At 63.5% G+C, this 55,155-nt stretch carries 59 protein-coding genes and 1 pseudogene (2 of these 60 running past the window's edge); 47 read left to right on the forward strand and 13 right to left on the reverse strand.

What is annotated here, in order from left to right; translation table 11 throughout:
• Window positions 1-705: the 3' end of a DNA-directed RNA polymerase subunit beta gene (gene rpoB, locus C7R54_RS17250; protein WP_129151682.1), read on the forward strand. The gene continues 3,408 nt to the left of window position 1, outside the view; only the last 705 of its 4,113 coding nucleotides appear in the window; the start codon falls outside the window, past its left edge; it ends in the stop codon at window positions 703-705.
• The gene (gene rpoC, locus C7R54_RS17255; protein WP_129151683.1) at window positions 705-4,955 is read left to right on the forward strand and encodes a DNA-directed RNA polymerase subunit beta'; all 4,251 of its coding nucleotides are present in this window, start codon (window positions 705-707) and stop codon (window positions 4,953-4,955) included. The genes rpoB and rpoC overlap by 1 nt, the downstream gene beginning before the upstream one ends.
• Before the next feature lie 128 nt (window positions 4,956-5,083).
• On the opposite strand, the gene C7R54_RS17260 is transcribed toward rpoC, so the two are convergent.
• Together C7R54_RS17260 and C7R54_RS17265 are read right to left on the reverse strand one after the other, a co-directional pair.
• Window positions 5,084-6,028 carry a hypothetical protein gene (locus C7R54_RS17260; RefSeq protein ID WP_129151684.1) on the reverse strand — a complete coding sequence of 315 codons (945 nt, stop codon included), beginning with the start codon at window positions 6,026-6,028 and terminating at the stop codon, window positions 5,084-5,086.
• A gap of 195 nt (window positions 6,029-6,223) precedes the next feature.
• A complete protein-coding gene (locus tag C7R54_RS17265; protein ID WP_129151685.1) occupies window positions 6,224-6,637 on the reverse strand; it encodes a TssQ family T6SS-associated lipoprotein in 414 nt (137 codons plus the stop codon).
• A gap of 270 nt (window positions 6,638-6,907) precedes the next feature.
• Between C7R54_RS17265 and C7R54_RS17270 the strand changes: the two genes are divergently transcribed.
• The 38 genes from C7R54_RS17270 to C7R54_RS17455 all read left to right on the forward strand — a co-directional run bounded on the left by C7R54_RS17270 (window position 6,908) and on the right by C7R54_RS17455 (window position 33,986).
• Window positions 6,908-8,440 carry a serine/threonine-protein kinase gene (locus C7R54_RS17270; RefSeq protein WP_129151686.1) on the forward strand — a complete coding sequence of 511 codons (1,533 nt, stop codon included), beginning with the start codon at window positions 6,908-6,910 and terminating at the stop codon, window positions 8,438-8,440.
• Window positions 8,441-8,840: 400 nt separating this feature from the next.
• A complete protein-coding gene (gene rpsL / locus C7R54_RS17275) occupies window positions 8,841-9,218 on the forward strand; it encodes a 30S ribosomal protein S12 (RefSeq protein WP_057654238.1) in 378 nt (125 codons plus the stop codon).
• 174 nt (window positions 9,219-9,392) lie between these two features.
• A complete protein-coding gene (gene rpsG, locus C7R54_RS17280) occupies window positions 9,393-9,863 on the forward strand; it encodes a 30S ribosomal protein S7 (RefSeq protein WP_012251773.1) in 471 nt (156 codons plus the stop codon).
• 18 nt (window positions 9,864-9,881) lie between these two features.
• Complete coding sequence (gene fusA, locus C7R54_RS17285) at window positions 9,882-11,987, forward strand: elongation factor G (RefSeq protein WP_129151687.1); 2,106 nt, start codon at window positions 9,882-9,884, stop codon at window positions 11,985-11,987.
• A gap of 82 nt (window positions 11,988-12,069) precedes the next feature.
• On the forward strand, window positions 12,070-13,260 hold the full coding sequence (tuf, locus tag C7R54_RS17290; RefSeq protein WP_129151675.1) for an elongation factor Tu: 1,191 nt from the start codon (window positions 12,070-12,072) through the stop codon (window positions 13,258-13,260).
• A gap of 68 nt (window positions 13,261-13,328) precedes the next feature.
• Window positions 13,329-13,640: a 30S ribosomal protein S10 gene (gene rpsJ / locus C7R54_RS17295; RefSeq protein ID WP_003806903.1), complete on the forward strand. Its 312-nt coding sequence runs from the start codon at window positions 13,329-13,331 to the stop codon at window positions 13,638-13,640.
• Between the two features lie 356 nt (window positions 13,641-13,996).
• Window positions 13,997-14,686 carry a 50S ribosomal protein L3 gene (gene rplC, locus C7R54_RS17300; protein ID WP_192903681.1) on the forward strand — a complete coding sequence of 230 codons (690 nt, stop codon included), beginning with the start codon at window positions 13,997-13,999 and terminating at the stop codon, window positions 14,684-14,686.
• A 4-nt stretch (window positions 14,687-14,690) separates the two neighbouring features.
• Window positions 14,691-15,308 (forward strand): 50S ribosomal protein L4, encoded by a 618-nt coding sequence (gene rplD, locus C7R54_RS17305; RefSeq protein ID WP_129151689.1) that lies wholly within the window; start codon window positions 14,691-14,693, stop codon window positions 15,306-15,308.
• The gene (gene rplW, locus C7R54_RS17310) at window positions 15,305-15,601 is read left to right on the forward strand and encodes a 50S ribosomal protein L23 (protein ID WP_066357397.1); all 297 of its coding nucleotides are present in this window, start codon (window positions 15,305-15,307) and stop codon (window positions 15,599-15,601) included. Before rplD ends, rplW begins: the two co-directional genes overlap by 4 nt.
• Entirely contained in the window at window positions 15,602-16,429 is an 828-nt protein-coding gene (rplB, locus tag C7R54_RS17315) for a 50S ribosomal protein L2 (RefSeq protein ID WP_129151690.1), read from the forward strand.
• Window positions 16,430-16,441: 12 nt separating this feature from the next.
• Window positions 16,442-16,717 (forward strand): 30S ribosomal protein S19, encoded by a 276-nt coding sequence (gene rpsS, locus C7R54_RS17320; protein WP_057654231.1) that lies wholly within the window; start codon window positions 16,442-16,444, stop codon window positions 16,715-16,717.
• Between the two features lie 3 nt (window positions 16,718-16,720).
• Window positions 16,721-17,050, forward strand: a complete 330-nt coding sequence (rplV, locus tag C7R54_RS17325) for a 50S ribosomal protein L22 (RefSeq protein ID WP_129151691.1) — start codon at window positions 16,721-16,723, stop codon at window positions 17,048-17,050.
• Between the two features lie 9 nt (window positions 17,051-17,059).
• Entirely contained in the window at window positions 17,060-17,842 is a 783-nt protein-coding gene (rpsC, locus tag C7R54_RS17330; RefSeq protein WP_129151692.1) for a 30S ribosomal protein S3, read from the forward strand.
• A gap of 2 nt (window positions 17,843-17,844) precedes the next feature.
• On the forward strand, window positions 17,845-18,261 hold the full coding sequence (rplP, locus tag C7R54_RS17335; RefSeq protein ID WP_129151693.1) for a 50S ribosomal protein L16: 417 nt from the start codon (window positions 17,845-17,847) through the stop codon (window positions 18,259-18,261).
• Between the two features lie 10 nt (window positions 18,262-18,271).
• Entirely contained in the window at window positions 18,272-18,463 is a 192-nt protein-coding gene (gene rpmC / locus C7R54_RS17340; RefSeq protein WP_129151694.1) for a 50S ribosomal protein L29, read from the forward strand.
• A 2-nt stretch (window positions 18,464-18,465) separates the two neighbouring features.
• Window positions 18,466-18,747, forward strand: coding sequence for a 30S ribosomal protein S17 (rpsQ, locus tag C7R54_RS17345; protein WP_057654226.1), 282 nt, complete (start codon window positions 18,466-18,468; stop codon window positions 18,745-18,747).
• A 191-nt stretch (window positions 18,748-18,938) separates the two neighbouring features.
• Complete coding sequence (locus tag C7R54_RS17350) at window positions 18,939-19,685, forward strand: aspartyl/asparaginyl beta-hydroxylase domain-containing protein (protein ID WP_129151695.1); 747 nt, start codon at window positions 18,939-18,941, stop codon at window positions 19,683-19,685.
• A 423-nt stretch (window positions 19,686-20,108) separates the two neighbouring features.
• Window positions 20,109-20,477 carry a 50S ribosomal protein L14 gene (gene rplN / locus C7R54_RS17355; RefSeq protein WP_129151696.1) on the forward strand — a complete coding sequence of 123 codons (369 nt, stop codon included), beginning with the start codon at window positions 20,109-20,111 and terminating at the stop codon, window positions 20,475-20,477.
• 11 nt (window positions 20,478-20,488) lie between these two features.
• Window positions 20,489-20,809: a 50S ribosomal protein L24 gene (gene rplX, locus C7R54_RS17360; RefSeq protein WP_129151697.1), complete on the forward strand. Its 321-nt coding sequence runs from the start codon at window positions 20,489-20,491 to the stop codon at window positions 20,807-20,809.
• 13 nt (window positions 20,810-20,822) lie between these two features.
• A complete protein-coding gene (gene rplE / locus C7R54_RS17365) occupies window positions 20,823-21,362 on the forward strand; it encodes a 50S ribosomal protein L5 (protein WP_129151698.1) in 540 nt (179 codons plus the stop codon).
• 11 nt (window positions 21,363-21,373) lie between these two features.
• Window positions 21,374-21,679: a 30S ribosomal protein S14 gene (gene rpsN, locus C7R54_RS17370; protein ID WP_129151699.1), complete on the forward strand. Its 306-nt coding sequence runs from the start codon at window positions 21,374-21,376 to the stop codon at window positions 21,677-21,679.
• Window positions 21,680-21,689: 10 nt separating this feature from the next.
• Window positions 21,690-22,085 carry a 30S ribosomal protein S8 gene (rpsH, locus tag C7R54_RS17375; RefSeq protein ID WP_129151700.1) on the forward strand — a complete coding sequence of 132 codons (396 nt, stop codon included), beginning with the start codon at window positions 21,690-21,692 and terminating at the stop codon, window positions 22,083-22,085.
• Window positions 22,086-22,097: 12 nt separating this feature from the next.
• A complete protein-coding gene (gene rplF / locus C7R54_RS17380) occupies window positions 22,098-22,631 on the forward strand; it encodes a 50S ribosomal protein L6 (protein WP_129151701.1) in 534 nt (177 codons plus the stop codon).
• Window positions 22,632-22,652: 21 nt separating this feature from the next.
• Window positions 22,653-23,015: a 50S ribosomal protein L18 gene (gene rplR / locus C7R54_RS17385; RefSeq protein ID WP_094856542.1), complete on the forward strand. Its 363-nt coding sequence runs from the start codon at window positions 22,653-22,655 to the stop codon at window positions 23,013-23,015.
• 15 nt (window positions 23,016-23,030) lie between these two features.
• A complete protein-coding gene (rpsE, locus tag C7R54_RS17390; protein ID WP_094856541.1) occupies window positions 23,031-23,552 on the forward strand; it encodes a 30S ribosomal protein S5 in 522 nt (173 codons plus the stop codon).
• A 3-nt stretch (window positions 23,553-23,555) separates the two neighbouring features.
• Window positions 23,556-23,741, forward strand: coding sequence for a 50S ribosomal protein L30 (gene rpmD / locus C7R54_RS17395; protein WP_094856540.1), 186 nt, complete (start codon window positions 23,556-23,558; stop codon window positions 23,739-23,741).
• Window positions 23,742-23,750: 9 nt separating this feature from the next.
• The gene (gene rplO / locus C7R54_RS17400; RefSeq protein WP_088599434.1) at window positions 23,751-24,200 is read left to right on the forward strand and encodes a 50S ribosomal protein L15; all 450 of its coding nucleotides are present in this window, start codon (window positions 23,751-23,753) and stop codon (window positions 24,198-24,200) included.
• Between the two features lie 19 nt (window positions 24,201-24,219).
• The gene (secY, locus tag C7R54_RS17405) at window positions 24,220-25,551 is read left to right on the forward strand and encodes a preprotein translocase subunit SecY (protein WP_094856538.1); all 1,332 of its coding nucleotides are present in this window, start codon (window positions 24,220-24,222) and stop codon (window positions 25,549-25,551) included.
• A gap of 8 nt (window positions 25,552-25,559) precedes the next feature.
• On the forward strand, window positions 25,560-25,778 hold the full coding sequence (infA, locus tag C7R54_RS17410; protein WP_057654209.1) for a translation initiation factor IF-1: 219 nt from the start codon (window positions 25,560-25,562) through the stop codon (window positions 25,776-25,778).
• Between the two features lie 33 nt (window positions 25,779-25,811).
• Complete coding sequence (gene rpmJ, locus C7R54_RS17415; protein WP_066357345.1) at window positions 25,812-25,925, forward strand: 50S ribosomal protein L36; 114 nt, start codon at window positions 25,812-25,814, stop codon at window positions 25,923-25,925.
• A 38-nt stretch (window positions 25,926-25,963) separates the two neighbouring features.
• Window positions 25,964-26,329, forward strand: a complete 366-nt coding sequence (rpsM, locus tag C7R54_RS17420; protein WP_057654208.1) for a 30S ribosomal protein S13 — start codon at window positions 25,964-25,966, stop codon at window positions 26,327-26,329.
• Between the two features lie 15 nt (window positions 26,330-26,344).
• On the forward strand, window positions 26,345-26,746 hold the full coding sequence (gene rpsK, locus C7R54_RS17425) for a 30S ribosomal protein S11 (protein ID WP_006216516.1): 402 nt from the start codon (window positions 26,345-26,347) through the stop codon (window positions 26,744-26,746).
• Between the two features lie 11 nt (window positions 26,747-26,757).
• Window positions 26,758-27,381: a 30S ribosomal protein S4 gene (gene rpsD / locus C7R54_RS17430; protein WP_129151702.1), complete on the forward strand. Its 624-nt coding sequence runs from the start codon at window positions 26,758-26,760 to the stop codon at window positions 27,379-27,381.
• Between the two features lie 206 nt (window positions 27,382-27,587).
• The gene (locus C7R54_RS17435; protein ID WP_057654205.1) at window positions 27,588-28,574 is read left to right on the forward strand and encodes a DNA-directed RNA polymerase subunit alpha; all 987 of its coding nucleotides are present in this window, start codon (window positions 27,588-27,590) and stop codon (window positions 28,572-28,574) included.
• Between the two features lie 150 nt (window positions 28,575-28,724).
• Window positions 28,725-29,120, forward strand: coding sequence for a 50S ribosomal protein L17 (gene rplQ / locus C7R54_RS17440; RefSeq protein WP_129151703.1), 396 nt, complete (start codon window positions 28,725-28,727; stop codon window positions 29,118-29,120).
• A 956-nt stretch (window positions 29,121-30,076) separates the two neighbouring features.
• Window positions 30,077-30,421, forward strand: a complete 345-nt coding sequence (gene cutA, locus C7R54_RS17445) for a divalent-cation tolerance protein CutA (RefSeq protein WP_129151704.1) — start codon at window positions 30,077-30,079, stop codon at window positions 30,419-30,421.
• An 18-nt stretch (window positions 30,422-30,439) separates the two neighbouring features.
• A complete protein-coding gene (gene dsbD, locus C7R54_RS17450) occupies window positions 30,440-32,665 on the forward strand; it encodes a protein-disulfide reductase DsbD (protein ID WP_240039579.1) in 2,226 nt (741 codons plus the stop codon).
• Window positions 32,666-32,882: 217 nt separating this feature from the next.
• Window positions 32,883-33,986 carry an LLM class flavin-dependent oxidoreductase gene (locus C7R54_RS17455; RefSeq protein WP_240039580.1) on the forward strand — a complete coding sequence of 368 codons (1,104 nt, stop codon included), beginning with the start codon at window positions 32,883-32,885 and terminating at the stop codon, window positions 33,984-33,986.
• Window positions 33,987-34,118: 132 nt separating this feature from the next.
• Here the strand turns inward: C7R54_RS17455 and hemB are convergent, their stop codons facing one another.
• Together hemB and yihA are read right to left on the reverse strand one after the other, a co-directional pair.
• Window positions 34,119-35,132, reverse strand: a complete 1,014-nt coding sequence (gene hemB, locus C7R54_RS17460; RefSeq protein ID WP_129151705.1) for a porphobilinogen synthase — start codon at window positions 35,130-35,132, stop codon at window positions 34,119-34,121.
• Window positions 35,129-35,752 carry a ribosome biogenesis GTP-binding protein YihA/YsxC gene (gene yihA, locus C7R54_RS17465; protein ID WP_129151706.1) on the reverse strand — a complete coding sequence of 208 codons (624 nt, stop codon included), beginning with the start codon at window positions 35,750-35,752 and terminating at the stop codon, window positions 35,129-35,131. The genes hemB and yihA overlap by 4 nt, the downstream gene beginning before the upstream one ends.
• A 218-nt stretch (window positions 35,753-35,970) precedes the next feature.
• On the opposite strand from yihA, the gene C7R54_RS17470 reads away from it, so the two are divergent.
• The 3 genes from C7R54_RS17470 (at window position 35,971) to ccsB (ending at window position 40,187) form a co-directional block, all read left to right on the forward strand.
• Window positions 35,971-36,675 carry a c-type cytochrome gene (locus C7R54_RS17470; protein ID WP_192903682.1) on the forward strand — a complete coding sequence of 235 codons (705 nt, stop codon included), beginning with the start codon at window positions 35,971-35,973 and terminating at the stop codon, window positions 36,673-36,675.
• An 88-nt stretch (window positions 36,676-36,763) separates the two neighbouring features.
• Complete coding sequence (locus tag C7R54_RS17475; protein WP_240039581.1) at window positions 36,764-38,839, forward strand: cytochrome c biogenesis protein ResB; 2,076 nt, start codon at window positions 36,764-36,766, stop codon at window positions 38,837-38,839.
• Window positions 38,840-38,846: 7 nt separating this feature from the next.
• The gene (gene ccsB, locus C7R54_RS17480; RefSeq protein ID WP_129151708.1) at window positions 38,847-40,187 is read left to right on the forward strand and encodes a c-type cytochrome biogenesis protein CcsB; all 1,341 of its coding nucleotides are present in this window, start codon (window positions 38,847-38,849) and stop codon (window positions 40,185-40,187) included.
• Between the two features lie 133 nt (window positions 40,188-40,320).
• Here ccsB and C7R54_RS17485 read toward each other — a convergent pair whose 3' ends face one another.
• From C7R54_RS17485 to lptM, 7 genes and pseudogenes are all read right to left on the reverse strand, one after another.
• A complete protein-coding gene (locus tag C7R54_RS17485; protein ID WP_129151709.1) occupies window positions 40,321-41,874 on the reverse strand; it encodes a Fic family protein in 1,554 nt (517 codons plus the stop codon).
• A 114-nt stretch (window positions 41,875-41,988) separates the two neighbouring features.
• On the reverse strand, window positions 41,989-43,362 hold the full coding sequence (locus tag C7R54_RS17490) for an McrC family protein (RefSeq protein ID WP_129151710.1): 1,374 nt from the start codon (window positions 43,360-43,362) through the stop codon (window positions 41,989-41,991).
• A gap of 11 nt (window positions 43,363-43,373) precedes the next feature.
• Window positions 43,374-45,878: an McrB family protein gene (locus C7R54_RS17495; protein ID WP_129151711.1), complete on the reverse strand. Its 2,505-nt coding sequence runs from the start codon at window positions 45,876-45,878 to the stop codon at window positions 43,374-43,376.
• A 193-nt stretch (window positions 45,879-46,071) separates the two neighbouring features.
• Window positions 46,072-46,305: a helix-turn-helix domain-containing protein gene (locus C7R54_RS17500; RefSeq protein WP_129152026.1), complete on the reverse strand. Its 234-nt coding sequence runs from the start codon at window positions 46,303-46,305 to the stop codon at window positions 46,072-46,074.
• A gap of 56 nt (window positions 46,306-46,361) precedes the next feature.
• Window positions 46,362-46,551 (reverse strand): annotated as a pseudogene (locus C7R54_RS29270) (Arm DNA-binding domain-containing protein); the annotation flags it as partial.
• A 223-nt stretch (window positions 46,552-46,774) separates the two neighbouring features.
• Complete coding sequence (gene lysA / locus C7R54_RS17510; protein ID WP_129151712.1) at window positions 46,775-48,067, reverse strand: diaminopimelate decarboxylase; 1,293 nt, start codon at window positions 48,065-48,067, stop codon at window positions 46,775-46,777.
• A complete protein-coding gene (gene lptM / locus C7R54_RS17515) occupies window positions 48,064-48,300 on the reverse strand; it encodes an LPS translocon maturation chaperone LptM (RefSeq protein ID WP_240039583.1) in 237 nt (78 codons plus the stop codon). The genes lysA and lptM overlap by 4 nt, the downstream gene beginning before the upstream one ends.
• Before the next feature lie 41 nt (window positions 48,301-48,341).
• Here lptM and cyaY point away from each other — a divergent pair, with 41 nt between their 5' ends.
• On the forward strand, window positions 48,342-48,671 hold the full coding sequence (gene cyaY, locus C7R54_RS17520; RefSeq protein WP_129151714.1) for an iron donor protein CyaY: 330 nt from the start codon (window positions 48,342-48,344) through the stop codon (window positions 48,669-48,671).
• Window positions 48,672-48,771: 100 nt separating this feature from the next.
• Here the strand turns inward: cyaY and C7R54_RS17525 are convergent, their stop codons facing one another.
• Window positions 48,772-51,219, reverse strand: coding sequence for a penicillin-binding protein 1A (locus C7R54_RS17525; protein ID WP_129151715.1), 2,448 nt, complete (start codon window positions 51,217-51,219; stop codon window positions 48,772-48,774).
• 125 nt (window positions 51,220-51,344) lie between these two features.
• Between C7R54_RS17525 and C7R54_RS17530 the strand changes: the two genes are divergently transcribed.
• Genes C7R54_RS17530 through C7R54_RS17540 form a run of 3 tightly spaced genes read left to right on the forward strand, consistent with a single transcriptional unit; the run spans window position 51,345 to window position 54,235 of the window.
• A complete protein-coding gene (locus tag C7R54_RS17530) occupies window positions 51,345-51,983 on the forward strand; it encodes a shikimate kinase (RefSeq protein ID WP_129151716.1) in 639 nt (212 codons plus the stop codon).
• On the forward strand, window positions 51,980-53,062 hold the full coding sequence (gene aroB, locus C7R54_RS17535) for a 3-dehydroquinate synthase (protein WP_129151717.1): 1,083 nt from the start codon (window positions 51,980-51,982) through the stop codon (window positions 53,060-53,062). The genes C7R54_RS17530 and aroB overlap by 4 nt, the downstream gene beginning before the upstream one ends.
• A gap of 33 nt (window positions 53,063-53,095) precedes the next feature.
• Window positions 53,096-54,235 (forward strand): deoxyguanosinetriphosphate triphosphohydrolase, encoded by a 1,140-nt coding sequence (locus tag C7R54_RS17540; protein WP_240039584.1) that lies wholly within the window; start codon window positions 53,096-53,098, stop codon window positions 54,233-54,235.
• 18 nt (window positions 54,236-54,253) lie between these two features.
• Here C7R54_RS17540 and C7R54_RS17545 read toward each other — a convergent pair whose 3' ends face one another.
• Window positions 54,254-55,155: the 3' portion of a DHA2 family efflux MFS transporter permease subunit gene (locus C7R54_RS17545; RefSeq protein ID WP_129151719.1), read on the reverse strand. Its footprint extends 556 nt past the window's final position; the window shows 902 of its 1,458 coding nt (coding positions 557-1,458); its start codon lies off the right edge, out of view; the stop codon is at window positions 54,254-54,256.

Below are 55,155 nucleotides of genomic sequence, written 5' to 3' on the forward strand. Positions count from 1 at the left end.
GGCTGGGCCGCGAAGGGCGTGGGCCATCGCATCGCCGACCTGCTGCGCGACGAGCGCACGGCGCAGGCCAAGTCGCTGCGCGCCTACCTGGAAAAGGTCTACAACACGACCGGTTCCGGTGCGCGCATCGACGAGCTGACCGATGACGAAGTCGTCGAGATGGCCAACAACCTGAAGAATGGTGTTCCCTTCGCCACGCCCGTGTTCGACGGCGCGACGGAAGAAGAAATCACCAAGATGCTGGAACTGGCCTACCCGGATGACGTCGCCAAGCGCATGCAGCTGACCGATACACGCACCCAGGCCTGGTTGTTCGACGGCCGCACCGGCGAGAAATTCGAGCGCCCGGTCACCGTGGGCTACATGCATTACCTGAAGCTGCACCACCTGGTCGACGACAAGATGCACGCGCGTTCGACCGGCCCGTACTCGCTCGTTACCCAGCAGCCGCTGGGCGGCAAGGCGCAGTTCGGTGGCCAGCGTTTCGGGGAAATGGAAGTGTGGGCCCTCGAAGCCTACGGCGCTTCCTACACCCTGCAGGAAATGCTCACGGTCAAGTCGGACGACATCACCGGTCGTACGAAGGTTTACGAAAACATTGTCAAGGGCGATCACGTCATCGACGCCGGCATGCCGGAATCGTTCAACGTGCTGGTCAAGGAAATCCGCTCGTTGGCCCTGGACATGGATTTGGAGCGTAACTAATGAAAGCGCTACTCGACCTATTCAAGCAAGTCTCGCAAGACGAGCAGTTCGATGCCATCAAGATCGGCATCGCCTCGCCCGAGAAAATCCGTTCGTGGTCCTACGGCGAAGTCCGTAAGCCCGAAACCATCAACTACCGCACGTTCAAGCCCGAGCGTGACGGCCTGTTCTGCTCGAAGATCTTCGGTCCCATCAAGGACTACGAGTGCTTGTGCGGCAAGTACAAGCGCCTGAAGCATCGTGGCGTGATCTGCGAAAAGTGCGGCGTGGAAGTCACCGTCGCCAAGGTGCGCCGCGAGCGCATGGGCCACATCGAGCTGGCCAGCCCCGTCGCGCACATCTGGTTCCTGAAGAGCCTGCCGTCGCGCCTGGGCATGGTGCTCGACATGACGCTGCGCGACATCGAGCGCGTGCTGTACTTCGAAGCCTGGTGCGTGATCGAACCCGGCATGACTCCGCTCAAACGCGGCCAGATCATGTCGGACGACGATTTCCTGGCCAAGACCGAGGAATACGGCGACGACTTCCGTGCCCTGATGGGCGCGGAGGCCGTGCGTGAACTGCTGCGCACCATCGACATCGACCGCGAAGTGGAAACGCTGCGCGGCGAACTGAAGGCCACCAGCTCGGAAGCGAAGATCAAGAAGATCTCCAAGCGCCTGAAGGTGCTGGAAGGCTTCCAGAAGTCCGGCATCAAGGCCGAGTGGATGGTCATGGAAGTGCTGCCCGTGCTGCCGCCGGACCTGCGTCCGCTGGTGCCGCTGGACGGCGGCCGCTTCGCGACCTCCGACTTGAACGACCTGTACCGCCGCGTCATCAACCGCAATAACCGCCTGAAGCGCCTGCTGGAACTGAAGGCGCCGGAAATCATCCTGCGCAACGAAAAGCGCATGCTGCAGGAAGCCGTTGATTCGCTGCTGGACAACGGTCGCCGCGGCAAGGCCATGACCGGCGCCAACAAGCGCCAGCTCAAGTCCCTGGCCGACATGATCAAGGGCAAGAGCGGCCGTTTCCGTCAGAACCTGCTGGGCAAGCGCGTCGACTACTCGGGCCGTTCGGTCATCGTGGTGGGTCCGCAGCTCAAGCTGCACCAGTGCGGCCTGCCCAAGCTGATGGCGCTGGAACTGTTCAAGCCCTTCATTTTCAATCGTCTGGAAATGATGGGCCTGGCCACGACCATCAAGGCCGCGAAGAAGCTGGTGGAAAGCCAGGAACCGGTGGTGTGGGACATCCTCGAAGAGGTGATCCGCGAGCACCCGGTCATGCTGAACCGCGCGCCGACGCTGCACCGCCTGGGCATCCAGGCGTTCGAGCCCGTGCTGATCGAAGGCAAGGCGATCCAGCTGCACCCGCTGGTTTGCGCGGCGTTCAACGCCGACTTCGACGGCGACCAGATGGCCGTCCACGTGCCGCTGTCGCTGGAAGCGCAGCTGGAAGCCCGCACCCTGATGCTGGCGTCCAACAACGTGCTGTTCCCGGCCAGCGGTGAACCGTCGATCGTGCCGTCGCAGGATATCGTGCTGGGTCTGTACTACACGACCCGCGAACGCATCAACGGCAAGGGCGAAGGCATTTTCTTCACCGACGTCGCTGAAGTGCAGCGTGCCTATGACAACGGCGAAGTCGAACTGCAGACGCGCATCACCGTGCGCCTGAAGGAATTCGAACGCGACGAGCAAGGCGAATGGCAGCCGGTCCTGCGCCGCCATGAAACCACGGTCGGCCGTGCGCTGCTGTCCGAGATCCTGCCCAAGGGCCTGCCCTTCACGGTGCTGAACAAGGCGCTGAAGAAGAAGGAAATCTCGCGCCTGATCAACCAGTCGTTCCGCCGTTGCGGCCTGCGCGACACGGTGATCTTCGCCGACAAGCTGATGCAGTCGGGCTTCCGCCTGGCCACGCGCGGTGGTATTTCGATCGCCATGGGCGACATGCTGATTCCTTCGGCCAAGGAAACCATCCTCGCCGAAGCCAGCAAGGAAGTGAAGGAAATCGACAAGCAGTACTCGTCGGGTCTGGTCACGTCCCAGGAACGCTACAACAACGTGGTGGACATCTGGGGCAAGGCCGGCGACAAGGTCGGCAAGGCGATGATGGAACAACTGGCCACCGAACCCGTGATCAACCGTCACGGCGAGGAAGTGCGCCAGGAATCGTTCAACTCCATCTACATGATGGCCGACTCGGGCGCCCGCGGTTCCGCGGCCCAGATTCGCCAGCTGGCCGGTATGCGCGGCCTGATGGCCAAGCCTGACGGCTCGATCATCGAGACGCCCATCACGGCGAACTTCCGTGAAGGCCTGAACGTGCTTCAGTACTTCATTTCGACGCACGGTGCGCGTAAGGGCCTGGCCGATACGGCGCTGAAGACCGCGAACTCGGGTTACCTGACCCGTCGTCTGGTCGACGTGACGCAAGACCTGGTCATCATCGAGAACGATTGCGGCACCTCGCAGGGTTACTCGATGAAGGCGCTGGTCGAAGGCGGCGAAGTCATCGAACCGCTGCGCGACCGCATCCTGGGCCGCGTTGCCGCGACCGACATCGTCAATCCGGACACGCAGGAAACGGCGATCGCTGCCGGCACCTTGCTGGACGAAGACCTGGTCGACACCATCGACCGCATCGGCGTGGACGAAGTCAAGGTCCGTACGCCGCTGACGTGCGAAACGCGTCATGGCCTGTGCGCGCACTGCTATGGCCGCGACCTGGGCCGCGGCTACATCGTCAACGTGGGCGAGGCCGTCGGTGTGATCGCGGCGCAGTCCATCGGCGAACCGGGCACGCAGCTGACGATGCGTACGTTCCACATCGGTGGCGCGGCGTCGCGTTCGGCCCTGGCCAGCGCGGTGGAGACGAAGTCGACCGGTACGGTGGGCTTCGCCAGCACCATGCGTTACGTGACCAACGCCAAGGGCGAGCGCATCGCGATTTCGCGTTCCGGTGAAATCGTCATCCACGACGACAACGGCCGCGAGCGCGAACGCCACAAGATCCCGTACGGCGCGACCGTGCTGGCCGGCGATGGCGAAGCCGTCAAGGCTGGCGCCCGCCTGGCGACCTGGGATCCGCTGACCCGCCCCATCGTGTCGGAATACGCCGGCCAGGTGCGCTTCGAGAACATCGAGGAAGGCGTTACCGTCGCCAAGCAGGTGGACGAAGTCACCGGCCTGTCGACCCTGGTCGTCATCACGCCGAAGACGCGCGGCGGCAAGATCGTCATGCGTCCTCAGATCAAGCTGGTCAACGAGAACGGCGAAGAGGTCAAGATCGCCGGCACCGATCACTCGGTGAACATCTCGTTCCCGGTGGGCGCGCTGATCACCGTGCGCGACGCGCAGCAGGTGTCCGTGGGTGAAGTGCTGGCGCGTATTCCGCAGGAATCGCAGAAGACCCGCGACATTACCGGCGGTCTGCCGCGCGTGGCCGAGCTGTTCGAAGCCCGTTCGCCCAAGGACGCCGGCATGCTGGCCGACGTCACCGGCACGGTTTCGTTCGGCAAGGACACCAAGGGCAAGCAGCGTCTGGTCATTACCGACCTGGAAGGCATCAGCCACGAGTTCCCGATTCCGAAGGAAAAGCAGGTGCTGGTGCACGACGGCCAGGTGGTGAACAAGGGCGAAATGATCGTCGACGGTCCGGCCGACCCGCACGACATCCTGCGTTTGCAGGGTATCGAGAAGCTGGCGACCTATATCGTCGACGAAGTCCAGGACGTGTACCGTCTGCAGGGCGTGAAGATCAACGACAAGCACATCGAAGTGATTGTTCGTCAGATGCTGCGCCGTGTGAATATCGTTGACGCGGGCGATACCGAGTTCATCACCGGCGAGCAGGTCGAGCGTTCGGAACTGCTGAACGAGAACGACCGCGTCGAGGCCGATGGCAAGCGTGGCGCTTCCTACGACAACGTCTTGCTGGGTATCACGAAGGCGTCGCTGTCCACCGATTCGTTCATCTCCGCCGCTTCCTTCCAGGAAACGACGCGGGTGCTGACCGAAGCGGCCATCATGGGCAAGCGCGACGATCTGCGTGGCCTGAAGGAAAACGTCATCGTGGGTCGCCTGATCCCGGCGGGTACCGGCCTGGCCTATCACCTTGCCCGCAAGGACAAGGAAGCCCTGGAAGCGGCGGAACGCGAAGCCGCGCGCCAGATGGCCAACCCGTTCGAGGACGCCCCGGTTACGGTGGAGACCGAGCACGACGCGCAGCCGGAAGCCCCGGCAGCCGGCGGCGAGGACAACGCCAGCTAAGCCGTACCCCGGCTGCCGCCACCGCAAGGTGGCTGGCGGCGGACATGAAAACCCCATGCAGCCTATGCGCTGGATGGGGTTTTTTTTTATCCCTTTGGGAGCGTTGTTCTGGCCACGGGCGTTCGTGATCAATGTCGCTGGCTGACCCACGCCGCCAAACGCCGCAACCATTCCTCGCACATTGCGGTCAACGCGCGTGAAGTACTTGCCAGCAGCCGCCACGCTCGCGATGCGACGCGCGTAAAGGTGGACGGGCCATCGGTGGAACGGCCATCGGTCGCGGAGTCCGGGCCTGACAGCCCTCCGAACACGAAGATTTGCATGTGGCTGTTCCCTGCGCCACTGTGGATGCTTTGCACGCCGGGGTCTTGCCTCTGCGCACCTTGCTCGTGGGCATGCGCGGGCGAGGCGCCGGCCTCTGGCGTCGGCGAAAGCGCCCCGGCGTCCGCCGATCGAGGGCGCCGCGAAAGAATCTCCTCCATCGCGATCGAAAAGCGTGTGCTGGATCGCGATGACGTGGATGCCGCCTTGGCGAAATCCCACCCACCGCGCACGCCTGGCGCCAACTTGGACTCGCACTGCGGTTTCCAGTAGTCGTCGTCGTCGTCGATGGCGCCGAGTTCCGCGTTCCATGGCACCGGATCGTCCAGGCGTATCGGGGAATACCCATGGACTGGTGTGTCCCAAGCATCGGCAAGCGATCCCCGGTAGGGCTTTCCATCGATGATCACGCTAGGCAAGAGTACTGCCTCGCCATCCGGGGTGGACCCCAATGTCGCCCGCGCGACGCCTTGTCGAACCTGGACCGTGGCGAGATTCGCATCCGACGGCGGCCGTGACCGTGACCGTGACCGCGACCGCGCCGGCGAGGCGCCGGCGGGTGACCAGCTGGTGCTGGCCCGCCGGGAAAGGCGCGCTGGCCTGGCGCGCATCGTGACGATGACAGGCACGGTGTCCGCATCCTGCGCCGTACCATTCTCCGAAGGGCAGGGCAGTGGCGGAGGCGTATCGTCAAACACGTTCGGCGCTAGCGGCAGGCGCGAGAAACCGGAAGCGTTGGTGTCCTGGAGCACGGCGATTTCCTTTTCACCCGGAGGGTGAGCCCGATAGGTGAGCCCATAGGCGGCCAGCCCGATAGGCGGCATTGGAAATCGGGTAGGTAAAAATTCCTACAGGACAGTTCCTTTCCGGAAGGTCGCACCCGGGATACAGGCGTCCCCTGGATGGCCGGCATGCCCCTGAAGGCCGCCGGCCGCCTGGTCCAGGCGTCAGCGCGCCGGCGTCATGGCCGCTTTGGCGCTACGGAACACGGGCCCCCATTGCGGATGGCCCTGCTCATTGGGCGCCAGTTCGAACGAGGGATCGATCTGCAGGATGCGCAGGAAGCTGTCCTCGCAAAGCTTGCGGTAGTTGCTGACGCAGTAACTGAACGCCTGCAGCTTTATCGCCTCGACCTGGATCGCCGTGGGCGCGCCGGCCAGGTCGGCGGACGTGGCCACGCCGCGGATCACTTCACCGTAATGGCCGGCCTGATATTGATCGCGCACCCGTTGCAGCGCGTCCAGCGCCGCCTGCGTGGGCGGGGTGCCTTGCGGCTGAACGGCCGGCAGCGTACAGGCCGCGAGGGCCGAGACCAGGGAGATCGCGCAAATACGACGAGTGACACGGGCGACGGTTTTCATGATGCCTACAGAGGTGCTCCAGATGCATGCGGGCCGCGCAATGCCACGATGGCCCGTGGTGTCGCCGATCATATATGCTTCCGTCCCCTCGCGGCGCGCCGAAGGAACTCATCCTTATGCGTTGTCGGCGGCGCGCCACGTTTTCCCTAGGCCGACAGGCTTCCCCGGCTTTATCTCCCCCATTTCTCCCATGTTTGGACGGGGCGCCGTTTCCTCGTCGCGGCGGTGCGCTTTATCATGAGCGACTTGGCTCCGGAGTTTCCTTCCATCATGTCTTCTAGTGCCGCTTTCGCCACGTCGCCCGTGCCGGGCGGGGATAATTTTGGCTTGCGCCCATTGGACGCCATCGCGGCCACGTCGGCCGGCGGCGTGCCTCAATCGCGTATCCACCGCATCCTCGCAGATCTGGAGTCGCCCCTGGCGGCGCTGCACGAACAGGGACTCGTGCACGGGGCGCTTACGCCCGCGACCATCGGACTGGACGTGCATGGCAAGGCGCATCTGATGCCGCTGCCGGCGGCCGCCGCGGACGGCCTGGCGGCGCAGGGCGAGGAGCCCGAGGAACCCCGGTCGGGTTATGCCGCGTTCGAACAATATGCCGACGACGCGCTATTGCCGCGCGGCCCCTGGACGGATGTCTACGGCCTGAGCGCGGTCGCCTGCCAGCTGATCACGGGCGCGCCGCCGCCGGACGCCGAAGCGCGCCGCGATCACGACGACTATGTACCGCTGGCCCAACGCATGCCGGCAGGCTACGACGCGGCTTTCCTTGCTGCGATCGACGCCGGCCTGGCCATGGCCGCCGCGCGCCGGCCGAATTCGATACCGGCCTACCTGGCCTCGTTCGGCGGCATGGAACCGGCGCCTGCCATGCCGGCGCTGGCTGAACCCGAGGTGGTGATGGTGCAGGAGGAGTACGACGACGAGGAAGATCCACTGGACACGTTGTCGCGCCGCCGCCGGCGCCTGCCATTCTGGGGCCTGTTTCTCGCCTTGCTGGTGGCCGTGCTGGCCTTGCCCACCTGGCTATGGATGAGCAGCGGCAAGGACTCGGCCGGCAATCGTCTTTCCGCGCCCGGCGGTGGGTCGTCCGTGTCGTCGTCTCTCGGCTCGCCGTCTTTCGTGCCGCTGACCCAGCGCGACGGCCGGCAAGGCGCAACCAGTCGGCTCGGCGGCGATGACGGAAGCGCCATGCCCGCGAGTGGCGGGGCGCCGGCGGCCACGAACTCGGCGAATACCGACGCGGCCGACAGCCAGGGCCGGCCGGCCGGCGCCGCCCCGACGGAGAGCGGCGCAACCGGGGAACGAATGGCGGAACGCGCAGGGGAACGGACGGCCTCGGCGGCGGAAAAGTCCGGGCCCGATGGCGGCGCCGGTGAGCCGACATCCTTGGCGCAGGCGGGCGGATCGAGTGCGCCAGGGGCCGGTGCGCCTTCGGCGCAGGCCGAAGGCCATGACGCCGGCGGCGCGCCCCAGCCGTATCGATCGACGGTGACGCTGGGCGGCGGATCCAGCCCCGCGACGGCCGACGCGGCTTCCGCGGCCGCTGCGGGACAAGCCGCCGCGCCCAGGCCAGCCAAGCCGGCCACGGGGACCCCCGTCCCGGTACGGATCGACGTCCGTCCCTGGGGACAGATCGTGATCGACGGCGTGGTGCGGGGCGTCAGCCCCCCGCTCAAGGAGCTGCGGCTGCCTCCTGGCACCTACGCCGTGACGATCAGGAACACCGGGCTGCCCAGTCATCGGATGACGCTGGAAGTGAAGCCGGGCACCCCCGCCGTGATTTCGCATGTGTTCAATTAGCCACGCTCAAGGCCGCCTATGCGTGGAAGAAGGGCTCCTTGGCCTTTATAGCGCGGGGCCCTTTGACAGATCCGCGGATCTGGGCTAATCTCACGGGCTCACTGAGTTATATGCGCGCAGTGGTTTTCCCGTGCGCGCAGTCTGCGCAGTTTGTCGACCCCACGCATCGTGTTGCCCACAGCGGCGCAATGCGATGCCCGGCAAGCGCTGCAAGGCAGTGAAGCAAGATTCAGCAAGACCCGCTCTTTTACGTATACGCGTCAGGGGCGGTTTTGCGCGAACCGCCTCCCCGGCGTCCGGCGATGTCCCCGTGCATCACCGAGCGGCGGGCCAAGGTTCAAGCAGTACGGTACGTCAGTACTCTTACCCCCCGTAGTACGTAAAAGGGATTTCAAAGGTCATGCCTACCATCAGCCAACTCGTGCGCAAGCCGCGCGAAGTCAGCGCCGCCAAGAGCAAGAGCCCCGCGCTCGAAAACTGCCCGCAGCGGCGTGGCGTGTGCACCCGCGTGTACACCACCACCCCCAAGAAGCCTAACTCCGCTCTGCGTAAGGTCGCCAAGGTGCGCCTGACCAACGGTTACGAAGTCATTTCGTACATCGGCGGCGAAGGCCACAACCTGCAAGAACACTCGGTCGTGCTCGTGCGCGGCGGCCGTGTGAAGGACTTGCCGGGTGTGCGTTACCACATCGTCCGTGGCTCGCTCGACTTGCAAGGCGTGAAAGACCGCAAGCAAGCACGTTCGAAGTACGGCGCGAAGCGCCCCAAGAAGGCCTGATAACCAGGCCGCAGTCCGCCGCCGGAACATCGGTCATCCGATTCCAGCCGCTGGACCGTGCAGCCGTCTGCGTTCCCAGGAACGGCAACGGCACGTAAGGGGCCATCTAGGTTATGGATGGCCGTGGCCGCGGAACATCGCGGTTCAACTGAACTGACACATTAAGGAAGCACAATGCCCCGTCGTCGCGAAGTACCCAAGCGCGAGATTCTGCCCGATCCCAAGTTCGGCAGCGTCGAGCTCGCCAAGTTCATGAACGTCGTCATGCTGGACGGCAAGAAGGCCGTCGCCGAGCGCATCGTCTATGGTGCCCTCGAGCAAGTGCAAGCCAAGACCGGCAAGGAGCCGATCGAGGTTTTCAGCCTGGCGATCAACAACATCAAGCCGATCGTCGAAGTGAAGAGCCGCCGCGTGGGCGGCGCCAACTACCAAGTGCCGGTTGAAGTGCGCCCCGTGCGCCGCCTGGCCTTGGCCATGCGTTGGTTGCGCGAAGCCGCGAAGAAGCGCGGCGAGAAGTCGATGGATCTGCGTCTGGCTGGCGAGCTGATCGATGCCTCTGAAGGTCGTGGCGCCGCGATGAAGAAGCGCGAAGACACGCACAAGATGGCCGAGGCCAACAAGGCCTTCAGCCATTTCCGCTGGTAATTTAAGGATTAAGCAACCATGGCCCGCAAAACCCCGATCGAGCGCTACCGCAACATTGGCATCTCTGCGCACATCGATGCAGGGAAAACCACCACGACCGAACGCATCCTGTTCTACACGGGCGTCAATCACAAGATTGGCGAAGTGCATGATGGCGCCGCCACCATGGACTGGATGGAACAGGAACAGGAACGTGGCATCACCATTACGTCGGCCGCGACCACGGCGTTCTGGCGTGGCATGGCTGGCAACTATCCTGAGCACCGCATCAACATCATCGACACCCCGGGGCACGTCGACTTCACCATCGAAGTCGAACGCTCCATGCGCGTGCTCGACGGTGCTTGCATGGTTTACTGCGCGGTGGGCGGTGTGCAGCCCCAATCGGAAACCGTGTGGCGTCAGGCCAACAAGTATGGCGTGCCCCGCCTGGCCTTCGTCAACAAGATGGACCGCACCGGCGCCAACTTCTTCAAGGTCTACGATCAGCTGAAGGGCCGCCTGCGCGCCAACCCCGTGCCCATCGTGATCCCGATCGGCGCCGAAGACACGTTCGCCGGCGTGGTCGACCTGATCAAGATGAAGGCCATCCTGTGGGATGAAGCCAGCCAGGGCACCAAGTTCGACTACGCCGACATTCCCGCCGAGTTGCAAGCGACGGCCGAGGAATGGCGCGAGAAGCTGGTCGAGTCGGCCGCCGAGTCGTCCGAAGAGCTGATGAACAAGTACCTGGAAACGGGTTCGCTGGAAGAAGCCGAAATCAACAGCGGCATCCGTCAGCGCACCATCGCTGGCGAAATCCAGCCGATGCTGTGCGGCACCGCCTTCAAGAACAAGGGCGTGCAGCGCATGTTGGACGCGGTCATCGACTACCTGCCGTCGCCCATCGACATTCCGCCGGTGGACGGCCAGGACGATGACGGCAACGCCATCAACCGCAAGGCTGACGACAGCGAGAAGTTCTCGGCCCTGGCATTCAAGCTGATGAGCGATCCGTTCGTCGGCCAGCTGACCTTCGTGCGCGTGTACTCCGGCGTGCTGAAGTCGGGCGATACCGTCTACAACCCCATCAAGGGCAAGAAGGAACGTATCGGCCGTCTGCTGCAGATGCACGCCAACAACCGCGAAGAAATCAAGGAAGTGCTGGCGGGCGACATCGCCGCCGTGGTCGGCCTGAAGGACGTGACCACCGGCGAAACGCTGTGCGATGTCGATTCGCACATCCTGCTGGAGCGCATGGAGTTCCCCGAGCCCGTGATTTCGCAGGCCGTGGAACCCAAGTCGAAGGCCGACCAGGAAAAGATGGGTCTGGCGCTGGGCCGCCTGGCTCAGGAAGATCCGTCGTTCCGCGTGCGTAGCGACGAAGAATCGGGTCAAACCATTATTTCCGGCATGGGCGAACTGCACCTGGAAATCCTGGTCGACCGCATGAAGCGCGAATTCGGCGTGGAAGCCAACGTCGGCAAGCCGCAGGTGGCTTACCGCGAAACCATCCGCAAGACCTGCGACGAAGCCGAAGGCAAGTTCGTCAAGCAGTCGGGCGGCCGCGGCCAGTACGGTCACGCCGTGCTGAAGGTCGAGCCGCTGGAGCCGGGTGGTGCCGGTTTCGAATTCGTCGACGCCATCAAGGGCGGCGTGGTTCCCCGTGAATTCATCCCGGCCGTTGAAAAGGGCGTGCGCGATACGCTGTCCTCGGGCATCCTGGCGGGCTACCCCGTCGTGGACGTCAAGGTCACGCTGTTCTTCGGTTCGTACCACGACGTGGACTCGAACGAAAACGCGTTCCGGATGGCCGGTTCGATGGCCTTCAAGGAAGGCATGCGCAAGGCCAGCCCCGTGCTGCTCGAGCCCATGATGGCCGTTGAAGTGGAAACGCCGGAAGACTACGCCGGTACCGTGATGGGCGACTTGTCCTCGCGGCGCGGTATGGTCCAGGGCATGGATGACATCGTTGGCGGCGGCAAGATCATCAAGGCCGAAGTTCCGCTGGCCGAGATGTTCGGCTACTCGACCAGCCTGCGTTCGCAAACGCAAGGCCGCGCGACGTACACGATGGAGTTCAAGCAGTACGCTGAAGCTCCGAAGAACGTGGCTGACGAAGTTATCGCTGCTCGTACCAAGTAATCAATTAAAGTCGGCGCCGTTTCCGATCGTCGGAAGCGGTGCCTAAACAAACAGTTTCCTTGAAAGACTAAGGATAGAGATCATGGCAAAAGGCAAGTTTGAACGTACCAAGCCGCACGTGAACGTGGGCACGATCGGTCACGTTGACCACGGCAAGACGACGCTGACGGCAGCGATCACGACGGTGCTGTCGACGAAGTTTGGCGGCGAAGCCAAGGGCTACGACCAGATCGACGCGGCGCCGGAAGAGAAGGCGCGCGGCATCACGATCAACACGGCGCACGTGGAATACGAAACGGCGACGCGTCACTACGCGCACGTTGACTGCCCGGGCCACGCTGACTATGTGAAGAACATGATCACGGGCGCGGCGCAGATGGACGGCGCGATCCTGGTGGTGTCGGCCGCCGACGGCCCGATGCCGCAAACGCGTGAACACATCCTGCTGAGCCGCCAGGTTGGCGTGCCGTACATCATCGTCTTCCTGAACAAGGCGGACATGGTGGACGACGCCGAGCTGCTGGAGCTGGTGGAAATGGAAGTTCGCGAACTGCTGAGCAAGTACGACTTCCCGGGCGACGACACGCCGATCGTGAAGGGTTCGGCCAAGCTGGCGCTGGAAGGCGACAAGGGCGAACTGGGCGAGCAGGCCATCCTGGCGCTGGCCGATGCGCTGGACTCGTACATCCCGACGCCTGAGCGCGCCATCGACGGCACGTTCCTGATGCCGGTGGAAGACGTGTTCTCGATCTCGGGTCGCGGCACGGTGGTGACCGGCCGTATCGAGCGCGGTGTGGTGAAGGTCGGCGAGGAAATCGAAATCGTGGGCATCAAGCCGACGGTGAAGACGACCTGCACGGGCGTGGAAATGTTCCGCAAGCTGCTGGACCAAGGTCAAGCGGGCGACAACGTGGGTATCCTGCTGCGCGGCACCAAGCGCGAAGACGTCGAGCGCGGCCAGGTTCTGGCCAAGCCGGGTTCGATCAACCCGCACACGGACTTCACCGCCGAGGTGTACATCCTGTCCAAGGAAGAAGGCGGCCGTCACACCCCGTTCTTCAACGGCTATCGTCCCCAGTTCTACTTCCGTACGACGGACGTGACGGGCACGATCGACCTGCCCAAGGACAAGGAAATGGTCCTGCCGGGTGACAACGTGTCGATGACCGTGCGCCTGCTGGCCCCGATCGCCATGGAAGAAGGCCTGCGCTTCGCCATCCGCGAAGGCGGCCGTACCGTCGGCGCCGGCGTCGTCGCTTCCATCATCAAGTAATTCCCTGCCGGGTGCGGTGATCCGGCGTTCCGGATCACCGCTTACATCGTTCTTTAGTAGGAAACACCATGAAAAACCAGAAGATCCGCATCCGCTTGAAGGCGTTCGATTACAAGTTGATCGATCAGTCGGCCGCCGAAATCGTCGACACCGCCAAGCGCACCGGTGCGGTCGTCCGTGGTCCGGTTCCGCTGCCCACGCGCATCCGCCGTTACGACGTGCTGCGTTCGCCGCACGTGAACAAGACGTCGCGTGACCAGTTCGAAATCCGTACGCACCAGCGCCTGATGGACATCGTCGATCCCACCGACAAGACCGTGGACGCCCTGATGCGTCTGGATCTGCCGGCCGGTGTCGATGTCGAAATCGCCCTGCAGTAAGAGTAAGAAGTAGGCGCGCGCCCTGCGAAGGAGGGCGTGTCGTAACGAAGGCCGTGTACCCCCGGGAACGCGGCCTTTTGCATTCCTGGCGCCCGCGGCGATGGATGCAGGCCGCTGTCGTGGCGTAAAAGCCGCTAACGTCGCGCCAGTACGGCGCAAACAGCGTCAAGCGCAATCGATGCTTGCCAGCTGCCAAATCACCATGCTATAGTCCGAGATTGCCGTTTTTGGCAGGGCCGTGCCTGTCCTCATTAGGAACGACCCGTAGTTGCCTCGGCAGAATGACACACACGTAGGGCGAAGTGTCTCTTCGCCTGATTAGCCCCGACCAATCGTAGTCGGGAATGGAGAAAACGATGTCGAATCCGACACCCACGCCTGCCGCCCATCGGCTCGGGCTGGTGGGTCGCAAGGTTGGCATGACCCGCATTTTCACCGAGGATGGCGAATCCATTCCGGTGACCGTGCTGGATCTGTCGAACAACCGCGTGACCCAGGTCAAGTCCCTGGAAAGCGACGGCTATGCCGCTGTCCAGCTGGCTTACGGCGAGCGCCGCAAGTCTCGCGTTGCGGAACCCCAAACGGGCCACTACGCGAAGGCTGGCGTCGAAGCCGGTAGCATCCTCAAGGAATTCCGCCTCGATCCCGCCAAAGCCGCCGAATTCACGGCCGGCAGCGTGGTCGCCGTTGAAAGCGTGTTCGAAGCCGGCCAGACGGTCGACGTGACGGGCACCACCATCGGTAAGGGCTTCGCCGGTACCATCAAGCGCCACCACTTCGGTTCGCAGCGCGCGTCGCACGGTAACTCCCGTTCGCACCGCGTGCCCGGCTCGATCGGCCAGGCGCAAGACCCCGGCCGCATCTTCCCCGGTAAGCGCATGTCGGGTCACCTCGGTGACGTGCAGCGCACGGTCCAGAACCTCGACGTCGTCCGCGTGGACGCCGAACGTGGTCTGCTGTTCGTCAAGGGCGCCGTGCCCGGCCACAATGAAGCCAACGTCATCGTGCGTCCGGCCGTCAAGGCCCCGGCCAAGAAAGGAGCGTAAGTAAATGGATCTCAAGCTCCTGAATGACCAAGGTGAAGCCGGCACGGTCAGCGTTGCCGACACCGTCTTCGGCCGCGAATTCAACGAAGCGCTGGTGCAGCAGATCGTGGTGGCCTTCCAGGCCAACGCGCGCAGCGGCAACCGTGCCCAGAAGGATCGTACGGAAGTCAAGCACTCCACCAAGAAGCCCTGGCGCCAGAAGGGTACCGGCCGCGCCCGCGCCGGTATGACTTCGTCGCCGCTGTGGCGTGGGGGTGGTCGCACGTTCCCGAACTCGCCCGACGAGAACTTCAGCCAGAAGGTCAACAAGAAGATGTACCGCGCCGGGATCCGCTCGATCCTGTCGCAACTGGCTCGTGAAGGCCGCATCGCCGTTGTCGACGCGTTCAAGCTGGAATCCCCCAAGACCAAGCTGGCTGCCGCCAAGCTGAAGGGCCTGGGCCTGGAGTCCGTGCTGATCATCACCGACGACTTCGACGAGAACGTTTATCTCGCCACCCGCAACCTGCCGCACGTTGCCGTGGTCGAACCGCGCTATGCCGATCCGCTTTCGCTGATCCACTACAAGAAAGTGTTGATCACCAAGCCGGCCATCGCCCAACTCGAGGAGATGCTCGGATGAACACCGAACGCTTGATGCAGGTTCTGCTGGCTCCGATCGTGACCGAAAAGGCCACGTTCGTCGCCGAGAAGAACCAACAAGTCGCTTTCCGCGTGGTCGACACGGCCACCAAGCCGGAAATCAAGGCTGCCGTCGAACTGCTCTTCAAGGTGCAGGTCGAGTCCGTGCAGGTCCTCAATCGCAAGGGCAAAGTCAAGCGCTTTGGCCGTTTCGTGGGTCGCCGCCGCAATGAGCGCAAGGCCTACGTTTCGCTCAAGGAAGGCCAGGAAATCGACTTTGCGGAGGTGAAGTAAATGGCCCTCGTTAAAGTCAAACCGACCTCGGCCGGCCGCCGTGGCATGGTGAAGGTGGTGAGCCCGAACCTGCACAAGGGCGCCCCCGTTGCCTCGCTGCTCGAAAAGAAGAAGCGTGGCTCTGGCCGTAACAACAACGGTCACATCACCATCCGTCATCGTGGCGGTGGTCACAAGCAACATTACCGTATCGTCGACTTCCGTCGCGACAAGGACGGCATCCCCGCCAAGGTCGAGCGTCTGGAATACGACCCCAACCGTACGGCGCACCTGGCGCTGCTGTGCTACGCCGATGGCGAGCGCCGCTACATCATCGCGCCCCGTGGCCTGGAAGTGGGTGCCTCGCTGGTGTCGGGCGACGAAGCCCCCATCCGCGCCGGCAACACGCTGCGTATCCGCAGCATCCCGGTGGGTACGACGATACACTGCATCGAAATGCTGCCCGGCAAGGGTGCGCAGATCGCTCGTTCGGCCGGCGCCTCCGCCGTGCTGATGGCCCGTGAAGGCGTCTACGCGCAGGTTCGCCTGCGTTCGGGCGAAGTGCGCCGCATTCACATCGAATGCCGTGCCACGATCGGTGAAGTCGGTAATGAAGAACACAGCCTGCGCCAGATCGGCAAGGCCGGTGCAATGCGTTGGCGCGGTGTCCGCCCGACGGTTCGTGGCGTGGCCATGAACCCGGTCGATCACCCGCACGGTGGTGGCGAAGGCCGCACCGGTGAAGCTCGCGAACCGGTCAGCCCGTGGGGCACCCCGGCTAAGGGTTACAAGACCCGTAGCAACAAGCGGACGAACAATATGATCGTCCAACGGCGCAAGCGCAAGTAAGAGGCGAACACTATGTCACGTTCGATCAAGAAAGGCCCGTTTGTCGACGCCTACCTTATCACCAAGGTAGAGAAGGCCGTCGCGGGCAAAGACAAGAAGCCGATCAAGACCTGGTCGCGCCGTTCCACGATCCTGCCCGAGTTCATCGGTCTGACGATCGCTGTGCACAACGGCAAGCAGCACGTTCCCGTTTACATCAACGAGAACATGGTCGGCCACAAACTCGGCGAATTCGCGCTGACCCGTACGTTCAAGGGTCATGCCGCGGACAAGAAGGCCAAGAGGTAAGCGATGGAAACTACTGCCATTATCCGTGGAGTTCACATCTCGGCCCAGAAGACCCGTCTGGTTGCGGACCTGATCCGCGGCAAGTCGGTCGCTCGTGCCCTGGAAATCCTCAACTTCTCCCCGAAGAAGGCCGCCGGCATCCTGAAGAAGGCTGTCGAATCCGCGATCGCCAACGCCGAGCATAACGACGGCGCCGACATCGACGAACTGAAGGTCACCACGATCTACGTGGACAAGGCCGAGTCGATGAAGCGCTTCTCCGCCCGTGCGAAGGGCCGTGGCAACCGCATCGAGAAGCAGACCTGCCACATCACGGTCAAGGTCGGAGCCTAAGGAGTCAAGATGGGTCAGAAAATTCACCCCACTGGGTTCCGTCTCGCGGTCACCCGTAATTGGTCCTCGCGTTGGTACGCTGACGACAAGGTTTTCGGCGCCATGCTGGCCGAAGACATCCGCGTGCGCGAATACCTGAAGAAGAAGCTCAAGAGCGCCTCGGTCGGCCGCGTGCTGATCGAGCGTCCCGCCAAGAATGCCCGCATTACCGTCTACTCGGCTCGTCCGGGCGTGGTGATCGGCAAGCGCGGCGAAGACATCGAAAGCCTGAAGGCCGATCTGCAGCGTCTGATGGGCGTGCCCGTGCACGTCAACATCGAGGAAATCCGCAAGCCGGAAACCGACGCCCAGCTGATCGCCGACTCGATTTCGCAACAGCTCGAAAAGCGCATCATGTTCCGCCGCGCGATGAAGCGCGCCATGCAGAACGCCATGCGCCTGGGCGCCCAGGGCATCAAGATCATGAGCTCGGGCCGTCTGAACGGTATCGAAATCGCGCGTACCGAGTGGTACCGCGAAGGTCGCGTGCCGCTGCACACGCTGAAGGCGAACATCGACTACGGCACCTCCGAAGCCCACACCACCTACGGTGTGATCGGCATCAAGGTCTGGGTCTACAAGGGCGACATGCTGGCCAATGGCGAACTGCCGCCTGAGACCGCCGCGCCTCGCGAAGAAGAGCGCCGTCCGCGCCGTGCCCCCCGTGGCGACCGTCCTGATGGCGGCCGTCCTGGTGGCCGTGGCCGCGGTCCGCGCAAGGCGGACGCCGCGCCGGCGCCTGAAGGAGAATAAACATGCTGCAACCCTCACGCAGAAAGTATCGCAAAGAGCAGAAGGGCCGCAACACGGGCCTGGCCACGCGCGGCACCAACGTGTCGTTCGGCGAATATGGTCTGAAGGCCACCGGTCGTGGCCGTCTGACCGCTCGCCAGATCGAGGCCGCTCGTCGTGCCATCAACCGTCACATCAAGCGTGGCGGCCGTATCTGGATCCGCATCTTCCCGGACAAGCCGATCTCGCAAAAGCCGGCCGAAGTCCGTATGGGTAACGGTAAGGGCAACCCGGAGTACTGGGTCGCTGAAATCCAACCCGGCAAGGTGCTGTACGAAATGGAAGGGGTGAGCGAAGAATTGGCTCGCGAAGCTTTCCGCCTGGCCGCCGCCAAGCTGCCGATCGCGACGACCTTCGTGGCTCGTCACATTGGCGCCTAAGGAGTCCTAAATGAAAGCCAAAGAACTCCGTACCAAAGACGTCGCCGAGCTCCAGAGAGAGCTCGAGAGCCTGCTCCGTGCCCAATTCGGTCTGCGTATGCAGAAGGCCACCCAGCAGCTCGCCAACACCAGCCAGCTGGGCAAAGTGCGCCGTGACATCGCTCGCGTCCGTACCTTGCTGACCGAGAAGGCAGGAAGCTAATCATGAGCGAAACGCAAAACACCCAACCCGCCAAGCGCCAGCGTACGCTGGTCGGCAAGGTCGTCAGCAACAAGATGGACAAGACCGTGGTCGTTCTCGTCGAACGCCGCGTGAAGCACCCCATCTACGGCAAGATCATCGTGCGCTCCGCGAAGTACAAGGCGCATGACGAGACGAACCAGATCAACGAAGGCGATACGGTTGAAATCGCCGAAGGCCGTCCCATCTCGCGCTCGAAGGCGTGGAGCGTGGTGCGCCTGGTCGAGGCCGCTCGCATCATCTGATGCACCCATGCGGCCGGGAGCGATCCCGGCCTGTATGTGAAAAGCCAAGGGTTTAGGCCCTTGGCTTTTTTTATTTACGCCCCTGGTTATCGTATGATCTACGCACGCCGGCCGCTACATGGCAGTCAGCCTGTCGTCTCGTGGTCCGAGAAACATAAAGCCGTCCCGCTTTCGACCAGCCCGATAACGCCTTGAATCCTCTCGCGCCCAAATCTGCCCCGACGCTATTTTCACGTTGCTTCTTCGGCCTGATCGACTGGCTGCGCAATGGCATCGCCAAGGCTTCCCTGGTCGGCGACCATCCCATTTTCGATAACGCCCAGTTCCCCTGGATTCCCGCGCTGGAGGCCCAGACGGCCGGAATCCGGGCCGAGCTCATGGACGTTCTCGGCAAGCGCGACCAGCTGCCTGCCTTCCACGAACTGTCACCCGACGTCGCCACCATCACGACCGACGACCAGTGGAAGACCTTCGTTTTCATGGGCTATGGCATGCGGTCGGCCCGCAACCTGGCGCGCTGCCCGGCAACGGCCCAGGCATTGAAGGGCATTCCCGGCATACGCACCGCCTTCTTCTCCATACTCGAACCGGGCAAGCGCATCCCGCTGCACCGCGGTCCCTACAACGGCGTCCTGCGCCTGCACCTGGGCCTGGTCGTGCCGGAACCGCGGGAGAATTGCTGGATCGAAGTGGATGGAAAGCGCCATGTGTGGCAGGAGGGGAAGGCGGTGGTCTTCGACGACCTGTATCCCCACCAGGTCCACAACGATACGGATGGGGTTAGGGTGGTCCTGTTCGTCGACTTCGAGCGCCCTTGTCGCGCGCCCATGCGCTGGTTGAACCTGCTGGTCCTGGCCCTGGCGCCCATGACGCCGGAGATCCGGCGGGGCAAGGCCAATCATGACTTGTGGGAAAAAGGCTACTATGGTGGCGATTAGTACAAGGGCCTTGCAATTGCAAGGCTATCGGGATAGAATGATCAGCTTTCCCAAATAGTCTGTCTGGCTAGGCGGCATGGATGTGCAGGCGACCAAGCGAAAACGCGGGGTCGGTGCATAAGTGCCAATGCAGGGTCCGGGCTGACGAAAGGGGGAAAATCCGCAGGATATCAACCCAGGTTCGTAGGGGTTGCCTGAGGTTCGCGGCGGCGGTTGTCGACAAGACATGCGCGGCGGCACACAACCCAGGGCGATTCAGACGGGCCTTACGGGACCAAAACTGGCAGGAATGGCGAATTCGCCTGGTAATGGGGTTTTGGGACTGATCAGGGTAGAGCGGCTTTACCGGTCGCGCTCCCCGGTCCGTTCCAGGGCGCGAGACCACGACTTCGAATTTCCGGTTAAGTTGGAACAGGAAAAATCATGATCCAAATGCAGACCACGCTGGACGTGGCCGACAATACTGGTGCGCGCCGTGTGCGCTGCATCAAGGTGCTCGGCGGATCCAAGCGCCGTTATGCCGCTATCGGTGACATCATCAAAATCAGCGTCCTGGACGCCGCTCCGCGCGGTCGTGTCAAGAAGGGCGAAATCTACAACGCCGTGGTCGTTCGCACCGCCAAGGGCGTGCGCCGCAAGGATGGCTCGTTGATTCGCTTCGGCACCAACGCCGCCGTGCTGCTCAACGCCAAGCATGAGCCCATCGGTACTCGTATCTTCGGACCCGTTACGCGTGAACTGCGTACCGAGAAGTTCATGAAGATCGTGTCGCTGGCCCCGGAAGTGCTGTAAAGGAGCCATCCATGAACAACATCCGTAAAGGCGACGAAGTTATCGTCCTCACCGGCCGCGACAAGAAGCGTCGTGGCACCGTGCTCGAGCGCGTCGACGCCGACCACGTGCTGGTCGAAGGCGTGAACGTCGTCAAGAAGCACACCAAGCCCAACCCGATGGCCAACAATCCTGGCGGCATCGTCGAGAAGACCCTGCCCATCCACATCTCGAATGTGGCGCTGTTCAACCCTGCCACCGGCAAGGGCGACCGCGTGGGCGTCAAGGAAGTCGACGGCCGTAAGGTGCGCGTGTTCCGTTCCAATGGTGCCGTTGTCGGCGCCAAGGCGTAAGGGGCGACAGATTATGACCCGTTTGCAAGATATCTACCGCGACAAGATCGTCGGTGAACTGACGGAAAAGTTCGGCTACAAGAGCCTGATGCAAGTTCCGCGTATCACCAAGATCACGTTGAACATGGGCGTTTCGGAAGCCGTGGCCGACAAGAAGGTCATCGAGCACGCCGTCTCGGACCTGACCAAGATCGCCGGCCAGAAGCCCGTGATCACCAAGACCAAGAAAGCTATCGCTGGTTTCAAGATCCGCGAAAACTATCCGATTGGTTGCATGGTGACGCTGCGCGGCCAACGCATGTACGAATTCCTGGACCGCCTGGTGGCGATTGCCTTGCCTCGCGTGCGTGACTTCCGTGGTATCTCCGGCCGTGCTTTCGACGGTCGTGGCAACTACAACGTCGGGGTGAAAGAGCAGATCATTTTCCCCGAAATCGAATACGACAAGATCGACGCGCTGCGTGGGCTGAACATCAGCATCACCACCACCGCCAAGACCGACGAAGAAGCCAAGGCGCTGTTGACCGCCTTCAGCTTCCCGTTCCGTAACTAAGGGGCGATGACGTGGCCAAACTTTCACTGATCAATCGTGATATCAAGCGCGCCAAGATGGCGGAGAAGTTCTCTGCCAAGCGCGCTGCACTGAAGGCGATCATCGACGACCAGTCGAAGCCCGAAGAAGAACGTTACCAAGCTCGGCTCAAGCTGCAACAGCTGCCGCGCAACGCCGCTCCCTCCCGTCAGCGTAACCGCTGCGCGGTCACGGGTCGCCCGCGTGGCGTGTTCAGCAAGTTCGGCCTGACGCGCCACAAACTTCGCGAAATGGCTATGCGTGGGGAAATCCCGGGCATGACCAAGGCCAGCTGGTAGGAGAACGAATATGAGCATGAGCGATCCCATCGCCGATATGCTGACCCGCATTCGCAATGCGCAGCAAGTCAAAAAAGTCACGGTGAGCATGCCCTCCTCGAAGCTGAAGGCCGCTATCGCGGCCGTGCTGAAGGATGAGGGTTACATCGACGGTTTCGAAGTCAAGGGCACTCAGGCCAAGCCTGAGCTCGAGCTTTCGCTGAAGTACTACGCCGGCCGCCCGGTGATCGAGCGCATCGAACGCGTCTCGCGTCCCGGCCTGCGTATTTACAAGGGCCGTACCAGCATTCCCCAGGTCATGAACGGCCTGGGCGTGGCTATCGTTACGACCTCGCGCGGCGTCATGACGGACCGTAAGGCCCGTGCCGATGGCGTCGGCGGCGAAGTCCTGTGCTACGTGGCCTAAGGAGAAATTCTAATGTCACGTATCGCCAAGTACCCCGTGAATCTGCCCAAGGGTGTCGAAGCCACCGTTGCGCAGGATCAAATCACCGTCAAGGGCCCGCTGGGTTCGTTGACGCAATCCCTGACGGGCGACGTCGCCATCTCGCTGGACAACGGCGTGCTGACCTTCGTCGCTGCCAACGAATCGCGTCATGCCGACGCGATGTCGGGCACCGTCCGTGCACTGGTCAACAACATGGTGACCGGTGTCAGCAAGGGTTTTGAACGTAAGCTGACCCTGGTGGGCGTGGGTTATCGCGCTCAAGTCCAGGGCGACGCCGTGAAGCTGCAACTCGGTTTCTCGCACGACGTGCTGCACAAGCTGCCGGCCGGCATCAAGGCCGAATGCCCGACCCAGACGGAAATCATCATCAAGGGTTCGAGCAAGCAGGTTGTTGGCCAGGTGGCCGCTGAAATCCGCGCCTATCGTCCGCCGGAGCCCTACAAGGGCAAGGGTGTGCGTTATGCGGATGAGCGCGTCATCATCAAAGAAACCAAGAAGAAGTAACGGCGCACGCAAGGACGAATCATGGACAAGAAAGTATCTCGTTTGCGTCGTGCGGTTCCGACCCGCCGGAAGATTGCCGAACTGCGCGTTCATCGCCTGTCGATCTTCCGCTCGAACCTGCACATCTACGCGAACATCATTTCGCCGGAAGGCGATCGTGTGCTGGTCAGCGCCTCGACGCTGGAAGCCGAAGTCCGCGCCCAGCTGGGCCAGGTCGGCAAGGGTGGCAACAAGGCCGCCGCCGAACTGGTTGGCAAGCGCGTCGCCGAGAAGGCCAAGGCCGCCGGTATCGAACTGGTTGCCTTCGATCGCTCGGGCTTCCGTTACCATGGCCGCGTGAAAGCGCTGGCCGATGCCGCGCGCGAAGCCGGCCTCAAGTTCTAAGCGAGGATCAGTCAAATGGCTAAAGCACAAGGCAAGGGCCCGGTCGAGAAGGAAAACGACGACGGTCTGCGCGAGAAGATGATTGCGGTCAACCGCGTCAGCAAGGTGGTGAAGGGTGGTCGTACCATGAGCTTCGCCGCGCTGACCGTGGTTGGCGACGGCGACGGCCGCATCGGCATGGGCAAGGGCAAGGCGCGTGAAGTGCCGGTGTCGGTCCAGAAGGCGATGGAACAGGCCCGCCGCGGTCTGTTCAAGGTTGCCCTGAAGAATGGCACGCTGTTTCACACGGTGGTTGGCAAGCACGGCGCCTCGACGGTGCTGATCTCGCCGGCGCCCGAAGGTACCGGCGTGATCGCCGGCGGCCCGATGCGCGCTATCTTCGAAGTGATGGGCGTGCGCAACGTGGTTGCGAAGAGCCTGGGCTCGAGCAATCCCTACAACATGGTCCGCGCCACGCTGAATGGCCTGCGCGCCTCCATGACTCCGTCGGAAGTTGCCGCCAAGCGTGGCAAGACCGTCGAAGAGATTCTGGGGTAAATCATGGCTGACAAGCAGATCAAAGTTACGCTGGTGCGCTCGGTTATCGGCACCAAGCAGGATCACCGTGATACGGTGCGCGGCCTTGGCCTGCGCCGCATCAACAGCAGCAAGATCCTGAAAGATACGCCCGAAGTGCGCGGCATGATCCGTAAAGTGGATTATCTCGTCACCGTTTCGGAAGTCTAAGGAATCGAGATGTCGGATACTCAACTCCAACTGAATACGCTCAAGCCCGCCGAAGGCTCCAAGCATGCCAAGCGCCGTGTCGGCCGCGGCATCGGCTCCGGCCTGGGCAAGACCGCTGGTCGCGGTCACAAGGGTCAGAAGTCCCGCTCGGGTGGCTTCCACAAGGTCGGCTTCGAAGGCGGTCAAATGCCGCTGCAGCGTCGCCTGCCCAAGCGTGGCTTCACGCCCCTGGGCCAGCACCTGTACGCTGAAGTCCGCCTGTCGGAACTGCAAGCCGTGCCCGTCGACGAAATCGACGTGCAAGTGTTGAAGCAGGCCGGCGTGGTTGGCCAGCAAGTCCGTTACGCCAAGGTCATCAAGTCCGGCGAACTCTCGCGCAAGGTCGTGCTGAAGGGCATTACCGCGACGGCTGGCGCTCGCGCCGCCATCGAGGCCGCGGGCGGCTCGATCGCTGCTTGATTGACGGATGAGGTGAAGAGTGGCTAACGCGCAGGCACTGGGCAAGACCGGATCTCGTTACGGCGATCTGAAGCGTCGTTTCGTCTTCCTGGTCCTCGCCTTGGTGGTGTACCGCCTGGGTACGCACATCCCGGTTCCGGGCATCAACCCGGACGCGCTGGCGGACTTGTTCCGCCAGAACCAGGGCGGGATCCTGGGCCTGTTCAACATGTTCTCGGGCGGTGCGCTGTCCCGCTTCTCGGTCTTCGCGCTGGGGATCATGCCGTATATCTCGGCATCGATCATCATGCAGTTGATGTCGGTGGTGGTGCCCTCGCTCGAGGCGTTGAAGAAGGAAGGTGAAGCCGGTCGTCGCAAGATTACCCAATACACCCGCTACGGCACGGTCGTGCTGGCGCTGGTGCAAGCGGTGGGTATCTCGGTGGCGCTGGAGTCCCAACCGGGTCTGGTGACGGATCCTGGCATGCTGTTCCGCTTCACCACGGTCGTGACGCTGTTGACCGGCACCATGTTCATCATGTGGCTGGGCGAGCAGATCACCGAGCGGGGCCTGGGCAACGGTATCTCCATCCTGATCTTCTCGGGGATCGTGGCGGGGCTGCCGAACGCGCTGGCCGGCTTGCTGGACCTGGTGCGCACGAACTCGATGTCGGTGATTTCGGCCTTGTTCATCGTGGCCTTGGTGATAGCCGTGACGGCCTTCGTGGTGTTCGTGGAACGCGGACAGCGCAAGATCACCGTCAACTACGCCAAGCGCCAGGTGGGCAACAAGATCTACGGCGGCCAGAGCTCGCATCTGCCGTTGAAGCTGAACATGGCCGGCGTGATTCCGCCCATCTTCGCCTCGTCGATCATCCTGTTCCCGGCCACGATTACCAGCTGGTTCTCGAGCAGCGAAAAAATGCGTTGGCTGGGTGACCTGGCCGCCGCGTTGTCGCCGCGCCAGCCGCTCTATATCACGCTGTATTCCGCGGCCATCATTTTCTTCTGCTTTTTCTATACGGCTCTGGTGTTCAACAGCCGCGAAACGGCGGACAACCTGAAAAAGAGTGGTGCTTTCGTCCCGGGCATCCGTCCCGGTGAACAGACCGCGCGTTATATCGACAAGATACTGATGCGCTTGACCCTGGCTGGTGCGTTGTACATCACCCTGGTCTGCCTGTTCCCCGAGTTCCTGGTCATGCGCTGGAACGTACCGTTCTATTTTGGTGGTACCTCGTTGTTGATTATCGTCGTGGTGACGATGGACTTCATGGCTCAGGTTCAGGCCTACATGATGTCGCACCAGTACGACTCATTGCTCAAGAAGGCGAACTTCAAGGGCTCGAATTCGAACCTGCCGATGCGTTAGCAAAGAGAATGGCAAAGGACGACGTCATACAGATGCAGGGCGAGGTCATTGAGAACCTCCCCAACGCAATGTTCCGCGTCAAGCTTGAAAACGGCCACGTGGTGTTAGGTCACATTTCGGGCAAGATGCGTATGCACTACATCCGGATCCTGCCGGGCGACAAGGTCACTGTGGAGCTCACGCCCTATGACCTGTCAAAAGCCAGGATCGTGTTCCGCTCGAAATAAGCGGGTGGTTTACGGAATAACAGGGAGTAACCCATGAAAGTATTGGCATCGGTTAAGCGGATCTGCCGCAACTGCAAAATCATCAAACGCCACGGCGTGGTGCGTGTCATCTGCACCGATCCGCGGCACAAGCAGCGTCAAGGCTAAGTTCTAGCCTAACGCAACAGATTCATTAAGGAACAGTCATGGCCCGTATTGCTGGCATCAACATTCCGCCGCATCAGCACGCCGAGATCGGCCTGACCGCCATTTTTGGCATCGGTCGTACGCGCGCCCGCAAGATCTGCGAAGCTGCTAATGTGCCCGTTACCAAAAAGGTCAAGGATCTCACCGACGCCGAGCTCGAGCGCATTCGCGAGCACGTTGGTGTGTTCACGGTCGAAGGTGACCTGCGTCGCGAAGTCCAACTGTCGATCAAGCGTCTGATCGACTTGGGTACCTATCGTGGCATGCGTCACAAGCGCGGTCTGCCCGTACGCGGCCAGCGCACGCGCACCAACGCACGCACCCGCAAGGGCCCGCGTCGTGCTGCTGCGTCCCTGAAGAAATAATCGAGGAACTGGATTATGGCGAAAGCTTCCACCAGCGGCGCTTCGCGCGTGCGCAAAAAGGTCAAGAAGAACGTTTCGGACGGCATCGCGCACGTCCACGCGTCCTTCAACAACACCATCATCACCATCACCGACCGTCAGGGCAATGCATTGTCCTGGGCGACCTCGGGTGGCGCAGGTTTCAAGGGCTCGCGCAAGTCGACCCCGTTCGCGGCCCAGGTGGCTGCCGAGACGGCCGGTCGCGTGGCGCTGGAATATGGCATCAAGACCTTGGAAGTGCGCATCAAGGGACCCGGCCCCGGCCGTGAGTCGTCCGTCCGTGCGCTGAACGCGCTGGGTATCAAGATCTCGAGCATCGCTGATATCACGCCCGTTCCGCACAACGGCTGCCGTCCGCCCAAGCGTCGTCGTATCTAAGGGGAAACCACATGGCCCGTTACATTGGACCCAAGTGCAAGCTCTCGCGTCGCGAGGGTACCGATCTGTTCCTGAAGAGCGCCCGCCGTTCGCTGGATTCCAAGTGCAAGCTGGATTCCAAGCCCGGTCAGCATGGCCGCACCTCGGGTGCCCGTACGTCTGACTACGGTCTGCAGCTGCGTGAAAAGCAGAAGCTGAAGCGTATGTACGGCGTGCTGGAAAAGCAATTCCGCAAGTACTTCACCGAAGCCGACCGCGTCCGTGGCAACACCGGCGAGAAGCTGATCCAGCTGCTCGAATCGCGTCTGGACAACGTGGTGTACCGCATGGGCTTCGGCTCGACCCGCGCCGAAGCGCGCCAGCTGGTGAGCCACCGCGCCATCGAGCTGAACGGCCACACCGCCGACATCGCTTCGATGCTGGTCAAGGCTGGCGACGTGATCTCGATTCGCGAGAAGGCCAAGAAGCAAGGCCGTATCAAGGAATCGCTCGACCTGGCCACCAGCATCGGCATCCCGCAGTGGGTTGAAGTCGACACCACCAAGATGAGCGGTGTCTTCAAGCAGGCCCCGGATCGCGCTGACGTCGCTCGCGACATCAACGAATCCATGGTCGTGGAATTGTATTCGCGTTAATTCAGGCGGCGCCTGCCCGGATGTCCGGCGGCGCTGTTCCGAAAGCCGGGCGCGGCGACGCTGCCCGGATCGCAGTACCTCCGCAGTACCCGCACGAGACCCGCGACGCTTGTCCAAAGGCGTGGCGGGTTTGTGCCGTTTTCTTAGTCACTTCCATCAGCCTTATCGGTGTAACGAGCCGAGGGTATTGAAAAGGAATCCAGTACATGTCCACTCAAGGTTTTCTGAAGCCGCGTTCCATCGAAGTCGAACCGGTCGGCACCCATCACGCCAAGATCGTCATGGAGCCGTTCGAGCGCGGTTATGGCCACACGCTGGGCAACGCCCTGCGCCGCATCCTGCTGTCTTCGATGACCGGCTATGCGCCGACCGAAGTGCAGATGACGGGCGTGGTGCACGAATACTCGACCATCCCGGGCGTGCGCGAGGACGTCGTCGACATCCTGCTGAACCTGAAGGGCGTGGTCTTCAAGCTGCACAACCGTGACGAAGTCACCCTGGTGCTGCGCAAGCAGGGCGCCGGCACGGTGCTGGCCAGCGACATCGAGCTGCCGCACGACGTCGAGATCGTCAATCCCGGTCACGTCATCTGCAACCTGACGGAAGCCGGCAAGCTGGAAATGCAGATCAAGGTCGAAAAGGGCCGCGGCTATGTGCCGGGCAACGTGCGCGCGCTGTCGGAAGACCGCACCCACACCATCGGCCGCATCGTTCTGGATGCTTCGTTCAGCCCGGTCCGCCGCGTCAGCTATGCCGTCGAAAGCGCCCGTGTGGAACAGCGTACCGACCTGGACAAGCTGGTGCTGGACATCGAAACCAACGGCGTGATCTCGCCCGAGGAAGCGGTGCGCCAGTCGGCTCGCATCCTGATGGACCAGATCTCCGTTTTCGCCGCCCTGGAAGGCGCCGGCGATTCGTACGAAGCCCCGGTCCGCGGCGCGCCGCAGATCGACCCGGTGCTGCTGCGCCCGGTCGATGACCTGGAGCTGACGGTGCGTTCGGCCAACTGCCTGAAGGCCGAAAACATCTACTACATCGGCGACCTGATCCAGCGCACCGAGAACGAGCTGCTGAAGACCCCGAACCTGGGCCGCAAGTCGCTCAACGAAATCAAGGAAGTGCTGGCCGCACGTGGCCTGACCCTGGGCATGAAGCTGGAAAACTGGCCGCCCCTGGGCCTCGAGCGTCCCTGAGCGCTGTAGCTGTCATGTTTTACCGCGGCCGCCGCATGGGTGGCGGCCGCAACCGATTCCACCGGACCGCGGCCTGTTTCCACAGGCCGATAGAAGAGCCGGATAACCCGATGGCGGAAACGCCGTCTTTTAGATTCAAAGGAAATCATCATGCGTCACGGTAATGGCTTGCGTAAGCTCAACCGCACCAGCAGTCACCGTCTTGCCATGTTCCGCAACATGGCCGTTTCGCTGCTCACCCACGAAGCGATCAAGACCACGCTGCCGAAGGCGAAAGAATTGCGCCGCATCGTCGAACCCCTGATCACGCTGGGCAAGAACCCCACCCTCGCGAACAAGCGTCTGGCTTTTGCCCGTCTGCGCGATCGCGATGCCGTGGTCAAGCTGTTCGCCGAAATCGGCCCCCGTTATGCTGCCCGCAACGGCGGCTACACCCGTGTGTTGAAGATGGGTTTCCGTCAAGGCGACAACGCGCCCATGGCTTTCATGGAGCTGGTTGACCGTCCGGAAGTCACGGAAACCGAAGCCGACAAGTCCGCCGAGTAATCGACAGGCTCTAGGGACAAAGGGCGAACCTTCGGGTTCGCCTTTTGTTTTTGTGCTTGAAATGGCGAGCGTCACAGCAGCTAATGGACGACGTCCTGTCCAGATCGAAGAAAATTCGTTGGGACGCAGCGTGCCGGGTGAGCCAAAGCCTCCTGCTCACGCCAACAAGGTGCGCAGGTATCGTGACAGCTTAGCCAACGATTGATGCCGGGTTCTATCCAATTCAGAACATTGAGGATCTCGGCGTGTGTTTCCCTTGCCGTGGGTGATATCCAAAGAAGAGGCTCGTGGTGCATCCGCCAAACGTCAGTTCCGCCACGATTCTGTCCGCCGACGGCGGCTCACGTTCTTCCTGCAGCCGAGTGGAAATTGCAGCGATAGTACCGTTCAGCCAACAGAACTCTTCTCGAGGCAGTGCTAGCCACCAGGTAGGCTGTCGCGGCGAACGGGAGAGACTTTTGTGGATAGCATTACGCAGGGCTATTTCTATCGTCTGAAGGGAGGGTAAGAGCGCTTGTCCGATACGGATATTGAGGTCATAAGCCGCTGCCGCGCGTATTGCGTCGCCCCCGAAGGCCAGGAGATATCTTCTTGTTCTGGGAATGGAGAACACGATCTCGCGCAGGGCCCAATCCATGGTCGCTCCACATCATTCATTGAAAGTCCCATGATAGAGAGACCAGGTGGTCGAAGCCCAGCATTGATTCGAGGGCATGCCTAGGCCTCAAGCTGATTCCAGGATCATTGTTTGAAGAGCAAGTGTCCGCGTGTTAGAGTGCTTTCGCAGCCCTGGAGCCGCCTCTCCCGGATCTGAATGCCGGTGATGTGACCAGGTATGAAGGAAGCCCCGCACTCGTGTGGGGCTTTCGCTATTGGGCGAGCGGCAGCTAAGGGACGTTGGAGGTGAAGCGATAAAATCAGCCTTTAGCAGGCCCTATGCGCATCGGGAGACAGTCATGCCGCAACAAGACGATATCGTGATGGTGTTCAGCAGCGCGCCCGACCTTTTGCTGGCCAAGCGCATTGCCCACATCGTCGTGGAGGAAGGGCTGGCGGCTTGCGTGAACCTCGGCGCGCCGATGTTGTCCATCTATACCTGGAAGGGCGAGGTCGAGGGGGCCGAGGAAGTGCCGATGTGCTTCAAGACGACCGTGGGCCGCCTTGAGGCGCTGGTCGAGTCGATTACCCGCCAGCATCCCTATGAAGTGCCGGAAGTCGTCGCCGTGCCCGTCGTGGGCGGCGCGCCGGCGTATCTCGATTGGGTGCGCGAACAGACCGCCGGGGGCAGGCCGCCGGCTTGAGGAACAAGGATGCACGTTATGGCTCGTGAGCCAGCAGGTGTGACAAGGACGGCATGGGCCGCCTGGCTATGGGCCATCCTGTGTCTCGTCGCCATGCTGTCGTGGCCCGCCGCCAGCCGGGCGGACGACGACTTCCTTCCGCCTGAGAAGGCCTTCCCCGCGACCGCCGCCATGGCCGATCCGAACACGGTGCGGGTCGAGTTCAAGGTGCCGAAGGGGTACTACATGTACCGCGAGCGCTTCGGGTTCGCGGTCGATCCACAGGAGGGCGCGACGCTGGGCCAGGCGCGTTTGCCCGCTGGCGAGATGAAATACGATCCGACCTTCGACAAGAACATGGAGGTCTACCACCAGCCGCTTGCCATCGATATCCCGGTGCACCCCGCCGGCCCCCAGCCAGGCGATGTGACGGTGGTGGTGACGGGACAGGGATGCGCGGATGCCGGCATCTGCTACCCGCCGATGGAGAATCGCATCAAGCTGCGGCCGATCAACGGTGGATACCAGGTCGCGGGTCCGCCGGTCTGGGGCTATGCCAGCGGCATACCCGGCGGCGACACTGCCGCCGACGCGGGACAGCTTGCCGAAGCCGCGCCCGGCGTCAGCCTTGCCCCGGACGCCGCGCGGCCAGGGCTGTCCAGGCCGTCCGGCCTGGCGCAACAGGCTCAGGTCGACACGCCGCCGGCGGCGGCCGGCGACGGCCTGGGATTGGCCCGATCCGGCGCCGACGCGGCAGGTGGCGGCTCCCCGGATCGGCGGACAGCGTCCCCGGCCGGTCCCGCCTCGACCGGCGCCCCCACGGCCACCGCCAATACGGGCTTCTCCGCCCTGACGGGCAGCGACGACGTCGGCCTGGCCGGCGCCATCGCCGGCATGGGCTGGTTGAAAACGGCGGGCGCATTCCTGTTGCTGGGCCTACTGCTGTCGCTCACGCCTTGCGTGCTGCCCATGATCCCCATCCTGTCGACCATCGTCATCGGAAGGTCGGGGAATGGCTCCACAGCCGTGGCCACGGCCGGCGGCACCAGCGCCCCGGCACCGGACCGCAGGCCCAGGCGCTGGACCGGGCTGGGCCTGGCCGCGGCCTACGTGCTGGGCATGTCGGTGGTCTACACCATCCTGGGCATAGCGGCAGGCCTGAGCGGCGCCGGTCTGGCTGCCTGGCTGCAGACCCCCTGGGTGCTGACGTTGTTCGCGTTGCTGCTGGCCTTGCTGGCGCTGCCCATGTTCGATGTCTATACCTTCCAGATGCCGGCCTCCCTCCAGGCCCGCATGAGCGACCGTGCCAGCCGCATCCCGGGCGGCCGCGCCGCCGGCGCCTTGCTGATGGGCGCGATTTCCGCCCTGATCGTGGGCCCCTGCGTGGCGGCGCCGCTGGCGGGTGCGCTGCTGTACATCTCGCAGACCGGCGATGTGCTGCTGGGCGGCTCGGCCTTGTTCGCCCTGGCTTGGGGCATGGGCGTGCCGCTGTTGGTCGTCGGCGCCTCGGCCGGCACCTTGCTGCCCAAGGCCGGCGCGTGGATGGAAGGCGTCAAGCGCTTCTTCGGCATCCTGTTGCTGGCCACGGCCTGGTGGATGGTGGTGCCCATCGTACCGGTGGCCTTGCAGATGGTCGGCTGGGCTTTCCTGGGCATCGTCGGGGCCGTCATGCTGCGGGCTTTCGAAGCCATCGGCCCCAATGCGGGCGCCGGCCGCATGTTTGGCAAGGGGCTGGGATTGCTGCTGGCCCTGGTGGCGGTGGCGCAACTGGTCGGCGCGGCCAGTGGTGGCCGCGATGTCCTGCAACCCCTGGCGCATCTGGCCGCACGCGGCGTGGCGGGTGGTGCGGGGTCGACAGGCCTCGCCGGGTCCAATGGCGCGTCGGACGGCTTGGCCAACACCACCGAACCGGCCTTCGACCGGGTCCGCAGCCTGGCCGAACTGGAAAGCCGTGTCGCCACGGCCGGCCGTCCCGTGATGCTCGATTTCTATGCGGATTGGTGCGTCTCCTGCCGTGAGATGGAGAAGTTCACTTTCAGCGATCCCGCCGTGGCGGCGCGCATGCGCGGCATGCTGCTCTTGCGCGCCGACGTAACGGCCAACAACGCCGACGATCGCGCGCTGCTCAAGCGCTTCAAGCTGTTCGGGCCGCCGGGCATCATGTTCTTCGATGCACAAGGCAAGGAATTGCCCCAGGCCCGCGTCATCGGCTTCCAGGATGCCGTCAGGTTCGGCCGTTCGCTGGACGCCGTCGTCCCGCGTTGAGGCCTCGCCGGAGAAGACTGCCGGACAGGGCGGCGCGGGTGTCCCCATCCGCCCCGTAAACCTCCCCGTGTTCGCATGAGCCATGTTCCCGGACAAACGACCCGCGCGCCTTAGCCCTGGCGTTTTTATTGCCTAGGGAAATAAAGACCTGTGCGATTGTTCTTCGACCGTGCGCGCGCGATCGGGCATCCTTTGCATTCTTCATCCGGATAGCCGGATGCCCTACAAGACTGCAAGGCGCCGCATGAGCAGCACCCATCCCGAATTTCTCTGGTACATCCCCAACCAGGTCTACGCCGGCCATCGTGGCGACGAAGCCGTTCCCGACCACAACAGCCTGGATACGCTGGCCAGCCATGCCAAGGCGCTGGAGGAGCACGGCTGGCAAGGCGCGCTGATCGGCACGGGCTGGGGCCGCCCCGACACCTTTACCGTCGGCGCGGCGCTGGCGGCCCGCACCAGCCGTTTCGAGCCGCTGGTGGCCATCCGGCCGGGCTACTGGCAGCCGGCTCAATTCGCGTCGGCCGCGGCCACGCTGGACCACCTGAGCGGCGGCCGGCTGCGCATCAACATCGTGTCCGGCCAGGACAAGCTGGCCGCCTATGGCGACAGCGAAGGCGACCAGGCGCATCGCTACGCGCGCACCCGCGAGTTCATGCAATTGGTGCGCAAGCTGTGGACGGAAGAGAACGTGACCTACAAGGGCGAACACTTCCAGGTGACCGATTCCACCGTCGTGCCGCGCATCCCGCCGCGCGAAGGCCGCCGCCATCCCAGGCTGTACTTCGGCGGCGCGTCGCCGGCGGCGGAGCGGGTGGCGGCTGCCGAGGCCGACGTGCAACTGTTCTGGGGCGAGCCGCTGGCCGACGTGCAGGCGCGCATCGAACGGCTTCGGTCGCTGGCGCGCGAACTGGGCCGCGAACACGCACCCCTGGAGTTCGGGCTGCGCATCACGACGGTGGTGCGCGAGACGTCGGCCCAGGCCTGGGCCGATGCCGAAGCCAAGGTGGCCAAAATGGCCGCGACGCAGGGCGCCGGCTGGAACGATCACGGCCGCACCTTCGTGGCCGTGGGCCAGCAGCGCCTGCTGGACCTGCAGGCGCGCGGCGATGTGCTCGATGACAATCTCTATACCGCGCCGGGCCGTTTCGGCGGCGGCGGCGCCGGCACGACCTGGCTGGTGGGGTCGGCGCAGGAGGTCGCCAGCTCGCTGCGCAAATACCAGGCGCTGGGGATCCGCCATTTCATCCTGTCGGACACCCCGTACCTGCAGGAGATCGAGCGGCAGGGCCGGACGCTGCTGCCCTTGCTGCGCGGCTGATCGCGGGCGCGTATGCCTTCCCCAAGCACAAAGGCCCGCCTTATGGCGGGCCTTGGCGCATAGGCCGCGGACGTCAGGTGGTCGCGGGCCGGCGGATCCGCCGCCATACAGCCCCTACAGCCCCTACAGCCCCTACAGCCCCTTCAGCTTCTTCGCCGCGTCGATGGCGAAGTAGGTCAGGATGCCGTCGGCGCCGGCACGCTTGAAGCCCAGCAGGGATTCCATCATGACCTTGTCGTGGTCCAGCCACCCGTTGTTGGCGGCCGCCTTCAACATGGCGTATTCGCCGCTCACCTGGTAGACGAAGGTAGGCACGCGGAACGCATCCTTGACCCGCCGCAGCACGTCTAGGTAAGGCATGCCGGGCTTCACCATCACCATGTCGGCGCCCTCGGCGAGGTCGCCCGCCACTTCGCGCAGGGCTTCGTCGATGTTGCCCGGGTCCATCTGGTAGGCGGACTTGTTCGACTTGCCCAGGTTGGAGGCCGACCCCACGGCGTCGCGGAAGGGGCCATAGAAGGCGCTGGCGTACTTGGCGGAGTAGGCCATGATGCGGGTGTGGATGTGGTCGGCGCCTTCCAGGGCCTGGCGGATGGCGCCGATCCGGCCGTCCATCATGTCGCTGGGCGCGACGATGTCGACGCCGGCCTGCGCCTGCACCAAGGCCTGCCGCACCAGGATTTCCACGGTGGGCTCATTGATCACATAGCCGTCGGCGTCGATCACGCCATCCTGGCCGTGGCTGGTATAGGGGTCCAGCGCGACGTCGGTCAGCACGCCCAGTTCGGGGAAGCGCTTCTTCAGCTCGGCGACCACGCGCGGCACCAGGCCTTCGGGATTGGTGGCTTCGACGCCGTCCGGCGTCTTCAGCGACGGGTCGATCACGGGGAACAGCGCCATCACCGGGATGCCAAGTTGCACGCATTGCTCGGCGACCGGAAGCAGGGTGTCCAGCGAGTAGCGCACCACGCCCGGCAGCGACGGCACGGCTTGTTGCAGGCCCTGGCCTTCGGCCACGAATACCGGATAGATCAGGTCGTTGGCCGTGAGGGTGTTTTCGCGCACCAGGCGCCGGGTAAAGTCGTCTCGACGCAGGCGGCGCGGACGAGACGCGGGAAATTGGGCGGAAATGATGTGATGGTTCATGGCACTACCTTCGGTGAAATCCAGTTCTCGATATGCTCGCCGGCTTCTTCCAGGCCGATGCGCTCCAGGGCCGAGAAGGGCACGGTATGCAGGGCGCCGATGTCGGCCAGGTCTTTCTTGACCGCGAACACGGTTCTCATGCGCTGGCCGTAGGGCAGCTTGTCGGCCTTGGTCAGGAGGGCCAGGACGGGGCGGCCCGTCGGCGCGATGAAATCGACCAGGCGGCGGTCAAGTTCCGTGACGCCGCGGCGGATGTCGATCAGCAGCACGACGCCCGCCAGCGAGGGCCGGGTCGCCAGGTAGCCGCCCAGCACCTCGGCCCATTTTTCCCGTTCGGCCTTGTTGATCGCGGCGTAGCCGTAACCGGGCAGGTCGACCAGGAAACCCAGCGGATGCTCGGGATCCAGGGGGTCCGGCAGACCGAACATGTTGATCAGCCGGGTGCGGCCTGGCGTCTTGCTGGAAAACGCCAGGCGCCGCTGGTTGGTGAGGACGTTGATGGCGGTCGACTTGCCGGAATTGGAGCGTCCGACGAAACAGACCTCCGGCGCGCCGGGGGGCGGAAGCTGGTCCAGGCGGGCGGCCGAGACGAAAAAGGAGGCGCGGTGCAGGAGGGACACGATATGGAGGAAACGGTTGGTTGCGAACCCTATTGTATAATCGGCCGTTTGCAAGGGTGGCACCGCTCCCGACGCGATTCTGGATCCTCGGACAGTATTCGCTGCATATGTTCGATTACCGGTGACCGGAATTCCGGCAGGGCTGGTGAATGGCAAACATAGCTCAAGTAACGACTAAGAATCGTTACGAATAAAGCTGCGATCATCGAGGTTTACACATGAAGCGTGTGCAGTCCCGAATGTCTGTAGCGGCGCTGTTGTTGGGCGCTTTCGTAGTTTCAACCACGTCCTGTCTGGCCGCTGACGCGCCGGCGGGGCCAACGAAGCCGGATGCGGCGAAGGGTGGCCAGCTCTACGAGCAGGGCGACGCCGCTCGCAATATCACGGCCTGTGTGGCCTGTCATGGCGCCGGGGGCAGCAGTACCATCCCGGCCAATCCCAATCTCGCGGGCCAGCCGCACGAGTACCTGGCCAAGCAGTTGGCGGATTTCAAGCTGCCGGACGGCGCCAAGGCGCCCGCCCGCAATGGCAGCGGCGGCAATCCCACCGTGATGACCGCCAACGTGGCGCCGCTGACGCCGCAGGACATGGCCAATATCGCGGCCTACCTGTCGCAGCAGCCGCTGAAGGAGCCCGCGACCGCCGGTCACAAGGAATGGGTCGAACTGGGCCAGAAGATCTGGCGCGGCGGCCTGCCGGAGCGTAATGTACCGGCTTGCGCGTCTTGCCACAGTCCCAACGGGGCGGGAATGCCGGCGCAGTATCCGCGCCTGTCGGGGCAGTTCCCGAGCTATATCGAGGAGCAATTGAAGCTGTTCCGCAGCGGCGATCGCAAGAACAGCGATCCCATGCACACCATAGCCGATCGCATGTCGGACGCCGAGATCCAGGCGGTGTCGGACTACGCGGCCGGCCTGCGTTGATGAAATATAAAAACGCCCGAACCATGTCCGGGCGTCTGCTGTCTATCGAAGGGGGGTTGCCGGCATATCCGGTCCCCCCTTTTGTTTTATGAATCAAAACACCGCATCTTCCCGCCTTACCCTGCGCAGCGTCCCCGGCGAACTGTTCGAGCTACTGGGCTCGATGCGTTTCGCCGTGAGCCTGCTGATGTTCATCTGCGTGGCCAGCACCATCGGCACCGTGCTGGAGCAGAGCCGCGCCGCGTCGCAATACATCGATCAATTCGGCCCGTTCTGGTTCGAGCTCTTCGACAAGTTCTCCATCTGGCACATCTACAACAGCTGGTGGTTCCTGTTGATCATGGCCTTCCTGGTGGCGTCCACCTCCGTCTGCCTGATCCGCAATGCGCCCAAGATGTTGCGCGATGCGATGTCCTTCCGGGATTACGTACGCGCGTCCAGCCTGCGCGCTTTCCCGCAGCGCGCCGAATTCGACAGCGCGGCATCCGTGCCCGCCGCGACCGAATCCGTGCGCAAGCTGCTCAAGCGCCTGGGGTATGCGGTGCGCGAGCGCGAGGACAACGACGCGGTGCTGCTGGCGGCAAAAAAAGGCAGCGCCAATCGCCTGGGCTATATCCTGGCGCACACGGCATTGATCGTGATCTGTATCGGCGGGCTGCTCGACAGCGAGCTGCCCATACGGTTGCAGGTCTGGCTGGGCGGCAAGCAGCCCATCTTCGACAACATGCTGATCAGCCAGGTGCCCGACAGCGGCCGCCTGTCCCCGCATAATCCCAGCTTCCGTTCCAGCATGCTGGTGCCGGAAGGCGGGCGCGCCAACAGCGCGGTGGTGATGGTCAACGATGGCGCCCTGGTGCAGCCCATCCCCTTCACCCTGACCCTGAAGAAATTCATCATCGATTACTACTCCACCGGCATGCCCAGCCGCTTCGCCAGCGAGGTGGAGGTCCAGGACCCCGATACCGGCAAGAGCTTCGAACAGACCATCGAGGTCAACGAGCCCTTGCGCTACAAGGGCGTGACGGTCTACCAGTCCAGCTTCGATGACGGCGGCAGTACCGTGCAATTGCAGGGCTATCCGCTGCGCGGCACCGACGCTACCCCGTTCAAGCTGGCGGGCACGGTGGGCAAGGCGTCGGAAACTGGCGCGGACATGCCGCCGTCCATGCACGACGTGCGTGTGGATGTGACCGCCTTGCGGCCGATCAACGTGGAAGACCTCTCCGGCGGCACGCCCAAGCCGGCCACGAATTTCTCGCAGGACGTGGCGTCGGTGGCCGGCAGCGCGGCGGGCAAGAAGAACGAGCATCTGCGCAATGTGGGGCCGGCCGTCGAATTCCGCCTGGTCGATGCCAGCGGCCAGGCGCACGAATTCCGCAACTACATGCTGCCCGTGGTGCTGGACGGCGTCCCGGTGTTCCTGGCCGGGGTGCGCAACAACGCCGGCGAGCCCTATCGCTACGTACGCCTGCCGGTCGACGCCGACAATAGCGTGGCCGAGTTCATGCGCCTGCGCGCGCTGCTGGCCGATCCGCAAGCGCGCAAGGAAGCGGCGCAGCGCTTCGCGGACAAGAACGCCCCCCGGGGCGTGGACAAGCAGCCGCTGGAAACCGCTGCCGAACGCGCCTTGCAGACGTTCTCCGAGGGCGGCCTGCAGGCCGTCGCGAATTTCCTGCAAAGCAATACGCCGCCGGGGGACCTGGAGCGCGCCGCCGATATCGTGGTGCGCCTGATCGGCTCCAGCGTGGCGGAATTGCGTAATATCGAACGGGAGCGTGCCGGCCTGCCTGCGCTGGCCACCAGCGGCGAAGGCGGCGAGCAGGCGGCCGTATGGTCGCGCGTGGCGGTGGCGGCGCTGTCCGACCTGTCGCTGTATCCGTCGCCCGTGTTTTTTACCCTGGCGGATTTCAAGCAGGTGCAGGCCAGTGTCTTCCAGGTCAGCCGCACCCCGGGCAAGAAGGCGGTCTACCTGGGCTGCCTGTTGTTGATTCTTGGCGTGTTCAGCATGTTCTACATCCGCGATCGCCGCGTCTGGGTGTGGATCACGCCGGCAGGCGAGTCCGGCAGCGCCGTACAGGCCGCCATGACGTCGCAGCGGCGTACGCTCGATTTCCAGCGCGAGTTCGAACGATTCAAGCAGGCGCTGCTGCGCCTGAAGCAGTGAGGCCACCATGTCCGATTCCACGATTTCCACGCCCTCCCACGACCTGTGGCAGGAGGGCATCTCCGAAAGCGGCGACGGCCGCATCCAGCGCGGCCGGCCCGACTGGACCGATGCGGTCTTCCTTGTCCTGCTGGCGGTCGGCGCGGGCTATGCGCTGTCGCGCTTCGCCGGGTCGATGGACTACTACGAAAAAATCATCCTGTGCGGCGCCGTGCCGGTGCTGACGTGGATGGGCTGGCTCTGGCGGCCGCTGCGGCGCCTGATGATCGCCGCCGCGCTGGCCAGCGGCCTGGCCATCATGCTGTACGGCAATGACCTGGGCCGCGCGGAACAGGTGTTCTTCCTGAAGTACCTGCTGTCCTCGCAATCGGCCATCCTGTGGATGTCGGCGCTGTTCGTCCTGGCCACGGCCTGTTACTGGATCGGGCTGTTCAGCCCGACGGCGGCGTGGCTGGGCAGCGCGCTGACCTGGGGCGCGGTCTTCGCCGGCGTCACGGGCATGCTGGTGCGCTGGCGCGAAGGCCACCTGATGGGGCCGGATCTCGGCCATATCCCGGTCAGCAACCTGTACGAAGTCTTCGTGCTGTTTTCGCTGATCACCGCCATGTTCTATCTCTACTACGAGCGCCGCTACAACACCCGCGCCCTCGGCGGTTTCGTGCTGCTGGTCATTTCGTCGGCGGTAATGTTCCTGCTGTGGTATGCCTTCACCCGCGACGCGGCGCAGATCCAGCCGCTGGTGCCGGCGTTGAAGAGCTGGTGGATGAAGCTGCATGTGCCGGCCAATTTCATCGGCTACGGCACGTTCTCGCTGGCGGCGATGGTGGGATTCGCGTACCTGGTGAAGGAGCATGGACAGACCACGTCCTGGCTGAAGCTGGCACCCCTGTTCGTGCTGGGCGTGCTGCTGTGCGCCGAGCCCATGGTGTTCCGCACCCAGGGCCTGTCGGCCGCCTGGATGGAGTACTTCGGCCTGGGCGCCGTGATCGTGTCCGGCATTCTGCTGGGCCGCCGCCGTATCGCGGCGGCGCTGCCCCCGCTGGAGGTGCTGGACGACATCATGTACCGCGCCATCACGATCGGATTCGCGTTCTTTACCGTGGCGACCGTGCTCGGCGCCCTGTGGGCGGCGGACGCCTGGGGCGCCTATTGGCAGTGGGACCCCAAGGAGACCTGGGCGCTCATCGTCTGGCTCAATTACGCGGCCTGGCTGCACATGCGCCTGATCAAGGGGCTGCGCGGCGTCATGGCGGCCTATTGGGCGCTGGTGGGCCTGTTGATCACCGGCTTTGCGTTCCTGGGCGTGAACATGTTCCTGTCGGGCCTGCATTCCTACGGGCAGCTTTGAGACCGTCCGTCGCCCGCGGCGAGCGCGGGCGACGGACGGTCTCGGACCTCGCGCTCCGAACCGTCGCACGCCGGGACCACCTGGCGTGCCTGCAATGAAGAATATCCGCTGTGAAGTTTTTCCGGCCAGGGGCTTAGCTTGAAGAGCCATCGGGTCGCAGCGCCAGCCAGCGCCGCCCTGCAGCCGTCAGCCGGTATCGCTGTTTGCTGCTGCGCGGCTTGTCGGGCAGGGTCATTTCGATCAATCCTGACGCAAGGGCCGGCAGCAGATAGGCTTTGCGGAAATGCTCGTCGTCCTTTAGCCCCAAGGCATCCTGTAGCTCCTGCCTGGACAGCGCGGTCGGCAATGCGCGAACCACCTTCTGAGCTTCCGGGGCGACTTCCGGGGCGACTTCCGGGGTGACTTCCGGGGTCGAGGCAAGTGCCATTGGGTGACGTGGCAGCCGGATTACGAACGAAAGCCGGTCATCATCCGTGTCGAACAGCGGCGCGGGCGAGCCGTTGGCCGCCATTTCCTTCAGGATTTTCGGAATGCCGGTGGAGCGCCCCTCGGTCATGTCCAGCTCCTTCAGGAACTCGCCGATGCGTCGGTTGCGGTAGCGGCGGCTGACGGCGCGGCCCGCCTTCAGGTCTTCCATCTTGATTGATCTGTCCGGGCCGGGGTAGCTGACAACTACCAGTTCCTCGTGGCTGATACGCACCTCGATCGGTTCGCGCTCTTCGTAGGAACGGTGATAGACCGCGTTCACCACGGCTTCTTCGATGGCGGCGAACGGGAAATTCCAGATCCGCGTGGCCTCGGCCCGGTCGGGATGCTTGATGACGGTCTCAATCAGATAATTACGCTGGATGTAGCCCAGCGCCTCGCGCGTCATCCGCGCCAACGGACCCTTGAAGATTTTCTCGTCGAAGCGGTCGCCGCCCGCGCCTTCAGGGAACCAGACCACGTCGATCTGCACGCCGGGAAAGAACCGCTCCGGCGTTTCGTTGAAAAACAGCAGACCCACGTTCTTGGGCCAGGGCGATTCGGTAGGGCCACCCGCCACGTTCATCTGACGCGCCAGCGCCTCGACGGAAAGCCCCGGCGCGTCCGCCACCAGCTCACTGCCGACTTCCTGCAAGAAGTCCTGCATCAAGGGTTTGGCGAGATCATCGACACGCGCGAACTGGTTGAAGCGATCGTCGAACGGAACCTTGGCAGCCAAGCTCAACAACTCCTGCTCGGTGTCGCCCTTGGCCTCGACCGTACTGCTGTAGCGGCGGATGTAGTAGCGCCACGTTTTCTTGTTCGCGGTGACCGCTTCCGGCGCTTTGTAGGGTCGCGTCTGCCCGCCCGGCGCTTGCAGCACGATCAGGTTACGGTCCTCGACCACTCCGATGCTCAACACCGGGAAATACGGCGGCTGGATCAACTGGCAATGCGCCAGCAGTTCGCGCTGGATCTTGTCGAGTTGGTTGTCGGGCAGGCCGACCGGCGGAAAGACGGGCTGACCGCTGGCATCGCAGTCCTGCCCGATCACTACGTAGCCGCCGCCCAGGTTCTCGAAGTCGTTGGCGAAGGCGCACAGTGTGCGGATGATCGCGTCCGGGTTCCAGCCGGCCTTGTACTCGATGCGCTCGCCCTCGACTGTGCGCTGGCGCAACAGGTCGTTGAGGTTGAGGGGAAGTTTGACATTCGTGATCGTCATCGCCTATTACCGTTTCTTGCGAAGGCGTTCAGTTCCGCCGCGATGCTGTCGGCATTGATGTCGCCACGCTTAGTTTGCAGAGGTTCGGCTTCAGTCATGGATTCCGCTGAGCAATCATGTCAAGGCCATTTCTTCGAGGCCAATATTGGTCACTGCATTCTGTCCCGTCAACGGTGATGGTCCGCGCGCGAACGCATCGAGACTGCCGCAAGCCGGAAGGACAAGTCGACGTTGTTGCAGGCAGAACGGTAGAACCCACAATCGAAGGCCTCGGGATTTCGGAAATTCGAACATGGGAAGCGCCCGTTCGAACGCATCCGTCTTGGGGTAGATCAGCACCACATCACCCTGCCCGTCGAGATAGGTTTGACCATAGGCGTACAACTGATAGAAGTCCCCTTGGCTCAATCCATATTTGTCCGTGCCGTTGGCCTTCGTCCCGTCGATCAATTTCCACTTCGTATCCAGCACCAAGCGGTTCGCCGCGGATTCCTGAATCAGCAGATCAGGCTTCATGCGGAACCAGTCCTGGCTTTGGTGTCTGATCAGTGAAAAACTGCTGGCTTGCGCGCGCAGCGTAAAGGGCTGCCCGAGCTGGCGCGCAAGATGCTTGGCGACGTAGGCCTCGAAGACCGCTGCCATTGGAAATAGCAGTGACGGCGCACGATGGCCACCCGCGCCAGTGAGCGGCGATTCATCTTGCAGGATCAGGCGCGCCCACGCCAAAGCGTCGGCGTAGTGCCCCATCCCGCGATCTAGCCGCACCCTTTGAAAATCTAGAATCTGCTGTTCCGATTCAGGAATTTCGGCAAACACAAAGCAAAGTTCGCGCGCCAATTGTTGATGCGTTTGCGAGGAGGTCCAGGCAAGGGCTTGCCGAAGCGCCGAATGCAGCAGGCGATTTTCCGGACGGTTGTTCGAGAACTCGTCGAACTCGGAAAAGAAGCGATCCCGTCGGCACAGGTTCTGCCGCAGATGCGCGGCCATTTGAAGCTTGCCACGCAACGCGAAAATGTTGTCTTGCCGCAAGGTGTAATGGCCACGCAACCCTCGCTTGACGATGTGCTCCACAGTGAGTAGAAACTCGCCGATGAAGACTTCCAGCAAGGGCATATGCGCGGCCACCAACTTGGCACTGTCGGTCTGGATGTGGCGGAAGCCTCCCAGACACCGCAGCATCTCGATCAGAAGTTGCCGAGCCTGCACATCACCGCCATCAATCGCCTTGCCGACCTTCGGCAGTACCTCGATCTGGAACCCGTCCGGCGCGCGAATCACGCCAACGAAGCTGGTCACCTGCACCGCGCGATGCCCACGCCGCTGGGTCAGTCGCAGCCAAGCCGAATCGCCCGCTTCTACGGAGCGTAGCGCCTGTGATTCCAGCCAACTGAACACATGCTCCGGCACCGAGTGCAGTTCGTTGGCATTGAGCGCATCCGGCGGCAAGGCTACCAGCGCGTCGAATTCATGGATCGTGATGCCAGCCATTTTCGTGCCAGTTAGGCGGAGGCCTGATAGATGCCGATGTATGCGGCAGGATTGGTGAACGCCGATTCCTGTAGACTGTAACGGCGCTTGGTCGCGTAGCTGTCAAGCCCGTGGTCGTTGCCGAACAGGACGGCCAAGTCTTGTACGTGTGGGTCGCTTTCGCCGACGAACTGAAGCGCCGCGTCCATCTTCTGGTTGTCGCCCAGCACCAACCGAATCTTCCGCCAGTCCTCGAAGAAGTACTCTTCCAGCAGCGGAACGATGCGGTGGCGGAAGGCCGTAGTCAGCGCCTTGAACCGCAAGGGGCCATCTTCCACCTGAGCTAGACTGGTCAAGTAAGCGTGGCCGATGCAGTGATCGCGGTCGTACAACGCCTCGATGCGCTCGTTGATTCGTTCCAGCAACCGGCGCGCGTCAATTGGCCCGGCATCGGTGGTGACGATCAACCCCGCCAGTGGTGCGCTGTCCGGGTCACCGGGGACTTTCTCGGCGCGGGTGTCGGGCAGCAAGGCCAAGAACTCGAACCGGCGACGTAAGGCGGTGTCAAGCAGAGCCAGTGAACGATCCGCCGTGTTCATCGTGCCGATGATATCCACGTTAGCCGGCACCGAGAACTTTTCGCCGGAATACGCCAAGACCACTTCGACCGGGGGGGCGCTGCCGTTCAACGGGTCACGCTTGTCGGCCTCGATCAGGGTGATCAGCTCACCGAAAATTTTGCTGATGTTGCCCCGATTGATCTCGTCGATCACCATCGCAAACCGCTGGTCGGGTGCCTGCCTCGCCTTGCGGCACAGTTCCTGGAACGCACCGGGGCGAATTTCGTAGGCCACTTCGCTCGCCTCCGCTTCGCCCGTCAGTACGGGACGAAGCCCTTCGACGAATTCCTCGTAGCCGTAGGACTGGTGGAAGGTGACGAAGCTGTAGCGTTGAATCACACCGACATCCTGCCGACCAGATTTGAGCTGATCGACGAGTGCGATCAGGTCGGCGCAGACCTCCCGCCAATCACCAGCAAACTGCCATACTGAATCCGTAGATTTTTCAAAGATCGCCGGATCCAATCGCAATTTGATGTTTACGGTTGCCGAATCAAGAATCGTGTGATGTTGCAGCGTGCCCCAAAGGGTTTGCTTGATGCCCTCGGTGCGCCCTTTAGCGGTAGCGATGGCTTGAATGAATGGATGCTCGGCGAGTTTGGGCACCCTGGCCTCGCCGCCCAGGTCATATAACGCAGCGGCAGCACCCTCCCACCATTTCAGCACCGCGATTTTCTCGGCGATGATCTGGTTGCGCCATTCTTCTGTGGAAATGGATCCCATCTGCTGCTCGTAATCGCGCTTGAGTAGCCGAGTCAGGGTGTAGGTTTTCCCGGTGCCGGGCGGGCCGTAGTAGATGCGGTTGATGCAAGGCGAAACCGGCTTGCTGGCGGCAGGCTGCGCAGGAGCGGGGGACGGCCGCGTAATGCCGCTTTCTCGGCTGGCGGCCCCAAGGGGGTCACCGGCCAGTGCCGCCAATTCAGCCAAATCCGTGCCGAAGTACGGTTTTAGCAAGGTCGATTCAAATTCTGGAAGATCTTCCGCGCCGACTTGCCAGAAGGTCGTATTGCCTTGCGGAGACCAGTACTTTGAATTCGCGATGTAGCGGTCGTTGCGCTGGGCAGTTTTGAGCACACGGTAACTGCGTTGCAACCAGCCCGTGCGCTCGGGCCAAGGGTCGGCGTCGGAAGTGAATTGCCCGATAAGCTGTAGGCTATTTCCGTGGCAGAGGAAAAACAATGCGCCCACGGGCACTTCGGCGAACTTCTTGCCTTGCTCTTTGCCGGTTCCTTTTCCCATCACACCCAAGTAATTGTCCAGACACTGCCGACGTTCCGTATCGGTCAAACTACCGTGGGATAACTTCCATATCGCCAGATTCTTCTTGCTCCAGGCCTCCCATACTTGCCGCCCGTATTCCAGAATGCCCGTGCCTGCTGGAAGTCCGGCGATTACGGCTTTCTGCAAGGCGGCCATGCCCTGGCCGGTGGTGCCACCTGTGTACGCGGCCAGCATTGCAGGCTTGAACACATCCACGATCAGCGGTTTTTGCCGGTTTTGATAGTGGAAGGCGATCTTCCATTTGAATGCTTCGCCTAGGTCCTTGAAGGCATCAAGGCCTTCCACATCGCCCTGTGCGGCCAGCGCTGCCACCTGAACAACGTAACCACGCACCCTCCCAAAAGCTTCTTCTGCCGTCGCGCCGAGGGACGAGTACCAGCCGTGGGTGCCGGAGTAGCTCAACTTGCCGTCGTTCTTCTTCTCCTCTGCGTCCTTGCGCGAGAACACGCCGAACTTGAACGCCGACCCGCCCCAAATGCTGCCCAGTTCATCGAGCCGCGATTCGATCCAGTAGGTGAAGCTGTCCTTCGAGCCCGCCTGGGTGTATTCGTCTAGCCTCATCGTGGCCAGTCGTGTAGCGGGCCAAACGGCCAGGAACTCATCCCACAGGGCATATTGCTGCTGAAAATCAGTCATGGGGTAGATTCCTCCATGCTGCCGGACTTCTGATGGGTGATTCCTTCCGGCCTGGGCGCTGACATCGCACCATTCCTTGCGCAGAGGAATCCACAGCCAGTGGCCTTCGTGGTGACGAGCATCCGCGTTGGTGAAAGCTGCAGGCTGGGCGGGTGCGCAGGTTTCCTGATTTTGGCCATATTGTGGTTCTCGTTCAGTTCTGTTTCTTCTCTTCATCCGCGCCACCGGCGCGCACCCACTCATCCACCTCCGACATCTGGAACTTCCAAAGCCGCCCCACGCGGTGCGCGGGCAGGCCCTTGCGGTCGATCCAGCGGTAGATGGAATCGCGCGTCACGCCCAAGTGTTCGGCGATCTGCTCAACGGATACCCAAGGCTCGGTCACGGCTGCTCCAGCGCCAATGAAATTGGTAGCACAAAGTCGCATTAAATCGTAAAGACGCAATCTAGCATGTGAATGTAGAGCTGGGCCTGGAATGCTTGGTCCCCGTACTGGTCCAAGGCGCGTTTGCGGCGTTCGCCCGCATTCGTGCGACGCCGGAGCATAAACACCTTGCGGCTACCAGGGTAATCTCGCACAGGAAGCCGGGCACCAGCGTATGCGCAGTTCTGCTGCCTGTGCTTGGGCGCGCGCCGCTTCGATGGCGGACTTGGTGAGGTTGATTTTTGCCACGACGACTCCTAGGAAAGACCCCGTTTCCAAGACCCGGGGGAGCCATCAGCGGGAAAACCAGGTCAAGTTCCGGAAAGCACCATCAGAGGTTGAACTCGCCTAACCCATTGATAAACCTGCTGTATCGGGTAGTAGCGTAGTAGAGCGAAATGCGGCACTGGAGTCATGATGAAATGAAAAACGCCCGCGCAAGCGGGCGTTTTTGCTGGAGCGCCGGCCGCCTTCAGGGCAGCGTCGATTCCCCGCGCAACAGGTCTTCCACCGATTCGCGCTTGCGGATGACGTGGTATTCCGCGCCATCCACCATCACTTCGGCGGCGCGCGGCCGCGTGTTGTAGTTGCTGGCCATGACCATGCCGTAGGCGCCGGCCGACTCCACGGCCAGCACGTCGCCCTGTTCCACCGCCAGCGCGCGCTTGCGGGCCAGCCAGTCGCCGCTTTCGCAGACCGGCCCCACCACGTCGTATTCCACCGTGGCGCCCGCGCGCTGGTGCAGCGGCAGCAGGCCGTGCCAGGCGTCGTAGAGCGTGGGACGCAGCAGATCGTTCATGGCGGCGTCGACGATGGCGAAGTTGTGCGTTTCGCCGTGCTTGAGGAATTGCACCGTGGTCAGCAGCAGCCCGGCGTTGCCCACCAGCGAGCGGCCCGGCTCCATCACCAGCTTCAGGTGGGCCAGCTTGCGCGCTTCCAGCCTGGCATAGACCTGGTCCAGCAGGGCCTTGGGCGCAAGCGGCGTCTCGTCCACGTAGGTGATGCCCAGGCCGCCGCCCAGGTCCAGGTGCTCGATGGCGATGCCGGCGCCGGCCAACGCATCGATGAGGTTGAGCAGCTTGTCCAGCGCGTCCAGGTAGGGACTGACCTCGGTGATCTGCGAACCGATGTGGCAGTCCACCCCCACGACCTGCAAGCCCGGCAGGCTGGCGGCCGTGCGATAGGCGTCGAGCGCGTTCTCGATGGCAATGCCGAACTTGTTTTCCTTCAGCCCGGTGGAAATATAGGGATGGGTGCCCGCGTCGACGTCGGGATTGACCCGTAGCGACACCGGCGCCTTCTTGCCGATCGACACGGCGACGTCGGACAACAGGTGCAGTTCCGCCTCGGATTCGACGTTGAAGCACTTGACGCCCGCTTCCAGCGCGGCCTGCATTTCCCAGGCCTGCTTGCCCACGCCGGAGAAGACCACCTTGGCCGGGTCGGCGCCCACGGTCAGCACCCGCTTGAGCTCGCCGCCGGAAACGATGTCGAAGCCGGCGCCCAGCCGCGCGAATTCCTTGAGCACGGCCAGGTTGGAATTGGCCTTCATGCCGTAGCAGATCAGCACATCGCGGCCCGCCGTCGCGCTGCGGTAGGACTCCCAGGCGGCATGCAGGGCGGCGCGGGAGTAGACGTAGAGCGGCGTGCCCAGGCGGTCGGCCAGCACCTGCAGCGGCACCTCTTCCGCGTACAGCGAGCCGTCCTTGACGTGAAAATGGGGATAGCCGGCCGGTTGGGCCCGCCGGGGAAGGGAAGCAGTCATCGTTGTGCGCCGGTCGGCGGGTAGGAGGGAAGGGCCGGGGTGATCCGAACGTCGGCCGCGCTGCCGGGTATGGTCGGCGGCAGCGGCGCCGGACGCACGCCCACGGGCGGCTTGGCCTGCTGCGTACCGTTGCCGGTCGGCAGATAGAGCGGACCCTTATAGCCGCAGCCCGCCAGCCAGGCGCCGGCGGCCAGCGTGGCTACAATGCGTAGAACCCTGCGGCTAGTTGCCATATGGGACACTGGGAACTCCGAAATTCATGCAGGTTGGGATTATGAACGAAACCGAATTTCTTGCGTTGGCCGAGCAGGTGCTCGATTCTCTCGAAAGCCAGGCTGACGACTGGGCGGCTTCCCTGGATGTGGACATCGAGGCCAACCGCAGCGGCAACGTCCTGACCCTGGTTTTCGAGGACGACACCCACGTCGTCGTCAATAGCCAGGCCGCCATGCAGGAGCTGTGGGTCGCGGCGCGCAGCGGCGGCTTTCACTACAGGTACGACGGCAAGCACTGGAACGACACCCGCGGCGGTCCCGGCCTGGCCGATGCCCTGTCGCAGATCTGCTCGGATGCCGCTGGCGTGCCGGTGAAAGTGCAGGTCTGACGCCGCCCATGACCCAGGGGTCGATGAACGACCATGGCCGGGACTTCCCCGGCCATGCCCGCAGCCGGCCAGGCAAGGTCCCCGGCCACGCCGGCCCCGTCTAGCGGGGCATGGAGCCTTCGCCGAACGACGTTCCCTGCGGTTTCGACTGCCCGTTGTTGTAGCCATCGCCGTCGTTGGACGACGAATTCAGCGCATTCAGGAATTCGCCCAGCGAATCGCCCTGCGGCAACCCCAGCCGCGCCACCGCCTGGCCAGGCGGGAATTCCGAGAAGTAGTATTCGCCGTTTTCGGTGATCAGGCCGTCCGGCTTCGGACGCTGTTTCTGCTCCGGCACGCCCTTGAGCACGTCCTGCATATAGCTCAACCAGATCGGCAGCGCCACGCCGCCGCCGGTTTCGCGCGAGCCCAGCGACTTCGGCTGGTCATAGCCCAGCCAGGCGGTCGCCACCAGGCTGGGCGTATAGCCCGAGAACCACGCGTCCACCGATTCGTTGGTGGTGCCGGTCTTGCCCGCGATGTCGTTGCGCTTCAGGACGGCGCGCGCGCGGGCGGCCGTGCCGTAGGTGGCCACGCCGCGCAGCATGTCGTCCATCACGAACGCGGTGCGGGGGTCGATGGCGCGCGCGGCGGAATCCCCGGCCACCAGCGGCTTGGCCTGCATGACCACCTTGCCGCTGCTGTCCGTGACCTTGTCGATCAGGTAGGGCGTGATGCGGTAGCCGCCGTTGGCGAACACCGAGTAGGCGCCCGCCAGCTGCAAGGGCGTCACCGACCCCGCGCCCAGGGCCAGCGGCAGCACCGCGGGCTGGCGCGACTTGTCGAAGCCGAAGCGGGTCAGGTAGTCCTGCGCGTATTGGGGGCCGATGGCCTGGATGATGCGGATGGACACCATGTTCTTGGACTTGTACAGGCCCTGGCGCATGGTGAGCATGGGCTCGTACTGGTTCCCGTAGTTCTTGGGGCTCCAGGCCTTGGAACCGGTCTGCGCCGCGCTCAGCTCGAAGGGCTGGTCCGAGATCTGCGTGGCCGGCGTCAGGCCGCGCTCCAGCGAGGCGGCATAGACGAAAGGCTTGATATTGGAACCCGGCTGGCGCCAGGCCTGGGTAACGCGGTTGAAATTGCCGCGGTAGAAATCGAAGCCGCCCACCATGGCGCGGATGGCGCCGTCTTGCGGGGACAGGGCAACGAAGGCCGCCTGCACGGCCGGCATATTGATGACTTCCCAGCTGTCGTCGGGCAGCTTATGGATGTAGACCACGGAACCGCGCTTGATGCGGGCCTCCGGTTTGGCCTTGTCGTTGAGCGCGCGCGCCACCACGCCCAGCGTTTTCTTGTCCGTGATGGAAATGACTTCGCGCGAGCTGCGCACCAGCCGGATTTCGTTGGGGCTGGCGGACAGGACCAGCGCCACCAGCAGGTCGCCGCTGTCCGAATACTTGTCCAGCACGCCGTCGAGGAACTCATCCAGCTGGCCGGGGTTGTTCTCCACGCCGGCCGGCATGTCGAGCTGGTCCTCGGGGCCGGGGTAGGGCGCGCGGCGGGTGTAGTCCAGCACGCCTTCGCGCACCGCCCGGTAGGCTGCTTCCTGGTCCTTGGACTGCACGGTGGTGTAGATATTCAAGCCGCGCGAATACACGTTGTCCTGGTACACGCCGAACAGCAGCTGGCGCGCCAGTTCGGCGACGTATTCGCCGTGGATGGCATAGCCGCCCGCCGGCGTGCCCTCGGCCGACTTCAGCACGATGGGCTGGCTCATGGCCGTCTGGTATTCCGCGTCGGTCAGGTAACCCAGGTTGTGCATGCGGCCCAGCACGTAATGCTGGCGGATTTGCGCGCGCGGCAGGTTGGACAGCGGATTGAAGCGCGACGGCGCCTTGGGGATGCCGGCCAGCATGGCGGCCTCGGCGGGCGAGATCTCCGACAGCGGCTTGCCGAAATACGTGCGCGAAGCCGCGGCGAAGCCGTAGGCGCGATGACCCAGGTAGATCTGGTTCATATAGAGTTCGAGGATCTGGTCCTTGGTCAGGCTGGACTCGATCTTGAACGTGAGCAGCAGTTCGTAGAACTTGCGCGAATAGGTCTTCTCGGACGACAGGTAGAAGTTACGCGCCACCTGCATGGTGATGGTGCTGGCGCCCTGCGTCTTGGACATATTGACGATATTGGTCAGCCCGGCCCGCGCGACGCCGGTCCAGTCTATCCCGCCGTGCTGGTAGAAGCGGTCGTCCTCGGCCGACAGCACGGCCGCCTTCATGACATCGGGGATTTCATTGAAGCGCAACACGTTGCGGCGTTCTTCGCCGAATTCGCCGATCAGCACCTTGTCCGCCGTATAGACGCGCAGGGGCACCCGCGGCCGGTAGTCGGTCATGGCGTGCAGGTCGGGCAGATTGGGCCACGCCAGCGCCAAGGCCATGCCGCCCAGCAGCAGTCCGCATATTCCCAAACCCAGGCAGAAAATGCCGAGCTTGACGAAAAAACGGAGGAAGGGAGAGCCGCTGGAGGTCGGCTGGTCTTTCTTGGAGGGGTTCTGGGGCTTGCTCATCGCGGCGATTTTAAGGGCAAGTCGCGGCCGGGCCCTGGCGCGAATCTCAGTTTCTGGTCGGTTTCTGTAACAGCGTCTTCCAGTGTAGCGCGCGGACAACTGCCGCCAATGGGATAATACTGATCATGAACGTCACTCCCACCGCCTGCCCGGACGAAGATCCGGCCCCGGACACTGACTCCGCCTCGCTTTACGATCCCTGCCAGCCGCTGCCCGGGCCCCGGGCGAGCTTGCCGTACGACCTGCCGATCTTCCTGGTCGGCATGATGGGCGCCGGCAAGACGACGATAGGGCGCGGGCTGGCGCGGGCGCTGGGCCGTGAATTCGTCGACCTTGACCATGAACTGGAAGCGCGCTGCGGCGTGCGGGTGCCCGTCATTTTCGAAATCGAAGGCGAGGAAGGCTTCCGCAAGCGCGAGTCGGCGACGCTGGAGCGCTGCGCGTCCCGACGTAATATCGTGCTGGCGACCGGCGGCGGGGCGATCCTGGCCGAGGGCAACCGCAAGCTGCTGCGCGAGCAGGGTGTCGTGGTCTATCTTAGTGCCAGCGTGGATGAATTGTTCCGTCGCACCGCGCGCGATCGCAACCGCCCCTTGCTGCGCACCGCCGATCCGCGCGCCACGCTGCGCGATCTGATGCAGAAGCGCGAACCGCTTTACCGCGAGGTCGCGCACTTGACGGTGGAAACCGGCTGCACGCCGGTCTATTCCCTGGTCAAGACGTTGATCCCCAAGTTGCAAGCCTACGAGATCAAGCAAGCATGAATGTCGTTGACGTCGATGTCCCTGGCGGACGCTATCCCATCCGTATCGCGCCAGGCCGGCTGGATGCGCTGGACGAAGCCATTCCGGCCGATGCCACGGCCATAGGCCTGGTCACCAATCCCACCGTGGGGGCGCTGTACGCCGAGCGGGCCGAGCGCGCGCTGGCTCGCACCGGCCGCCGCGTGCTGCGCATCGAGTTGCCGGACGGCGAGTCCCACAAGGACATGCAGACGCTGAACCAGGTGTTCGACGCGCTGCTGGCCAACGGCTTCGACCGCCGTTCGGTGCTGGTGGCGCTGGGAGGCGGCGTCATCGGCGACATGACCGGTTTCGCGGCCGCCGTTTACATGCGCGGCATCCGTTTCGTGCAAGTACCCACCACGCTGCTGGCGCAGGTCGATTCGTCGGTGGGCGGCAAGACCGGCGTGAACCATCCGCTGGGCAAGAACATGATCGGCGCCTTCCATCAGCCGGTGGCGGTGGAAATCGACACCGACGTGCTTTCCACGCTGCCGGCGCGCGAAGTGTCGGCGGGGCTGGCGGAAGTCATCAAGTACGGCATGATCCTCGACCCCGCTTTCTGGGCATGGTGCGAGCAGAACGCCGGCCCGCTGCGCGCGCTGGAACCGGACGCGATCGCGCACGCCATCCGGGTGTCATGCGAGCTGAAGGCGCAGGTGGTGGGGCAGGACGAGCGCGAAGGCGGTTTGCGCGCGATATTGAACCTGGGCCATACCTTCGGCCACGCCATCGAATCGGGCCTGGGCTACGGCGCGTGGCTGCACGGCGAAGCCGTGGGCTGCGGCATGGTGCAGGCGGCGGAACTGTCGTCCGAAGTGCTGGGTTTCCCGGCGGCGGACGTGGACCGCGTGCGCGCCCTGGTGGCAGCGATAGGCTGCCCCACGGTGGCGCCGGACCTGGGCGCGCAGCGCTGGATGGACCTGATGCGGGTCGACAAGAAATCCGAGGGTGGCGAAATCCGCTTTGTCCTGACGCCGCGCATCGGCGAGGCGCTGACATGCAAGGCTCCCGAGGACGCCGTGCTGCGCACCCTGGCGCGCACGGTGGGACCGGCCTGACGGACGGAGGGCGCGAGGATGGATGCGACCCCCGTGGATTCCGCCCTCCTGGCGCCTTATGCGTGCGATCCCGCGCGTAGCCGCGGACGTGCGCATGACGAGCCGCCGCCGAGCAACCGTACCGAATACCAGCGCGATCGCGACCGCATCATCCATTGCACCGCTTTCCGCCGCCTGGAATACAAGACGCAGGTCTTCGTCAACCATGAGGGCGACCTGTTTCGCACGCGGCTGACCCATAGCCTGGAAGTGGCCCAGATCGCCCGTACGCTGGCGCGCAGCCTGCGGTTGAACGAGGAGCTGACCGAGGCGATATCGCTGGCGCATGACCTGGGTCATACGCCTTTCGGCCACGCCGGACAGGATGAGTTGAATGCCTGCATGCGCGAACTGGCGCCGGCGGCGGGCGGCTTCGAGCATAACCTGCAAAGCCTGCGCGTGGTCGATGCGCTGGAAGAGCGCTATGCCGCATTCGATGGGCTGAATCTCTGCTTCGAGACCCGCGAGGGCATACTCAAGCATTGTTCGGTATCGCATGCGCGCCAGCTGGGCGATGTCGGCGAACGCTTCCTGCTCAAGCGCCAGCCTTCGCTGGAAGCGCAACTGGCCAACCTGGCCGACGAAATCGCCTACAACAATCACGACGTCGATGACGGATTGCGGTCCGGACTGATCACGCTGGAGCAATTGCAGGAGGTCAGCATCTTCGCGCGCCATCATGCGGAGGTCTTGCGGCGCTATCCGCGGGTGGCGCCCCGTCGCCAGATCGCCGAGACCATACGGCGCATGATCAATACCCTCATCGTCGACCTGACCGGGAACACGGCCGCGCGCATCGCCGAATGCGCGCCCGCTTCCGTGGACGATGTGCGCGCCGCGCCCCCGCTGGCGGGCTTTTCCGCGGGGATCCGCGCCGAAGCCGATGTCCTCAAGCGCTTTCTCTTCGACAACCTGTACCGGCATTTCCGCGTGGTGCGCATGACGAGCAAGGCGCGCCGCATCGTGCGCGAGCTGTTCACGGCCTTTCTCGGCAATCCGCGGCTGTTGCCGCCGGACTATCGCCGCGACGACGAAACGACGCAAGCCCGCGCCATCTCGGATTACATCGCCGGCATGACGGACCGCTACGCCATGCGCGAGCACCGGCGCCTGTTCGACATTTCGGAAGGCTGAACGGGCGCAGCCCGCGGTTCAATGCGCCTGCCCCCGTTGTGCTTCCTCCCGCGCTTCTCCCCGCCCCTGCAGCTTCGTGCGCAGCAGCCATGCCGCGAGCACGGTAGCCGCCAGCGCGCAGACGGCGCCGCCCAGGAACGCCACCTGGTAGCCCTGGTTCAAGGCCTGCGCCGGCGCGGCACCCGCGGCGGCTGCCGCGCCGGTACGCGCGGCGGCCAGGCTGGCCAGCACCGCCAGGCCCAGCGAGCCGCCCATCATGAACGCGGTGTTGACGATGCCGGACGCCAGGCCCGACTCGCTGGGCGGCACGTCGCTCATCGCGGCCAGCAGCATGGGATTGAAGGCGATGCCCGCGCCCAGGCCCAGCAGGAGCATGCCCGGCAGGATATGGATAAGGAAGCTGCCGTCGGCGGGCGCCTGGCTGAACAGCGCCAGGCCGATGGCGGCCGTCAACAGGCCGGCCACCAGGGGCGCGCGTACGCCGAAGCGCATCACCAGGCGTGCCGACAGGCCCAGTGAAAGCGCAGCCATGATCAGGTTGGAGGGCAGGAACGCCAGTCCGATGCCCATGGCGTCATACCCGAGCACGCGCTGCAGGTAGAGCGCCGATATGAAGAACCATGCGAACAGGGCGCCCGCCCACAGGATGCCCACCACGTTGGCGACCACCACGTTGCGCAGGCGGAACAAGCGCAAGGGCACCAGCGGCGCGCGCACGCGCGCTTCGATGACGAAGAAAGCCGCCAGCAGCAGCGCCGCCGCCGCCAGCATGGACACCGATTGCACGGAGGTCCAGCCCGCCTCGTTGCCGTTGACCACGGCGTAGACCGCCAGCATCAGCGCCAGCGTGATGGTGACCGCGCCGCCGATGTCGAGGCGGCCGTCCATGGCCTGGCCGCGTCCGCGCGGGATCAGCCGCA

This window comes from Achromobacter aloeverae (assembly GCF_004121055.1).
GTDB classification, from domain to species: Bacteria; Pseudomonadota; Gammaproteobacteria; order Burkholderiales; family Burkholderiaceae_B; genus Bordetella_C; species Bordetella_C aloeverae.

What these genes read in the sequence shown, in the direction of transcription:
- rplR (WP_094856542.1), top strand. Translation starts at nt 22,653, where the DNA reads ATGGACAAGAAAGTATCTCGTTTGCGTCGTGCGGTTCCGACCCGCCGG.
- cyaY (WP_129151714.1), top strand. Translation starts at nt 48,342, where the DNA reads ATGAACGAAACCGAATTTCTTGCGTTGGCCGAGCAGGTGCTCGATTCT.
- rpsS (WP_057654231.1), top strand. Translation starts at nt 16,442, where the DNA reads ATGTCACGTTCGATCAAGAAAGGCCCGTTTGTCGACGCCTACCTTATC.
- rpsL (WP_057654238.1), top strand. Translation starts at nt 8,841, where the DNA reads ATGCCTACCATCAGCCAACTCGTGCGCAAGCCGCGCGAAGTCAGCGCC.
- C7R54_RS17500 (WP_129152026.1), bottom strand. Translation starts at nt 46,305, where the DNA reads ATGCGACTTTGTGCTACCAATTTCATTGGCGCTGGAGCAGCCGTGACC.
- infA (WP_057654209.1), top strand. Translation starts at nt 25,560, where the DNA reads ATGGCAAAGGACGACGTCATACAGATGCAGGGCGAGGTCATTGAGAAC.
- fusA (WP_129151687.1), top strand. Translation starts at nt 9,882, where the DNA reads ATGGCCCGCAAAACCCCGATCGAGCGCTACCGCAACATTGGCATCTCT.
- rplD (WP_129151689.1), top strand. Translation starts at nt 14,691, where the DNA reads ATGGATCTCAAGCTCCTGAATGACCAAGGTGAAGCCGGCACGGTCAGC.
- rplE (WP_129151698.1), top strand. Translation starts at nt 20,823, where the DNA reads ATGACCCGTTTGCAAGATATCTACCGCGACAAGATCGTCGGTGAACTG.
- rpsH (WP_129151700.1), top strand. Translation starts at nt 21,690, where the DNA reads ATGAGCATGAGCGATCCCATCGCCGATATGCTGACCCGCATTCGCAAT.
- rpmD (WP_094856540.1), top strand. Translation starts at nt 23,556, where the DNA reads ATGGCTGACAAGCAGATCAAAGTTACGCTGGTGCGCTCGGTTATCGGC.
- rplP (WP_129151693.1), top strand. Translation starts at nt 17,845, where the DNA reads ATGCTGCAACCCTCACGCAGAAAGTATCGCAAAGAGCAGAAGGGCCGC.
- rplX (WP_129151697.1), top strand. Translation starts at nt 20,489, where the DNA reads ATGAACAACATCCGTAAAGGCGACGAAGTTATCGTCCTCACCGGCCGC.
- tuf (WP_129151675.1), top strand. Translation starts at nt 12,070, where the DNA reads ATGGCAAAAGGCAAGTTTGAACGTACCAAGCCGCACGTGAACGTGGGC.
- rplO (WP_088599434.1), top strand. Translation starts at nt 23,751, where the DNA reads ATGTCGGATACTCAACTCCAACTGAATACGCTCAAGCCCGCCGAAGGC.
- lptM (WP_240039583.1), bottom strand. Translation starts at nt 48,300, where the DNA reads ATGGCAACTAGCCGCAGGGTTCTACGCATTGTAGCCACGCTGGCCGCC.
- rplN (WP_129151696.1), top strand. Translation starts at nt 20,109, where the DNA reads ATGATCCAAATGCAGACCACGCTGGACGTGGCCGACAATACTGGTGCG.
- rpsK (WP_006216516.1), top strand. Translation starts at nt 26,345, where the DNA reads ATGGCGAAAGCTTCCACCAGCGGCGCTTCGCGCGTGCGCAAAAAGGTC.
- C7R54_RS17265 (WP_129151685.1), bottom strand. Translation starts at nt 6,637, where the DNA reads ATGAAAACCGTCGCCCGTGTCACTCGTCGTATTTGCGCGATCTCCCTG.
- rpsM (WP_057654208.1), top strand. Translation starts at nt 25,964, where the DNA reads ATGGCCCGTATTGCTGGCATCAACATTCCGCCGCATCAGCACGCCGAG.
- rpmC (WP_129151694.1), top strand. Translation starts at nt 18,272, where the DNA reads ATGAAAGCCAAAGAACTCCGTACCAAAGACGTCGCCGAGCTCCAGAGA.
- aroB (WP_129151717.1), top strand. Translation starts at nt 51,980, where the DNA reads ATGAATGTCGTTGACGTCGATGTCCCTGGCGGACGCTATCCCATCCGT.
- C7R54_RS17490 (WP_129151710.1), bottom strand. Translation starts at nt 43,362, where the DNA reads ATGGCTGGCATCACGATCCATGAATTCGACGCGCTGGTAGCCTTGCCG.
- dsbD (WP_240039579.1), top strand. Translation starts at nt 30,440, where the DNA reads ATGGCTCGTGAGCCAGCAGGTGTGACAAGGACGGCATGGGCCGCCTGG.
- lysA (WP_129151712.1), bottom strand. Translation starts at nt 48,067, where the DNA reads ATGACTGCTTCCCTTCCCCGGCGGGCCCAACCGGCCGGCTATCCCCAT.
- rplW (WP_066357397.1), top strand. Translation starts at nt 15,305, where the DNA reads ATGAACACCGAACGCTTGATGCAGGTTCTGCTGGCTCCGATCGTGACC.
- rplV (WP_129151691.1), top strand. Translation starts at nt 16,721, where the DNA reads ATGGAAACTACTGCCATTATCCGTGGAGTTCACATCTCGGCCCAGAAG.
- C7R54_RS17525 (WP_129151715.1), bottom strand. Translation starts at nt 51,219, where the DNA reads ATGAGCAAGCCCCAGAACCCCTCCAAGAAAGACCAGCCGACCTCCAGC.
- C7R54_RS17495 (WP_129151711.1), bottom strand. Translation starts at nt 45,878, where the DNA reads ATGACTGATTTTCAGCAGCAATATGCCCTGTGGGATGAGTTCCTGGCC.
- rpsE (WP_094856541.1), top strand. Translation starts at nt 23,031, where the DNA reads ATGGCTAAAGCACAAGGCAAGGGCCCGGTCGAGAAGGAAAACGACGAC.
- C7R54_RS17435 (WP_057654205.1), top strand. Translation starts at nt 27,588, where the DNA reads ATGTCCACTCAAGGTTTTCTGAAGCCGCGTTCCATCGAAGTCGAACCG.
- C7R54_RS17270 (WP_129151686.1), top strand. Translation starts at nt 6,908, where the DNA reads ATGTCTTCTAGTGCCGCTTTCGCCACGTCGCCCGTGCCGGGCGGGGAT.
- rpsQ (WP_057654226.1), top strand. Translation starts at nt 18,466, where the DNA reads ATGAGCGAAACGCAAAACACCCAACCCGCCAAGCGCCAGCGTACGCTG.
- rplF (WP_129151701.1), top strand. Translation starts at nt 22,098, where the DNA reads ATGTCACGTATCGCCAAGTACCCCGTGAATCTGCCCAAGGGTGTCGAA.
- cutA (WP_129151704.1), top strand. Translation starts at nt 30,077, where the DNA reads ATGCCGCAACAAGACGATATCGTGATGGTGTTCAGCAGCGCGCCCGAC.
- C7R54_RS17470 (WP_192903682.1), top strand. Translation starts at nt 35,971, where the DNA reads ATGAAGCGTGTGCAGTCCCGAATGTCTGTAGCGGCGCTGTTGTTGGGC.
- rpoC (WP_129151683.1), top strand. Translation starts at nt 705, where the DNA reads ATGAAAGCGCTACTCGACCTATTCAAGCAAGTCTCGCAAGACGAGCAG.
- C7R54_RS17485 (WP_129151709.1), bottom strand. Translation starts at nt 41,874, where the DNA reads ATGACGATCACGAATGTCAAACTTCCCCTCAACCTCAACGACCTGTTG.
- hemB (WP_129151705.1), bottom strand. Translation starts at nt 35,132, where the DNA reads ATGAACCATCACATCATTTCCGCCCAATTTCCCGCGTCTCGTCCGCGC.
- C7R54_RS17475 (WP_240039581.1), top strand. Translation starts at nt 36,764, where the DNA reads ATGAATCAAAACACCGCATCTTCCCGCCTTACCCTGCGCAGCGTCCCC.
- C7R54_RS17455 (WP_240039580.1), top strand. Translation starts at nt 32,883, where the DNA reads ATGCCCTACAAGACTGCAAGGCGCCGCATGAGCAGCACCCATCCCGAA.
- ccsB (WP_129151708.1), top strand. Translation starts at nt 38,847, where the DNA reads ATGTCCGATTCCACGATTTCCACGCCCTCCCACGACCTGTGGCAGGAG.
- rpsG (WP_012251773.1), top strand. Translation starts at nt 9,393, where the DNA reads ATGCCCCGTCGTCGCGAAGTACCCAAGCGCGAGATTCTGCCCGATCCC.
- rplC (WP_192903681.1), top strand. Translation starts at nt 13,997, where the DNA reads ATGTCGAATCCGACACCCACGCCTGCCGCCCATCGGCTCGGGCTGGTG.
- rpsJ (WP_003806903.1), top strand. Translation starts at nt 13,329, where the DNA reads ATGAAAAACCAGAAGATCCGCATCCGCTTGAAGGCGTTCGATTACAAG.
- rplB (WP_129151690.1), top strand. Translation starts at nt 15,602, where the DNA reads ATGGCCCTCGTTAAAGTCAAACCGACCTCGGCCGGCCGCCGTGGCATG.
- rpmJ (WP_066357345.1), top strand. Translation starts at nt 25,812, where the DNA reads ATGAAAGTATTGGCATCGGTTAAGCGGATCTGCCGCAACTGCAAAATC.
- rpsC (WP_129151692.1), top strand. Translation starts at nt 17,060, where the DNA reads ATGGGTCAGAAAATTCACCCCACTGGGTTCCGTCTCGCGGTCACCCGT.
- rplQ (WP_129151703.1), top strand. Translation starts at nt 28,725, where the DNA reads ATGCGTCACGGTAATGGCTTGCGTAAGCTCAACCGCACCAGCAGTCAC.
- C7R54_RS17530 (WP_129151716.1), top strand. Translation starts at nt 51,345, where the DNA reads ATGAACGTCACTCCCACCGCCTGCCCGGACGAAGATCCGGCCCCGGAC.
- rpsD (WP_129151702.1), top strand. Translation starts at nt 26,758, where the DNA reads ATGGCCCGTTACATTGGACCCAAGTGCAAGCTCTCGCGTCGCGAGGGT.